This is a genomic window from Streptomyces sp. T39, from assembly GCF_008042045.1.
GTDB lineage: Bacteria > Actinomycetota > Actinomycetes > Streptomycetales > Streptomycetaceae > Streptomyces.
Window position 1 is genome coordinate 731,128 of sequence record NZ_RDBP01000037.1, and the last position, 56,266, is coordinate 787,393.

At 73.5% G+C, this 56,266-nt stretch carries 54 protein-coding genes and 2 pseudogenes (1 of these 56 cut by a window edge); 37 read left to right on the forward strand and 19 right to left on the reverse strand.

The window, feature by feature from the left end:
* Positions 1 to 165: 165 nt before the first annotated feature.
* From EAO77_RS25805 to EAO77_RS25820, 4 genes are all read right to left on the reverse strand, one after another.
* Positions 166 to 915, reverse strand: a complete 750-nt coding sequence (locus tag EAO77_RS25805; RefSeq protein WP_147990659.1) for an anti-sigma factor domain-containing protein — start codon at positions 913 to 915, stop codon at positions 166 to 168.
* On the reverse strand, positions 912 to 1,496 hold the full coding sequence (locus tag EAO77_RS25810) for a sigma-70 family RNA polymerase sigma factor (RefSeq protein ID WP_147990660.1): 585 nt from the start codon (positions 1,494 to 1,496) through the stop codon (positions 912 to 914). The genes EAO77_RS25805 and EAO77_RS25810 overlap by 4 nt, the downstream gene beginning before the upstream one ends.
* A 258-nt stretch (positions 1,497 to 1,754) precedes the next feature.
* Complete coding sequence (locus tag EAO77_RS25815) at positions 1,755 to 2,255, reverse strand: ABA4-like family protein (protein WP_147990661.1); 501 nt, start codon at positions 2,253 to 2,255, stop codon at positions 1,755 to 1,757.
* Positions 2,252 to 3,220 carry a hypothetical protein gene (locus EAO77_RS25820; protein ID WP_147990662.1) on the reverse strand — a complete coding sequence of 323 codons (969 nt, stop codon included), beginning with the start codon at positions 3,218 to 3,220 and terminating at the stop codon, positions 2,252 to 2,254. The genes EAO77_RS25815 and EAO77_RS25820 overlap by 4 nt, the downstream gene beginning before the upstream one ends.
* A gap of 107 nt (positions 3,221 to 3,327) precedes the next feature.
* Between EAO77_RS25820 and EAO77_RS25825 the strand changes: the two genes are divergently transcribed.
* Both EAO77_RS25825 and EAO77_RS38850 read left to right on the forward strand, forming a co-directional pair.
* Positions 3,328 to 3,966 (forward strand): MerR family transcriptional regulator, encoded by a 639-nt coding sequence (locus tag EAO77_RS25825; RefSeq protein ID WP_147990663.1) that lies wholly within the window; start codon positions 3,328 to 3,330, stop codon positions 3,964 to 3,966.
* 168 nt (positions 3,967 to 4,134) lie between these two features.
* Complete coding sequence (locus tag EAO77_RS38850) at positions 4,135 to 4,398, forward strand: hypothetical protein (RefSeq protein ID WP_187283402.1); 264 nt, start codon at positions 4,135 to 4,137, stop codon at positions 4,396 to 4,398.
* A gap of 97 nt (positions 4,399 to 4,495) precedes the next feature.
* On the opposite strand, the gene EAO77_RS25830 is transcribed toward EAO77_RS38850, so the two are convergent.
* Together EAO77_RS25830 and EAO77_RS25835 are read right to left on the reverse strand one after the other, a co-directional pair.
* Positions 4,496 to 5,338 (reverse strand): siderophore-interacting protein, encoded by an 843-nt coding sequence (locus tag EAO77_RS25830; protein ID WP_147990664.1) that lies wholly within the window; start codon positions 5,336 to 5,338, stop codon positions 4,496 to 4,498.
* A 41-nt stretch (positions 5,339 to 5,379) separates the two neighbouring features.
* On the reverse strand, positions 5,380 to 6,282 hold the full coding sequence (locus EAO77_RS25835) for a 5'-3' exonuclease (RefSeq protein WP_187283429.1): 903 nt from the start codon (positions 6,280 to 6,282) through the stop codon (positions 5,380 to 5,382).
* 235 nt (positions 6,283 to 6,517) lie between these two features.
* Here EAO77_RS25835 and EAO77_RS25840 point away from each other — a divergent pair, with 235 nt between their 5' ends.
* The 4 genes from EAO77_RS25840 (at position 6,518) to EAO77_RS25855 (ending at position 11,843) form a co-directional block, all read left to right on the forward strand.
* Positions 6,518 to 7,711, forward strand: a complete 1,194-nt coding sequence (locus EAO77_RS25840; protein ID WP_261994142.1) for a glycine betaine/L-proline ABC transporter ATP-binding protein — start codon at positions 6,518 to 6,520, stop codon at positions 7,709 to 7,711.
* A complete protein-coding gene (locus EAO77_RS25845; RefSeq protein ID WP_147990666.1) occupies positions 7,704 to 10,328 on the forward strand; it encodes an ABC transporter permease/substrate binding protein in 2,625 nt (874 codons plus the stop codon). Before EAO77_RS25840 ends, EAO77_RS25845 begins: the two co-directional genes overlap by 8 nt.
* Positions 10,329 to 10,513: 185 nt before the next feature.
* On the forward strand, positions 10,514 to 11,104 hold the full coding sequence (locus EAO77_RS25850; protein WP_147990667.1) for a helix-turn-helix domain-containing protein: 591 nt from the start codon (positions 10,514 to 10,516) through the stop codon (positions 11,102 to 11,104).
* 4 nt (positions 11,105 to 11,108) lie between these two features.
* Positions 11,109 to 11,843 (forward strand): helical backbone metal receptor, encoded by a 735-nt coding sequence (locus EAO77_RS25855; protein ID WP_147990668.1) that lies wholly within the window; start codon positions 11,109 to 11,111, stop codon positions 11,841 to 11,843.
* Here EAO77_RS25855 and EAO77_RS25860 read toward each other — a convergent pair.
* Positions 11,791 to 12,924 (reverse strand): TDT family transporter, encoded by a 1,134-nt coding sequence (locus tag EAO77_RS25860; RefSeq protein WP_147990669.1) that lies wholly within the window; start codon positions 12,922 to 12,924, stop codon positions 11,791 to 11,793. The two genes, EAO77_RS25855 and EAO77_RS25860, sit on opposite strands and share 53 nt — an antisense overlap.
* A 70-nt stretch (positions 12,925 to 12,994) precedes the next feature.
* On the opposite strand from EAO77_RS25860, the gene EAO77_RS25865 reads away from it, so the two are divergent.
* Positions 12,995 to 13,915, forward strand: coding sequence for a LysR family transcriptional regulator (locus EAO77_RS25865; RefSeq protein WP_147990670.1), 921 nt, complete (start codon positions 12,995 to 12,997; stop codon positions 13,913 to 13,915).
* A 3-nt stretch (positions 13,916 to 13,918) separates the two neighbouring features.
* Here the strand turns inward: EAO77_RS25865 and EAO77_RS25870 are convergent, their stop codons facing one another.
* The 3 genes from EAO77_RS25870 to EAO77_RS25880 form a co-directional block, all read right to left on the reverse strand.
* A complete protein-coding gene (locus EAO77_RS25870; protein WP_147990671.1) occupies positions 13,919 to 14,608 on the reverse strand; it encodes a gamma-glutamyl-gamma-aminobutyrate hydrolase family protein in 690 nt (229 codons plus the stop codon).
* Between the two features lie 8 nt (positions 14,609 to 14,616).
* Positions 14,617 to 16,098 carry an ethanolamine permease gene (gene eat / locus EAO77_RS25875; protein ID WP_147990672.1) on the reverse strand — a complete coding sequence of 494 codons (1,482 nt, stop codon included), beginning with the start codon at positions 16,096 to 16,098 and terminating at the stop codon, positions 14,617 to 14,619.
* A gap of 159 nt (positions 16,099 to 16,257) precedes the next feature.
* Entirely contained in the window at positions 16,258 to 16,998 is a 741-nt protein-coding gene (locus EAO77_RS25880; RefSeq protein WP_147990673.1) for a FadR/GntR family transcriptional regulator, read from the reverse strand.
* 77 nt (positions 16,999 to 17,075) lie between these two features.
* On the opposite strand from EAO77_RS25880, the gene EAO77_RS25885 reads away from it, so the two are divergent.
* From EAO77_RS25885 to EAO77_RS25900, 5 genes and pseudogenes are all read left to right on the forward strand, one after another.
* Positions 17,076 to 18,440: a glutamine synthetase family protein gene (locus EAO77_RS25885; protein WP_147990674.1), complete on the forward strand. Its 1,365-nt coding sequence runs from the start codon at positions 17,076 to 17,078 to the stop codon at positions 18,438 to 18,440.
* A gap of 8 nt (positions 18,441 to 18,448) precedes the next feature.
* Complete coding sequence (locus EAO77_RS25890; protein ID WP_147990675.1) at positions 18,449 to 19,819, forward strand: aldehyde dehydrogenase family protein; 1,371 nt, start codon at positions 18,449 to 18,451, stop codon at positions 19,817 to 19,819.
* A gap of 6 nt (positions 19,820 to 19,825) precedes the next feature.
* Positions 19,826 to 20,611, forward strand: a complete 786-nt coding sequence (locus EAO77_RS25895) for a 3-oxoacyl-ACP reductase (protein ID WP_147990676.1) — start codon at positions 19,826 to 19,828, stop codon at positions 20,609 to 20,611.
* Positions 20,612 to 20,754: 143 nt separating this feature from the next.
* Positions 20,755 to 20,844: pseudogene (locus tag EAO77_RS41470) on the forward strand (DUF2510 domain-containing protein); the annotation flags it as partial.
* Between the two features lie 288 nt (positions 20,845 to 21,132).
* Positions 21,133 to 21,933 (forward strand): hypothetical protein, encoded by an 801-nt coding sequence (locus EAO77_RS25900; protein ID WP_410088724.1) that lies wholly within the window; start codon positions 21,133 to 21,135, stop codon positions 21,931 to 21,933.
* Positions 21,934 to 22,026: 93 nt separating this feature from the next.
* Here the strand turns inward: EAO77_RS25900 and EAO77_RS41080 are convergent, their stop codons facing one another.
* Positions 22,027 to 22,821, reverse strand: coding sequence for a MarR family transcriptional regulator (locus tag EAO77_RS41080; RefSeq protein WP_147990677.1), 795 nt, complete (start codon positions 22,819 to 22,821; stop codon positions 22,027 to 22,029).
* A gap of 60 nt (positions 22,822 to 22,881) precedes the next feature.
* On the opposite strand from EAO77_RS41080, the gene EAO77_RS25910 reads away from it, so the two are divergent.
* Complete coding sequence (locus EAO77_RS25910; protein ID WP_261994143.1) at positions 22,882 to 23,877, forward strand: EamA family transporter; 996 nt, start codon at positions 22,882 to 22,884, stop codon at positions 23,875 to 23,877.
* A 52-nt stretch (positions 23,878 to 23,929) separates the two neighbouring features.
* The gene (locus EAO77_RS25915; protein WP_147990679.1) at positions 23,930 to 24,679 is read left to right on the forward strand and encodes an SseB family protein; all 750 of its coding nucleotides are present in this window, start codon (positions 23,930 to 23,932) and stop codon (positions 24,677 to 24,679) included.
* On the opposite strand, the gene EAO77_RS25920 is transcribed toward EAO77_RS25915, so the two are convergent.
* Entirely contained in the window at positions 24,670 to 25,050 is a 381-nt protein-coding gene (locus EAO77_RS25920) for a DUF1844 domain-containing protein (protein ID WP_147990680.1), read from the reverse strand. The two genes, EAO77_RS25915 and EAO77_RS25920, sit on opposite strands and share 10 nt — an antisense overlap.
* Positions 25,051 to 25,403: 353 nt before the next feature.
* Here EAO77_RS25920 and infC point away from each other — a divergent pair, with 353 nt between their 5' ends.
* The 10 genes and pseudogenes from infC to EAO77_RS25970 all read left to right on the forward strand — a co-directional run bounded on the left by infC (position 25,404) and on the right by EAO77_RS25970 (position 35,715).
* On the forward strand, positions 25,404 to 26,069 hold the full coding sequence (gene infC, locus EAO77_RS25930; protein WP_147990681.1) for a translation initiation factor IF-3: 666 nt from the start codon (positions 25,404 to 25,406) through the stop codon (positions 26,067 to 26,069).
* 119 nt (positions 26,070 to 26,188) lie between these two features.
* Positions 26,189 to 26,383, forward strand: coding sequence for a 50S ribosomal protein L35 (gene rpmI / locus EAO77_RS25935; protein WP_018848956.1), 195 nt, complete (start codon positions 26,189 to 26,191; stop codon positions 26,381 to 26,383).
* A 100-nt stretch (positions 26,384 to 26,483) separates the two neighbouring features.
* A complete protein-coding gene (gene rplT, locus EAO77_RS25940; protein WP_016642495.1) occupies positions 26,484 to 26,867 on the forward strand; it encodes a 50S ribosomal protein L20 in 384 nt (127 codons plus the stop codon).
* Between the two features lie 112 nt (positions 26,868 to 26,979).
* On the forward strand, positions 26,980 to 27,822 hold the full coding sequence (locus EAO77_RS25945) for a TrmH family RNA methyltransferase (protein WP_147990682.1): 843 nt from the start codon (positions 26,980 to 26,982) through the stop codon (positions 27,820 to 27,822).
* Positions 27,823 to 27,919: 97 nt separating this feature from the next.
* Positions 27,920 to 29,041 (forward strand): ATP-binding protein, encoded by a 1,122-nt coding sequence (locus EAO77_RS25950; protein ID WP_147990683.1) that lies wholly within the window; start codon positions 27,920 to 27,922, stop codon positions 29,039 to 29,041.
* A gap of 136 nt (positions 29,042 to 29,177) precedes the next feature.
* Positions 29,178 to 30,299 (forward strand): phenylalanine--tRNA ligase subunit alpha, encoded by a 1,122-nt coding sequence (gene pheS, locus EAO77_RS25955; RefSeq protein WP_147990684.1) that lies wholly within the window; start codon positions 29,178 to 29,180, stop codon positions 30,297 to 30,299.
* The gene (gene pheT, locus EAO77_RS25960) at positions 30,299 to 32,812 is read left to right on the forward strand and encodes a phenylalanine--tRNA ligase subunit beta (RefSeq protein WP_147990685.1); all 2,514 of its coding nucleotides are present in this window, start codon (positions 30,299 to 30,301) and stop codon (positions 32,810 to 32,812) included. Before pheS ends, pheT begins: the two co-directional genes overlap by 1 nt.
* A gap of 600 nt (positions 32,813 to 33,412) precedes the next feature.
* Positions 33,413 to 33,547 (forward strand): annotated as a pseudogene (locus EAO77_RS41475) (transcriptional regulator); the annotation flags it as partial.
* A 248-nt stretch (positions 33,548 to 33,795) separates the two neighbouring features.
* Positions 33,796 to 35,133: a transcriptional regulator gene (locus EAO77_RS41480; RefSeq protein WP_147990686.1), complete on the forward strand. Its 1,338-nt coding sequence runs from the start codon at positions 33,796 to 33,798 to the stop codon at positions 35,131 to 35,133.
* A gap of 51 nt (positions 35,134 to 35,184) precedes the next feature.
* A complete protein-coding gene (locus EAO77_RS25970) occupies positions 35,185 to 35,715 on the forward strand; it encodes an NUDIX domain-containing protein (protein ID WP_147990687.1) in 531 nt (176 codons plus the stop codon).
* Positions 35,716 to 35,801: 86 nt separating this feature from the next.
* On the opposite strand, the gene EAO77_RS25975 is transcribed toward EAO77_RS25970, so the two are convergent.
* The gene (locus EAO77_RS25975; RefSeq protein WP_147990688.1) at positions 35,802 to 36,662 is read right to left on the reverse strand and encodes a 3-hydroxybutyryl-CoA dehydrogenase; all 861 of its coding nucleotides are present in this window, start codon (positions 36,660 to 36,662) and stop codon (positions 35,802 to 35,804) included.
* A 228-nt stretch (positions 36,663 to 36,890) separates the two neighbouring features.
* On the opposite strand from EAO77_RS25975, the gene EAO77_RS25980 reads away from it, so the two are divergent.
* Entirely contained in the window at positions 36,891 to 38,093 is a 1,203-nt protein-coding gene (locus EAO77_RS25980) for a glycoside hydrolase family 10 protein (RefSeq protein ID WP_147991037.1), read from the forward strand.
* Between the two features lie 60 nt (positions 38,094 to 38,153).
* On the opposite strand, the gene EAO77_RS25985 is transcribed toward EAO77_RS25980, so the two are convergent.
* Positions 38,154 to 38,348 carry a DUF1918 domain-containing protein gene (locus EAO77_RS25985; RefSeq protein ID WP_147990689.1) on the reverse strand — a complete coding sequence of 65 codons (195 nt, stop codon included), beginning with the start codon at positions 38,346 to 38,348 and terminating at the stop codon, positions 38,154 to 38,156.
* 106 nt (positions 38,349 to 38,454) lie between these two features.
* The gene (locus EAO77_RS25990; protein WP_147990690.1) at positions 38,455 to 39,351 is read right to left on the reverse strand and encodes a DMT family transporter; all 897 of its coding nucleotides are present in this window, start codon (positions 39,349 to 39,351) and stop codon (positions 38,455 to 38,457) included.
* On the opposite strand from EAO77_RS25990, the gene EAO77_RS25995 reads away from it, so the two are divergent.
* From EAO77_RS25995 to EAO77_RS26030, 8 genes are all read left to right on the forward strand, one after another.
* On the forward strand, positions 39,350 to 40,783 hold the full coding sequence (locus tag EAO77_RS25995; RefSeq protein ID WP_147990691.1) for a PLP-dependent aminotransferase family protein: 1,434 nt from the start codon (positions 39,350 to 39,352) through the stop codon (positions 40,781 to 40,783). The genes EAO77_RS25990 and EAO77_RS25995 overlap by 2 nt on opposite strands.
* A gap of 125 nt (positions 40,784 to 40,908) precedes the next feature.
* Positions 40,909 to 41,340: a GNAT family N-acetyltransferase gene (locus EAO77_RS26000; RefSeq protein ID WP_147990692.1), complete on the forward strand. Its 432-nt coding sequence runs from the start codon at positions 40,909 to 40,911 to the stop codon at positions 41,338 to 41,340.
* 39 nt (positions 41,341 to 41,379) lie between these two features.
* The gene (locus tag EAO77_RS26005) at positions 41,380 to 41,955 is read left to right on the forward strand and encodes a histidine phosphatase family protein (protein WP_147990693.1); all 576 of its coding nucleotides are present in this window, start codon (positions 41,380 to 41,382) and stop codon (positions 41,953 to 41,955) included.
* A gap of 374 nt (positions 41,956 to 42,329) precedes the next feature.
* On the forward strand, positions 42,330 to 43,358 hold the full coding sequence (gene argC / locus EAO77_RS26010; protein ID WP_147990694.1) for an N-acetyl-gamma-glutamyl-phosphate reductase: 1,029 nt from the start codon (positions 42,330 to 42,332) through the stop codon (positions 43,356 to 43,358).
* Positions 43,355 to 44,506: a bifunctional glutamate N-acetyltransferase/amino-acid acetyltransferase ArgJ gene (gene argJ / locus EAO77_RS26015; RefSeq protein ID WP_147990695.1), complete on the forward strand. Its 1,152-nt coding sequence runs from the start codon at positions 43,355 to 43,357 to the stop codon at positions 44,504 to 44,506. The genes argC and argJ overlap by 4 nt, the downstream gene beginning before the upstream one ends.
* Complete coding sequence (argB, locus tag EAO77_RS26020) at positions 44,503 to 45,408, forward strand: acetylglutamate kinase (RefSeq protein ID WP_147990696.1); 906 nt, start codon at positions 44,503 to 44,505, stop codon at positions 45,406 to 45,408. The genes argJ and argB overlap by 4 nt, the downstream gene beginning before the upstream one ends.
* Complete coding sequence (locus EAO77_RS26025) at positions 45,405 to 46,622, forward strand: acetylornithine transaminase (protein WP_147990697.1); 1,218 nt, start codon at positions 45,405 to 45,407, stop codon at positions 46,620 to 46,622. Before argB ends, EAO77_RS26025 begins: the two co-directional genes overlap by 4 nt.
* 7 nt (positions 46,623 to 46,629) lie before the next feature.
* A complete protein-coding gene (locus EAO77_RS26030; RefSeq protein WP_147990698.1) occupies positions 46,630 to 47,166 on the forward strand; it encodes an arginine repressor in 537 nt (178 codons plus the stop codon).
* A 619-nt stretch (positions 47,167 to 47,785) separates the two neighbouring features.
* On the opposite strand, the gene EAO77_RS26035 is transcribed toward EAO77_RS26030, so the two are convergent.
* Complete coding sequence (locus EAO77_RS26035; protein ID WP_147990699.1) at positions 47,786 to 48,391, reverse strand: pyridoxamine 5'-phosphate oxidase family protein; 606 nt, start codon at positions 48,389 to 48,391, stop codon at positions 47,786 to 47,788.
* Between the two features lie 56 nt (positions 48,392 to 48,447).
* A complete protein-coding gene (locus tag EAO77_RS26040) occupies positions 48,448 to 49,833 on the reverse strand; it encodes a hypothetical protein (protein ID WP_147990700.1) in 1,386 nt (461 codons plus the stop codon).
* Between the two features lie 140 nt (positions 49,834 to 49,973).
* On the opposite strand from EAO77_RS26040, the gene EAO77_RS26045 reads away from it, so the two are divergent.
* Both EAO77_RS26045 and argH read left to right on the forward strand, forming a co-directional pair.
* A complete protein-coding gene (locus tag EAO77_RS26045; protein WP_147990701.1) occupies positions 49,974 to 51,167 on the forward strand; it encodes an argininosuccinate synthase in 1,194 nt (397 codons plus the stop codon).
* A 118-nt stretch (positions 51,168 to 51,285) separates the two neighbouring features.
* Positions 51,286 to 52,713, forward strand: coding sequence for an argininosuccinate lyase (gene argH, locus EAO77_RS26050; protein ID WP_147990702.1), 1,428 nt, complete (start codon positions 51,286 to 51,288; stop codon positions 52,711 to 52,713).
* Between the two features lie 19 nt (positions 52,714 to 52,732).
* On the opposite strand, the gene EAO77_RS26055 is transcribed toward argH, so the two are convergent.
* Positions 52,733 to 53,239, reverse strand: a complete 507-nt coding sequence (locus EAO77_RS26055) for an HAD domain-containing protein (protein ID WP_147990703.1) — start codon at positions 53,237 to 53,239, stop codon at positions 52,733 to 52,735.
* Positions 53,240 to 53,528: 289 nt separating this feature from the next.
* On the opposite strand from EAO77_RS26055, the gene EAO77_RS26060 reads away from it, so the two are divergent.
* Both EAO77_RS26060 and EAO77_RS26065 read left to right on the forward strand, forming a co-directional pair.
* Positions 53,529 to 54,077, forward strand: coding sequence for a TetR/AcrR family transcriptional regulator (locus tag EAO77_RS26060; RefSeq protein WP_147990704.1), 549 nt, complete (start codon positions 53,529 to 53,531; stop codon positions 54,075 to 54,077).
* Positions 54,074 to 55,615: an MFS transporter gene (locus tag EAO77_RS26065; protein WP_147990705.1), complete on the forward strand. Its 1,542-nt coding sequence runs from the start codon at positions 54,074 to 54,076 to the stop codon at positions 55,613 to 55,615. The genes EAO77_RS26060 and EAO77_RS26065 overlap by 4 nt, the downstream gene beginning before the upstream one ends.
* A 69-nt stretch (positions 55,616 to 55,684) precedes the next feature.
* On the opposite strand, the gene EAO77_RS26070 is transcribed toward EAO77_RS26065, so the two are convergent.
* On the reverse strand, positions 55,685 to 56,266 hold the 3' portion of the coding sequence (locus tag EAO77_RS26070) for a lysophospholipid acyltransferase family protein (protein ID WP_147990706.1). The gene runs 90 nt beyond the window's last position; 582 of the gene's 672 nt are visible here — the last part of the coding sequence; the start codon falls outside the window, past its right edge; it ends in the stop codon at positions 55,685 to 55,687.

The following is a 56,266-nucleotide window of genomic DNA, read 5'->3' on the forward strand; positions in this document are numbered from 1 at the left end:
CTGCCGGGGGTGCGCGCCTGCGCGCGAGGTCTCGCCCCGTCCCCGGGAACACCGGACGGGGCGAGGCCGGCGCACGCCGGGATCCGGTGTCCCTCCGGGCCTCCGGCGCGGCGGCTTCCGGCACGGTGCGGGGGCCTGCGGCTTGCGGCCGCCGGGAGCCCTCCGTCAGGCCGGGAAGTCCATGACCGCGAGCGGTGCCGACGTCGGCCGGGGTGAACCGCCCGCCGGTTCGAGGGTGATGCCCATTCCGGAGGCGCCGTCCACCGGACCCTCCATCATCACCGCGCCGGACCCTCCGGAAGCGTCCAGCAGCCCGGCCGGGCGCATCGCGTCGCCGTCGGAGAACCACAGCTGGTACACCTTGCCGGCGGGCGGCCGGGGCATGGCGGAGGCGACGAACACGGCCCGGTCCCGCTCCCGCGAGACCACCACCGTCGCGCCGGCGCCGTCCGGCAGCTTCCCGGCGGAGACCTTCGCGTCGGGGGCGGAGAGCACCGCCGACAGCTCGTCCGCGGCGCGTTCGGCGGCCCGCGCGGCGGTCCGGGCGTCCTCGGCCTCCCGGTGCTGCCAGACGGCGACTCCGCCGAAGGCGGCGGCCGCCGCCACACAGGCCGCCAGCGCGAACCGGGAGGCGGCGAGGCGCCGGCGTCCCCCAGCGCGCTGGGTCCGGCGGGCGACGACGGGCGGCTCCTGCCGCTCGGTGGCGATGCGGGACATCACCTCCCGCTTCATCGCCGCGGGCGGGGTGACGGAGACCGCGGACCCCAGCCGTCCGGCGGTGGCGGCCAGTTCGCGCACCTCCTGCGCGCAGGACGGGCAGGAGGGCAGATGGCGCTCGAACCGGTCGTGCTCGTCCGGGGGGAGCGCGTGCAGCACATAGGCGCCGGTCAGCAGGTGCGTCTCGTCGGTGTTCATGCGCTCACCCCCAGGCAGTCGCGCAGCCGGATGAGCCCGTCGCGCAGTCGTGTCTTGACCGTGCCGAGCGGCACGGCGAGCAGTTCGGCCACCTCGCGGTAGGCCAGCCCCCGGTAGTAGGCGAGCGTCACCGACTGCCGCTGCAGTTCGGTCAGCCCGCGCAGGCAGCGCCGCACCTGCTCGTGTTCGAGGCGCGTCTCGACCTGCTCGGTGACCTCGTCGTAGGCCGTGGTCCGGTCGAGCAGCGCGGCGCGCCGCTCGCGGTCGGTCGCCGCCTGGGCGGAGCGCACCCGGTCGACGGCACGGCGGTGGGCCAGGGTCATGATCCAGGTCATGGCGGAGCCCCGGGCCGGCTGGTAGCGGGCGGCGGACCGCCAGACCTCGATCAGCACCTCCTGCGTCACCTCCTCCGACTGGGCCGGATCGCGCAGCACGGTGCGGACGAGACCGAGCACGGCCCCGCTCACCGAGTCGTACACCGTGGAGAAGGCGTCCTGGTCGCCGCGGGCCACCAGGACGAGCAACTGCTCCAGATCGGGCCCCGCGGCCGCGGGACCGTCGATGCGGACGGCTTCTTTCACTCGGCGTTCCTCCACGGTGCGCACGCTCCGGACGATTCTCGACCGTTATTCGGAGCCGGGCGGCGTGCGGATGGGTCGTGCGCCGCATCGTGTCACGCAGGTGCCCGGGCCGTCCGGGAACGCAGGTGCCCGGGACGTCCGGGAACGCAGGGGCGGGGCCCCCGGGCCGGGGAAGCACCCCCGGCCCCGTCCGGAGAGGTCACGGCCGGGGCCGGGGGTGCGGCAGCCCCCTCCGCCGAGGCCGCGGCCGGGCCGGGCTCAGGAAGGCGCCCTCGCCCCTTCCACGCCTCCCGCGGTGCCGGCCGCCGCCCCGGCGCCCGGCGCCGCCGCCGGACGCGCGCCGCGCCGGAGGAGCACCGCGCGCAGCGCGAGGAAGAGGAGCAGGCCGAACGGGGACAGCAGGATCGTGAGGACCAGCAGCGGTCCGGTCACCAGGGGATGGACCCCCAGCGCGACGGCCTCGCGGTGGATCCACTGCCCGATCAGCAGGTCCCATGCGATCACCTGGGCCCAGACCGCTCCCGCGCCGCCGGCCAGCGCGGTCAGGTCGCGGAAGGTGTCGATGTCGGGACTGCTCACGGCCGTCCACAGTTCGGGGAGGACGGGGAGCGCGAGGGCGGTGTACACGGCGAGCACCGGGAGGACGGTCAGCGGGGAGGCGGCCACCCGCGCGGTGATCCGGTGGCGCGGGGCGAGGATCATCAGCAGCCACACGGGCGCGGCGAGCCAGAAGGAGAGCTCGAAGAGGAAGCCGGTCACACCGCCACCTCCGCCCGGTCGGCGTCCTCGGCGGCCGGGGGCCCGGGCGGGCCCGGCGGTGCCGTGCGCAGCGCCGCGGCGACGGCGGCCGCGGTGGCCAGCGCGAGCACGGCGGCGGCCGTGAGCGTGATCCCGTCGGGACGGAACAGCGCCTGGCCGCGCAGTGCCTGCCAGGTGACCAGGACGAAGGCTCCGGCGTAGGCCGCCGAGGCGATCAGCACGAGCCGAAGGCGCACCCGCTCGTCCGCGAGCCGGGCGAAGCGCGGGGCGAGGGCCGCGAGGACGAGCAGCACCAGGGGGAGCACCTGGAGGGCGTGCATGCCGACGAAGTGCCCGATGCGCAGGTCGCCGCCGGTCGTCGCCCAGCCGGTGACCGGCATCGAGGGGCCGCCGTCCGGGACGCCGACCGCGTGCGCCCCGACGATGCCGGCGTCACCGGCGCCGCCCGCCGCCCGCTGCTCGTCCGTGGGACGGACCATCAGGAAGCCGGTCGCGGCGCCCGCCAGCGCCACCACGGAGCCGCAGCGGATCGCCCAGGCGGACGCCCGGTCGGCGATGCGGGCGCGGAACAGCAGGACGGCGATGGCGAGGGCCCCCGACCACAGGACCACCACCGACACGGCCATCGCGTCGTACAGGGCCGAGTCCAGCGGCGTCTCGTGGTTGAAGTGACTGCGCCGCCCGCGCAGGGCCTGGCCGGTGATGAGCACCATCTCCGCGGCGCTCGCCACCATGACGGTGGTCCCCGCCCACCAGCCGATCCGGCGGAAGCGGGGGAGCAGCGACAGCATCCAGGCGAGCGAGAGCGCGTAGGCGACGAACGACACGGAGAACTTGAACGGCTTGAACCAGACCGGCGAGCCCGCGACGGTGCGGTCGTCCACGACGAGACCGACCGCCGTGAGGGCCGCGAGTAACGCCATCGACGCGGCGAAGGCGACGAGTGGGCGGTGCCAAGAGGACATGAGCAGAACCCCCGGAGTCATTATGGATAGCAGCGCTTCCCGCTATCCGATAGCGAGACTATCTATGATGGGGATCGTGAACGCAAGCGGGAAAGGGTGAACGCCCAGTGCGCATCGGCGAGTTGAGCCGCCGGACCGGAGTGCCGGTCCCGACGGTCAAGTACTACGTCCGGGAGGGCCTGCTGCCCGCCGGGGAACTGACGAGCCCCAACCAGGCCCACTACGGGGACCGTCACGAACGCCGGCTGCGCCTCATCCGCGCACTGCTCGACGTGGGGGGCCTGTCGGTGGCCGCCGTCCGTGACGTGGTGGCCGCCGTCGACGACACGGGACGGTCCGTGCACGAGGTGCTCGGCGAGGTCACGGATCCGATCGTGCCGCGGTGTCCGCAGGGCCCCGACGACGAGGTGCTGGCCGCGGCGCGGGACCGGGTCCGCGAGCTGGTGGACGCCCGGGGCTGGCGGATCGACGAGGGGAACCTGGCGGCGACGGCCCTCGCGGAGACCCTCGCGGCCCTGGAACGCGCCGGGCACGGGGCGTTCGCGGAGGTCCTCGACGACTACGCGGACGCGGCGGACCGGGTCGCCGAGGCCGACCTCGACCACGTCGCCAAGCGGGTGGCACTGGACGACGTGGTCGAGAGCGTCGTGGTGGGCACGGTGCTCGGCGACGCGATCCTCACGTCCCTGCGCCGCATGGCCCAGACCCACCGCTCGTCCCGGCTCTTCGGCGACGACGGGGCCTGAGCGCCGGCGCGGCCCGGGGCGGGCTCCGGCACCCGGGCGCCTGCCCTCGTGCGGCGCGGCCCCCGCCCGTGGGAGCCGTCCGGCCCTGTCACCCGCGCGGGAGGGGGCGTCACATGGCAGGCGATCCGTGACGCGCCTGCCGGGAACGAGAAGGGCCGCCTGCGCTGGGTGCTGGGCGTCCCGCTCCTCGTGCTGCAGCTGATCGCGGCGTTCTCCTGCTGGCCAGCGCTGACCGTGCGGCCGTCCCGTCCCCGGGACGAGGGCGCGCTCGCCGGGATCGAACTCGCCTGCCTGGTCACGATCGTGACGGCCGCTCCGGCGCTCCTGATCGCGCTCACCCGGTCGGCCCGCCCCGCCTTCGGCCGCCGGCCGGCCGCGCCGCCGCGCCGCCGCGCCGCCGCGCCGCCGCGCCGCCGCTCCTCTGCGCCGTGACCGCCGCGGTGCGTCTGGCGCTGCGGTGAACGGCGAGGGCCGTGTGCCGCCGTCCCGGCCGGGACGGCGGCACACGGCCCTCGTCATGCCCTGCGCGTCAGGCGGTCGGCTCCTGTTCCCGCTCCACCTGCTCGTTCCACTCGCGCTTGATCGCGCGCCAGTCCTCGTCCGTCTTGCCCACGCGCCAGTAGCCGGAGATCGACAGACGCTCCCGCGGGACCCCGTGCTCCAGGCGCAGCAGGCGGCGCAGTTCCTTCACGCTGCCGGCCTCGCCGTGGACGAAGGCCGACACCTCGCCCGCCGGGAACTCCAGCGCCTTCACCGCCGCCACCAGGGCCTCGCCCGGCGCGCGGTCGCCCCGGTGGAGCCAGGTGATCTCCACGCCGTCCGGGGTGACGACCTTCTGCTCGTCCGCGGGGCCCGCGACCTCGACGAACGCGTGCACCACCGCGCCCGCCGGCATGCGCTCCAGCGAGGCGGCGATCGCCGGCAGCGCGCTCTCGTCGCCTGCCAGCAGATGCCAGTCCGCGGCCGGCTCGGGGGCGTAACCGCCGCCGGGGCCGAGGAAGCGGATGGTCTCCCCGGCGCGCGCCCGGGCCGCCCAGGGGCCCGCCAGGCCCTCGTCGCCGTGGACGACGAAGTCGATCGTCATCTCCCGGTGCGCTTCGTCGAAGGACCGCACGGTGTACGTCCGGTTCGCGGGCCACTGCTCGCGCGGGAACTCCTCGCGGATCCGGTCCATGTCGAACGGCTCCGGGTAGCTCACCCCGTCCGGTGCGAAGAGGAGCTTCACGTAGTGGTCGGTGAACTCGCCGATCCCGAAGGCGGTCTGTGGCTCCAGGGCGAGCACCACGCGCACCATGTGCGGGGTGAGCCGCTCGGTGCGCACCACTGTCGCGCTGTGGGCCTTCGGTGCCTTGCGGGCCGGACGCTCTGCCACGGTCTTCTCCCTGCGACGCATACTTAGGTATACCTAAGTTATCACTCGAGGGCGGACAGCAGCCGCACCACCGCGCCGCCGAGCCCCCAGCGCTCCGCCAGCTCCTCCAGCGCGGCCGGGTCGTGCGGCGTGCGCGGCAGGGCCGGGTCGAAAGCCGGCAGCGGCACGTCCGACGCGACCCTGACCACCTTCGGCGCGACCGCCACGTACGGCCGTGCCTCGTCGAGCCGCTTGCGCTGCGACGGGGTGAGCTTCGACGTGCGGTCGTCCACCGCCGCCATGATCCCGTCGAGGTCCCCGTACGCGTCGAGCAGCTTGGCAGCCGTCTTCTCGCCGATCCCCGGCACGCCCGGCAGGCCGTCGCTCGGGTCGCCCCGGAGCAGCGCCAGGTCGACGTACCCCGGGCCGTCCACCCCGTACCTCTCGCGCAGCCAGGCCTCGTCCGTCACCTGGAGCGTCCCGACCCCCTTCAGCGGGTAGAGCACCCGCCGGCCGCGGGCGTCGTCCACCAGCTGGAACAGGTCCCGGTCGCCGGTGACGATGTCGACCGGGCCCTCGGCGCGCGCCGTCAGCGTGCCGATCACGTCGTCCGCCTCGTATCCGTCGGCGCCGACGCGGGCGATGCCGACCGCCGCGAGCACCTCCCGGATGACCGGCACCTGCGGGTCGAGGGTGTCGGGCGTCTCCTCGACGTCCGGTCCCTGCGCCTGCGCCTCGGCGACCCGGTGCGCCTTGTACGACGGGATCAGGTCGACCCGCCACTGCGGCCGCCAGTCGTTGTCCCAGCAGGCGACCAGTTCGTCGGGGCGGTGGTCCTGCACCAGGCGGGCGATGAAGTCCATCAGCCCGCGCACCGCGTTCACCGGGGTGCCGTCGGGGGCCCGGACCGAGTCGGGGACGCCGTAGTAGGCGCGGAAGTACAGGGAGGCGGTGTCGAGGAGCATCAGGCGTCGCGTCACAGGGACGATGATGCCGCACCCCGCCGACAGCCCGCCCCGGCCGCTCCGCCACCGGCCGCAGTGACCTGGATCACCTTTGCGTTTGCTGTTTTGGCGCTCGGGCAGGCGCGGAACCGGAGCGAATCCCGTCGCATATTCAACCAATGCGACGGGTCCGGCGGGCGGACCCCGCCTCGTTCCACGGTCCGTCCGCGGGGGCGACGGGCCGTTTTCCGGTTCTATGCGTGAGGTGTATGTGTCCAGGCTGCAGGCCGAGCACTTGTACAAGGTGTTCGGCAGACGACCCGATGAAGCGGTGACCAGGCTCGAAAGCGGCACCGACCGCGACGAGCTGCGTGCCGACGGCACGACCGCCGCCGTCATCGACGCGTCGTTCACCGTCGAGCCCGGCCAGATCTTCGTCGTCATGGGCCTGTCCGGATCCGGCAAGTCCACCCTGCTGCGGATGCTCAACGGACTGCTGGAGCCCACCTCCGGACGGGTGCTCTTCGACGGCGAGGACGTCACCGCCCTCAGCCCCCGCGACCTGCGCGCCGTGCGGTCCAGCCGGATCAGCATGGTCTTCCAGCACTTCGCGCTCTTCCCGCACCGCAGCGTGCTGGAGAACGCCGGGTACGGCCTCGAGGTGCAGGGCGTCCCCCGTGAGGAGCGCACCCGCCGCGCCACCGAGGCGCTCGAACTCGTCGGACTCGCGGGCTGGGAGGACTCCTGGCCCGACGAGCTCTCCGGCGGCATGCAGCAGCGCGTCGGCCTCGCCCGCGCGCTCGCCACCGACGCCGACCTCCTGCTCATGGACGAGTCGTTCAGCGCGCTCGACCCGCTGATCCGCCGCGACATGCAGGACCAGCTGCTGGAACTGCAGAAGCGCCTGAAGAAGACCATCGTCTTCATCACCCACGACCTCAACGAGGCGATGCGCCTCGGCGACGCGATCGCCGTGATGCGCGACGGCCGGATCGTCCAGCTGGGCACCGCCGAGGACATCCTCGTCACCCCGGCCAACGACTACGTGGCCTCCTTCACCCAGGACGTGGACCGCTCCCGGGTGCTCACGGCCGGCGCGATCATGGCCGACAAGGAGACCGTGTACGGCACCACGACCGACGGCGGCGACGAGATACGCGGCGCGGACGACGTCCTCGCCGCCGCCCCCGCCACCGTCTCCGAAGACACCCCGATCATCGAGCTGTTCACGCCCTGCGCGGGCAGCACCACCCCCGTCGCCGTGACCGACGGCGAGGGAGAGCTGGTCGGCGTCGTCCCGAGGACGCGCCTGCTCGCCGTGCTCGGCGAGCCGATGCCCTCACCGGCCGCGCCCGCCGCGGAGATCCCCGCGCAGACCGGCACCGAGGCCGCCCCGCGGACCTCCGGCGCCGACGCGGACACCGACGGCAAGGCGGTGGCCAGTGCCTAGGCTCCACCTCGGCGACTGGGTCGACAGCGGTGTCGACTGGCTCCAGCGCCACCTCTCCTGGCTGTTCGACGCGATCAGCTCGCTCGTCACCGGCATGTACGACGGCATCGACGCGGTGTTGTCCGCGCCCGAACCGCTGCTCTTCGCCGGCATCCTCGCCGTCGGAGCCTGGTGGCTGCGCGGTCTGGTGGCCGGCGTCCTCGCCTTCGCCGGATTCGCGCTCATCGACTCGATCGAGCTGTGGGACGACGCCATGTCGACCCTCTCGCTGGTCCTCGTCGCCACCATCGTCACGCTGGCGATCGCCGTCCCGCTCGGCATCTGGGCCTCGCGCTCCAAGACCGTCAGCGCCGTCACGCGCCCGGTGCTCGACTTCATGCAGACCATGCCGGCCATGGTCTACCTGATCCCCGGCATCATCTTCTTCGGCGTCGGCGTGGTCCCCGGCATCATCGCCACCATCGTCTTCGCGCTGCCGCCGGGCGTGCGCATGACGGAGCTGGGCATCCGGCAGGTCGACGGCGAACTGGTCGAGGCGGCCGAGGCGTTCGGCACCACGGAACGCAACACCCTGCTGCGGGTGCAGCTCCCGCTCGCCCTGCCCACGATCATGGCCGGCATCAACCAGGTCATCATGCTGGGCCTGTCGATGGTCGTCATCGCCGGCATGGTCGGCGGCGGCGGACTCGGCGGAGCCGTCTACCGCGCCATCGGCAACGTGGACATCGGCCTCGGCTTCGAGGCGGGCATCTCCATCGTCATCCTCGCCATGTACCTCGACCGCATCACCGGTGCCCTGGGCCGCCAGGTGTCGCCCCTCGGCCGCCGTGCCCTGGCCAAGGCCCGTGCCGCGGCCGGCGGGCTGAAGATCTGGAACCACCGGCCCCAGCCCGTCGTCGCGGTCGCCGGCATGGTGGTCCTCGCACTCGTCGCGGGCGGCATGAGCGTCTTCGGCGGGTCCAAGGCCGCGACGGCGTCCGACGCGTCGGACATCGGCCGGGGCAAGAAGCTCTCCGTCGGCTACATCCCCTGGGACGAGGGCATCGCCTCCACCTTCCTGTGGAAGGAGATGCTGGAGCAGCGCGGCTTCGAGGTCGACGCCAAGCAGTTGGAGGCCGGCGCGCTCTACACCGGCCTCGCCGGCGGCCAGATCGACTTCCAGACCGACTCCTGGCTGCCCGTCACCCACGCCTCCTACTGGGACAAGTACCAGGACGAGCTGGAGGACATGGGCTCCTGGTACGGCCCCACCTCCCTGGAGCTGTCCGTCCCCTCGTACATGAAGGGCATCGACTCCCTGGAGGACCTCAAGGGCAGGTCGGGCCAGTTCAAGGGCCGCATCATCGGCATCGAGCCGAGCGCCGGGATGATGGGCATCCTCAAGGACAAGGTCCTGAAGGAGTACGGCCTGGAGGGCGAGTACGAGGTCGTCGACGGCTCGACGCCCGGCATGCTCGCCGAGCTCAAGCGGGCGTACGACAAGAAGGAACCGATCGTCACCACGCTGTGGTCGCCGCACTGGGCCTACAGCACCTACGACCTCAGGAAGCTGAAGGACCCCAAGGGCTCCTGGGGCAAGGGCGACGGCGTGCACACCCTGGCCCGCAAGGGCTTCACCGCCGAGAACCCCGAGGTCGGCACGTGGCTGAAGAACTTCGAGATGACCGAGGAGCAGCTCACCGGTCTCGAGGCGAAGATCCAGGAGACCGGCAAGGGCAAGGAGCAGGAGGCGGTCCGCGCCTGGCTGAAGGAGAACCCGGGACTCGTCGACAGGTGGGCCCCGGTGGCGAAGTCCGGCAAGGCCGCCAAAGGAGCCGGTGACGAGCGCGAACGTGAACTGAACGTCGCCTGGTTCCCCTGGGAGGAGGACATCGCCGCCACCTATCTGTGGAAGGCCGTCCTCGAGGAGCGCGGCTACACGATGAACCTCCAGCAGTTCGAGGTCGGCCCGATGTACACCGCCCTCGCCCGGGGGCAGATCGACGTGCAGTTCGACGGCTGGCTGCCGAGCACGCAGAAGAAGTACTGGGACAAGTACGGGAAGGACCTGACCGACCTCGGGTCCTGGTACGGGCCCACGTCACTCGAACTCGCCGTTCCGTCGTACGTCGAAGGAGTGGATTCCCTCGACGACCTGAAGGGCCGCGGTGACGAGTTCAAGGGCCGCGTCGTCGGCATCGAACCCGGCACCGAGACCATGAACATCCTCAAGAACAAGGTGCTGCCCCAGTACGGCATCGACGGGGAGTTCGAGGTCGTCGACAGCTCCACACCCGGCATGCTCGCCGAACTGAAGCGCGCGTACGCCAAGAAGGAGCCCATCGCGGTCATGCTGTGGACCCCGCACTGGGCCTACAGCGAGTACGAGCTCACCAAGCTCGCCGACCCGAAGAAGGCCTTCGGCGAGGGCGACGAGATCCACACGGTCGCCTCCGAGGCGTTCCCCGAGCAGTACCCGCAGCTGACGAAGTGGTTCAAGGACTTCCGGCTGGACGAGAAGCAGCTCGCCGGCCTGGAGAACGAGATCCAGAAGCGCGGCACCGGGCACGAGGAGGAGGCGGTGAAGGCCTGGATGGAGAAGAACCCGGGCATCACCGACCGGCTCGCGCCGCTGTAGCAGGCGCCCGCCCGGTGGCCCCCGCCGCCGGAGCGAGAAGGGGTGGTCCCCGCCGTCACGGCGGGGACCACCCCTTTTCCCGCCCTCCGGACCCCGCGGGATCCCCTTGCCTGTGCGCTTGGTGAGTACGGGCGGGCGGATGCTGCGTATGGTGAGACAGGACCCAGGGGAGGGGAGCCCGCCCGATGGACGCGAAGGACGCGAAGGACACCAAGGAGAGGGAGGAACCCCTCCGGGTGGGAGCGGCCGTGCGCAAACGCCGCCGGGTCCTGCGGCTGACCCTCGCCGCCGTGGCCGCGCGCAGCGGACTGTCCGTGCCGTTCCTCAGCCAGATCGAGAACGAACGCGCCCGCCCCAGCGACCGCTCCCTCCAGCGGGTCGCCGACGCCCTCGACACCACGGTCGAGGCCCTGCTCGCCGCCTCCGACTCCACCCGGACCGTCGACCTGGTCCGGTCCTGCGACGACGCCCACCCCGGCGGTCCGCCCGGGGCCCGCTCCCTGGTCCGCGGCAGGCACCAGCTGCACGCCATGGAACTCTGCGGCGAGCAGGAGAGCGAGGGCGAGTTCCAGCACCGCAACGACGAGCTGCTCTACGTCGCGGACGGCGCCGTCGAGGTCGAGGCCGAGGGCCGCGCCCACCGGCTCGGCGCCGGCGACTCGCTCTTCCTCTCCGGCGGCGTACGGCACCGGTGGCGGGCGACCACGGCCGACACCCGGCTGCTCGTCGTCGCGGTCGCCGACCACATCGCCGCGAACCCGGCGCCCCGGGGCTGAACCGGTGCGCGTCGTCTCCCTCGTCCCGTCGCTCACCGAGGCCGTCGCCGTCACCGCACCCGGCCTGCTCGTCGGCGTCACCGACTGGTGCAGCCACCCCGCCGGACTCGGTGTCCCGCGCATCGGCGGCACCAAGAACCCGGACGTGCCGGCCGTCGTCGCCCTGCGGCCCGATCTGGTGATCGCCAACGAGGAGGAGAACCGGGGCCCCGACCTGGACGCGCTGCGGGCCGCCGGGATCGAGGTGCTGGTCACCGAGGTGCGCACGCTCGGCCAGGCCTTCCGCGAACTGGAGCGGGTCCTGGTCGGCGCCTGCGGCCTCGGCCGGCCGGCCTGGCTCGACGAGGCCGAGACGGCCTGGGCCGCCGTCCGCACGCCCCGCCCGGTGCGGGCCGTGATCCCCGTCTGGCGCCGGCCCTGGATGGTCCTCGGGCGCGACACGTTCGCCGGCGACCTCCTCGCCCGCCTCGGCGTCCTCAACGTCCACGGGGACCATGCCGAGCGCTACCCCCGGCTCGGCGTCGACGAGCTGCGCGGCAGCGGCGCGGAGCTGGTCGTCCTGCCCGACGAGCCGTACGCCTTCGGTCCCGGGGACGGCCCCGAGGCGTTCGGGGACCTGCCCGCAGCCTTCGTCGACGGGCGCGCCCTGACCTGGTACGGACCCTCCCTCGCCGAGGCGCCCGCCGTCATCGGCGCGGCGCTGCGAGCAGCTCTCCCCGCACCAGACCGCGGACCGTGAGCACCGAGGCGACGGCCCAGGCCCCGGTCAGCAGCGCGTACAGCGTCACGGCGAGCCAGCCGTACGCCGCGAGCCCCGTGTGGTGCTCCAGCGTCTGCGCGCCCGTCGCACAGGTCCCCACCGGGAAGGTGAACGCCCACCAGCCCATCGTGAACGGCATCCCCGCACGGAACGCGCGCACCACCATCGCCCCGGCGAGCGCCAGCCACAGCAGGGCGAACCCCATGACCGGCACGCCGTAGACGACGGCGAGCGCACCGAGACCGTGCGCGTACGGGGCGGAGATGGCCCCCGGCGCCACGTCGGCCAGCTTGTTCACGGCGGTGGTCGACTGCCCGAGCGGCCCGAGCACCAGGAACAGCGCCGGGGTCAGCGCGAGCGGCAGCGGACCGTGGTGCAGCAGCCGGGCGAAGACCACCGGCAGGATGAGCAGCGTGGCCAGCAGACTGACGCCGAAGAGGGCGTAGCTCGCCAGCAGCAGCGCCTCCCGCCACTGACCGGCGGGCAGATGCGGCACCAGCAGCGGCCCCGAGGACGCGGACACCATCGGCGCGACGACCGGCAGCAGCCACACCGGCGAGGCGCTCCCCGGCGCCACCCGGTGGCGCACCACCATCAGGTACGGCACCGCCACGGCCACCACGAGGCCGATCACCGTGCCGGCGACGAAGAGCACCGCCGCCACGGTGAGAGCGGCACGCCCGCCGAGCAGCTCGTGCCCGGTGCCCGCCGCGCCCGCGCCGACGGCGAGCAGGGCCATCGACAGACAGCCGTAGAACGGGGCGACCGCGGGGTCGTCCAGATGGGCCCGGGCCTGGTCGCGGTGGCGCGTCCAGTGGACGGCGCGCGCCGTGAGCACCACCGCCAGCAGCAGCGCGGACAGGGCCCAGACCCCCACGGCCGCCGCGTGCAGGGCGGGTGTGCCGCCGGCGAACGCCCCGCCGGCCGTGCCCACGATCGCGGTGCCCATCACGGGGGCGTACCAGTTGGGGCCGAGGTGACGGGCCGAGATCCGCGGGATCCGGGGGGTCTCCCCGGGGAGGGCGAGCGGGCGTGCGGCGGGCTGGACGGCGGTGACCATGGGCCCACTGTCCCGGCACGGCACGGTCCCCACCAGGGATCATGCCTCTATCACCCCATAAGCTGGTCTTATGACCGACGAGGAGCGCGTGCCGCTCGCCCACCGCGTCCCCGACCTCGGGGCGCTCGAACTGCTGCTCGCCGTGGCCCGCCACGGCAGCCTCGGACGCGCGGCCCGGGAGCTCGGCATCACCCAGCCCGCGGCGAGCAGCCGCGTCCGCTCCATGGAACGCCAGCTCGGAGTCGCCCTCGTCGAGCGCTCGCCCCGCGGGTCCCGGCTCACCGGGGCCGGTGCGCTGGTCACGGACTGGGCCCGGCGGATCGTGGAGGCGGCGGAGGCGTTCGACGCCGGGGCACAGGCGCTGCGGGGGCGGCGCGACTCCCGCCTGCGGGTCGCCGCCAGCATGACCATCGCCGAGTACCTGCTGCCCGGCTGGCTGATCGCGCTGCGCGCCGACCGGCCGGGCACCGCGGTCTCGCTGCTCGCCGGCAACTCGGCGGCCGTCGCCGACCGGCTGCTCTCCGGCGAGGCCGACCTGGGCTTCGTGGAGGGCCTCGCCGTGCCGGAGGGGCTCGACGGCACGGTCATCGGCCACGACCGCCTCGTCGTCGTCGCCGCGCCCGGCCACCCCTGGGCGCGCCGCCGCCGGTCGCCGCTCACGGCCGGGGAACTGGCGGCCGCCCCCCTCGTCCTGCGTGAACGCGGCTCCGGCACGCGCCAGGTCCTGGACTCCGCGCTCTCCTCCTACGGAGGGCTCGCGGACCCGCTGCTCGAACTCGCCTCCACGACGGCGGTGAAGGCGGCCGCGGTGAGCGGGGCGGGGCCCGCCGTGCTCAGCGAACTCGCCGTCACCGAGGAGCTCGCCTCCCGGCGGCKGGCCCGCATCCCGGTCGCCGGCGTCCGCCTCGACCGCGACCTGCGCGCCGTCTGGCCCCACGGCCAGCGCCCCACCGGCCCCGCCCGCGACCTGCTGGGCCTGACCCGGGGGTAGCGGTCAGCCCCGGGCCGCCGCCACCAGCCCGGCCATCACCCGGGTGTCGGCCCCCATCTCGGGGTGCCACTGCACCCCCAGCACCCAGGCCCCCTCGGTTCCCGTCTCCAGGGCCTCCACCGTCCCGTCCTCCGCGTACGCGCCCGCCGTCAGACCGTCGCCGAGTCCGTCCACCGCCTGGTGGTGGTAGGTGGGGACGGACGCGGCCTCCGGCACGAGCGACGCGTACCGCGTCCCCGGCACCGGTTCGACCAGGTGCTCGCCGAACACCCCGTTCTCCGTGCCGCGATGCCCCTCGACGTGCTGCCGCAGCGAGCCGCCGAGCGCCACGTTGAGCAGTTCCATGCCGCGGCAGATGCCGAGCAGCGGTGTCCCCGAGTCCAGAGCCGCCCGGATCAGGGCCAGTTCCCAGGCGTCCCGTTCGGGGGCGGGCGGCCCGGTGCGCGGATCGCGGTCCGCGCCGTAGAGCGCCGGGTCGATGTCCGGCCCGCCGGCCACGACCAGCGCGTCGAGCCGGGCGACGACCGCCGCGGCGTGCTCCGGCGCGTCCGGCGGGAGCATCGCGACGAGGCCCCCGGCAGCCTGGACCAGGCGCGGATACCCGGCCGGCAGCAGGGCGGCGGGCAGGTCCCACACGCCCCAGCGGGCGGACGCCTCCAGGTAGGTGCTGACTCCGACGAGCGGCGCGGTCATGTCCGTCCTCATCCCTTGCGGTCCAGCTCGGCCTCGGCGGCCGCCAGCGCCGCGAACTCCTCCTCCGGCGCGCGTGCCACCAGCCGGTGCCGACTGTAGAAGGCGAAGTAGGCGAGGGCCACGGCGTACACGGCGAGAGCCGTGAACGCGGCGTCCCTGTCCACCAGGAACGTCGCCACCAGCGCCGACAGGGCGAGCACGAACGCGACCGACGAGGTGGCCACACCGCCCGGCGTCCGGTAGGGGCGCGGGAGCTCCGGCTCCCGGCGGCGGAGCACGATGTGGGAGAGGGCCATGAGCGCGTAGCTGATGGTCGCGCCGAAGACGGCGATGTTGAGCATCCGGGCGCCGTTGCCGGTGCCCGCCGCCAGTGCGAAGCCGATGGCCCCGGGGATGAGCAGACCGAGGTACGGCGACTTGCGGCGGCTCGTGAGCGACAGGAACCGCGGCAGATATCCCGCCCGCGAGAGCGCGAAGAGCTGCCGAGAGCCCGCGTAGATCAGCGAGAAGAAGGAGGCCACGAGACCTGCGAGCCCCGCGTAGTTGATGAAGCGGCTCAGCGCGGTCGGGTCCCCGTCCCCCTGGAGTGCCACCACCAGCGGGTTCCCCGCCTCCTGGATCGCCGCCGAGCCGCGCGCACCGCTGGCCGCGAAGAAGGTGAGCACCGCGAGCAGCACCAGCACGCCCATCGAGATCGCCAGTGCCCGGGGCATCGACCGCACCGGGTCCTTGGCCTCCTCGGCGGCGAGCGGCACCCCCTCGACCCCGAGGAAGAACCACATGCCGAACGGGAAGGCGGCCCAGATCCCCAGCAGCCCGAACGGCAGCCAGGAGGACGAGCCGAACGCCTCCGCGTCCGCCGGGATGTCGTCGAGCGACCCGGCGTCGAACTCCGTGAACGCGCCCACCGCGAAGATCAGCAGCGCCGCGACGGCGATCGCCGTGACGACCAGGCTGAAGCGCAGCGCCTCGCCCACGCCCCACAGGTGGATGCCGATGAAGACGGCGAAACAGGCGAGGAGGACGGGCCAGCCCGACTCCAGGCCGAACAGGCCGAGCGACTCGACGTAGTCGCCGATGAAGATGGAGATCGCGGCGGGCGCGAGGATGTACTCGATCAGGATGGCCGTGCCCGTGAGGAAGCCGCCCCAAGTGCCGAGGGCGCGGCGGGCGAAGCCGTAGCCGCCGCCGGCCGTCGGCAGGATCGCGGACAGCTCGGCGAGCGCGAAGACCAGGCAGGCGTACATCGCGCCCATCAGCAGGGTGGCGACGGCCAGGCCGCCGAAACCGCCCTTGGAGAGACCGATGTTCCAGCCGGAGAAGTCACCGGAGACGACGTAGGCGACGCCGAGCCCCGTCAGCAGCAGCCAGCCCGCGCTGCCCCTGCGCAGGGTGCGGCGGTCCAGATAGGCGTCGCCCTGCGGCGAGTCGGCCGCGGACGGGGCGGCGGGGCCGGTGGGGGAGGGGCGCGATGTGGTGCCTTCAGCCATGGGTAGCTCCTGGCTCAGGTCAAAGGTTTGTGCGGACACCTTTGCGGCACGGCGGCGGCTGCGCAAGCCCTGTGCGCAAACCCGGTGTCACGGGTGCCACCCTGCTGCCGCGCGCCCTGCCGTCGCCGGACCGGCCCTCGTCACACCCTGCCCCGGATCTCAGGCCAGGAACCCGCGCAGCAGTGCCGCCGTCCCCTCGCAGTGCTCCCGCATCACCTCGCGGGCCGCGTCCGCGTCCCCGTCCAGCACCGCCTCCACCAGCGCCGTGTGCTGGTGCTGGGAGTGCTCCAGGTTGCGCACGAGCAGCGGTATGCAGTCGAGCAGGTCGTTGAGCGTGGCCCGGACCGCCGCGTACCGGGCGGTCAGCGACGGGGAGCCGGACAGCTCGGCCAGGGTCAGGTGCAGCAGGGTGTCCTGCTTGCGGTAGTCGGCGAGCTGCGCGTCCCTCGTCGCGGCGAGCGCCGCGCGCAGCCGGTCCGCGTCCGGTCCGGTGAGCCCGTGGGCGGCGCAGAGCCCGGCCGCGCCGGTCTCCAGGACCTCGCGGAAGCGCAGCGTGTCCTCCACGTCGACTCCGGCGACCCGGCGGCGCAGCTCGTCCTCGCCGTGGCTGTCGGGACGGTGCAGCACGAACGTTCCGCCGTAGCGGCCGCGCCGGCTCTCCACCAGCCGCTGGTCGGTCAGCACCTTCAGGACCTCCCGCAGGGTGACCCGGCTGATGCCCATCCGCTCGGCCAGCTCCCGTTCCGCGGGCAGCCGTTCGCCGCCGGAGACCAGCCCGAGCCGCAGCAGCTGGAGGATCTGCTCCAGCGCCTCCTCGAACCCGTTGCCCGCGCGGACCGGCCGCAGCACCGCGGTCAGCCGGTCCGCGGACCCGCTCGCCGCCCCAGCCGTCGTCGCCACCTCGCGTTTCCCCTTCCCAAGCAATGGTCTCCAGTAATACCTTATGGCTCCCCGCCGGCTCCAGGAGGAGTGATCCCGTGGCAGACCGCACACCCCCGCTCTCGCTCGACGACCTGCGGGCCGAGGTCCAGCGGGGCGAGATCGACACCGTCGTCCTGGCCTTCCCCGACATGCAGGGCCGCCTCCAGGGGAAGCGGTTCGCGGCGCCGTTCTTCCTCGACGAGGTCGCCGAGCACGGTACCGAGGGCTGCAACTATCTCCTCGCCGTGGACACCGAGATGAACACCGTCGACGGCTACGACATGTCCTCGTGGGACCGCGGCTACGGCGACTTCGCCATGCACCCCGATCCCACCACGCTGCGCCGCATCCCCTGGCACCAGGGCACCGCACTGCTGGTGGCCGACCTCGCCTGGCACGACGGCTCACCCGTCGTCGCCGCGCCCCGCCAGATCCTGCGCCGCCAGCTGGAGCGGCTGTCGGAGCGCGGCTGGACCGCGCAGGTGGGCACGGAGCTGGAGTTCATCGTCTTCAGGGACACCTACGAACAGGCATGGGACCGCGACTACCGCGGCCTGACGCCGGCCAACCAGTACAACATCGACTACTCCGTCCTCGGCACCGGCCGCATCGAGCCCCTGCTGCGCCGCATCCGCAACGAGATGGCGGGCGCGGGGCTCACCGTCGAGTCCGCCAAGGGCGAGTGCAACCCCGGCCAGCACGAGATCGTCTTCCGCTACGACGAGGCCCTCGTCACCTGCGACCAGCACGCCCTCTACAAGACGGGCGCCAAGGAGATCGCCGCCCAGGAGGGCTTCTCGCTCACCTTCATGGCCAAGTACAACGAGCGCGAGGGCAACTCCTGCCACATCCACCTCTCCCTCGTGGACGCCGACGGACACAACGTCATGGCCGGGGACGACCCCGGCGGCATGTCCCCGGTGATGCGCCACTTCCTCGCCGGGCAGCTCGCCGCACTGCGCGACTTCTCGCTCCTGTACGCACCCCACGTCAACTCCTACAAGCGCTTCCAGCCCGGCTCCTTCGCCCCCACCGCCGTCGCCTGGGGCCACGACAACCGCACCTGCTCCCTGCGGGTCGTGGGCCACGGCCGCTCCCTGCGCTTCGAGAACCGGCTGCCCGGCGGCGACGTCAATCCGTACCTCGCCGTCGCCGGGCTGGTGGCCGCCGGCCTGCACGGCGTCGAGCAGGAGCTCGAACTGCCCGAGCCCTGCGCCGGGAACGCCTACACCGCCGACTACGCGCACGTCCCCACCACCCTCCGCGAGGCCGCCGAACTCTGGGAGAACAGCCCCGTCGCCAAGGCCGGCTTCGGCGACGAGGTCGTCGCCCACTACCGCAACATGGCGCGCGTCGAACTCGCCGCCTTCGACGCCGCCGTCACCGACTGGGAGCTGCGCCGCTCCTTCGAACGCATGTGAGGACGCACGTGTCAGAGCCGTACGCACTCGACGTACTGAATCCCGCCACCGAGGAGGTCGTCGCCACCGTCCCCGGCGCCACCGCCGCCGACGTGGACACGGCCGTCACCCGCGCCGCCGCAGCCCAGCGGGCCTGGGCGGCCGCGGCGCCCGCCGACCGGGCCCGGCTGCTGCGCCGCTTCGCCGACGTCGTCGACGCCCGCACCGGCGAACTGGCCGCCCTGGAGGTCAGGGAGGCCGGCCACACCATCGGCAACGCCCGCTGGGAGGCGGGCAACGTCCGCGACCTGCTGGAGTACGCCGCCGGGGGAGTGGAGCGCCTGACGGGCCGTCAGATCCCGGTGCCCGGCGGCATCGACATCACCCTCCTGGAACCGCTCGGCGTAGTCGGCGTCATCGCGCCGTGGAACTTCCCGATGCCGATCGCCGCCTGGGGCGCGGCCCCCGCGCTCGCCGCGGGGAACGCCGTCGTCCTCAAGCCGGCCGAGACCACGCCGCTGACCGCCCTGCGGCTCGCCGAGCTCGCCCTGGAGGCGGGGCTCCCCGAGCACCTCCTCCAGGTGCTGCCCGGACGCGGCGACATCGCCGGCGAGGCCCTGGTGCGGCACCCGGGCGTCGCCAAGATCGTGTTCACCGGGTCCACCCGGACCGGCAGGCGGATCATGTCCCTCGCCGCCGGCCAGGTGAAGCGGGTCACCCTCGAACTGGGCGGGAAGAGCCCGAACATCGTCTTCGCCGACGCCGACCTGGAGAAGGCGGCCGCCGCGGCCCCCATGTCCTTCCTGGACAACAGCGGCCAGGACTGCTGCGCGCGGACCAGGATCCTCGTCCAGCGCTCCGTCCACGACCGGTTCCTCGACCTGCTCGCCCCCGCCCTCGCCGCGGTGGAGGTCGGCGACCCGGCGGACGAGCGGACGGACATGGGGCCGCTGATCTCCAAGGCGCAGATGGAGCGGGTGCGGTCCTACGTGCCCGACGGCGCGGAGGGCATCCGCGGCGCCGCCCCCCGTGGCCCCGGCTTCTGGTTCCCGCCCACGGTCCTGACCGGCCTGGCCGCCGACGCTCCCGCCGCGTGCGAGGAGATCTTCGGACCGGTCGCCGTCGTCCTGCCCTTCGACGACGAGGAGGACGCCGTCCGCCTCGCCAACGCCACGGACTACGGCCTCGCCGGCTCGATCTGGACCCGCGACGTCGGCCGCGCCCTGCGCGTGTCCGGGGCCGTCGCCGCCGGCAACCTCTCCGTCAACTCCCACTCCAGCGTCCGCTACTGGACCCCGTTCGGCGGTTACAAGCAGTCCGGACTCGGCCGGGAACTGGGCCCCGACGCCCTCGCCGCCTTCACCGAGACCAAGAACGTCTTCCTGAGCACGGAGGCCTGAGCACCCATGACCGACGAGACCCCCATCTGCCGCCGCCTGGTCGGCCGCACCGCAGTCGTCACCGGCGCCGGCAGCGGCATCGGCCTCGCCACCGTGCGCAGGCTCGCCGCCGAGGGAGCGCACGTCGTCTGCGGCGACATCGACGGGACGGCCGGCAAGGCCGCGGCCGACGAGACCGGCGGCACCTTCGTCCGCGTCGACGTCACGGACCCCGACCAGGTGGAGACGCTGTTCAGGACCGCCTACGAGACCGGGGGCAGCGTCGACATCGCCTTCAACAACGCGGGCATCTCGCCCCCGGACGACGACTCGATCCTGGACACCGGTCTGGAGGCGTGGAAGCGCGTCCAGGAGGTCAACCTGACCTCGGTCTACCTCTGCTGCAAGGCCGCCATCCCCTACATGCGGCGCCAGGGCAGGGGCTCGATCATCAACACGGCGTCCTTCGTCGCCCGGATGGGAGCGGCGACGTCGCAGATCTCCTACACCGCCTCCAAGGGCGGCGTCCTCGCCATGTCCCGCGAACTGGGCGTGCAGTTCGCCCGCGAGGGCATCCGGGTCAACGCCCTCTGCCCGGGACCGGTCGACACCCCGCTGCTGCGCGAGCTGTTCGCCAAGGACCCCGAACGCGCGGCCCGCCGGCTGGTGCACATCCCCGTCGGACGCTTCGCCGACGCGACCGAGATCGCGGCCGCCGTGGCGTTCCTGGCCAGCGACGACTCCTCGTTCGTCAACGCCACGGACTTCCTCGTGGACGGCGGCATCTCCGGTGCGTACGTCACGCCGCTCTAGGACCCTTCGTCCGGATCTCGGCCTCTGCATGCCGGCCTCCGCGTCGGGGGCGGCCGGTGCGCGGCGCCCGGCGCGGGCCGCGGCGGAGGCGGCCGGGCGCCGGTGGCGCGGACGGTCCGCCGCATAGGCTGGCCCGCATGAGCATGACGACCCCGCCCGGCTGGTACCCGGACCCCCACGCACCGGGCGCGGAACGATGGTGGGACGGCTCGGCCTGGACCGCTCACACCCGGGCGGTCCAGGGGCGGATGCCGCCCGGCGACGGGTCGGGGCCGCACGCGGCCGGAGGTGGGTTCGGACGGCCCACGCCTGCGGGCGGGCCGGGGGCGCACGCGCCTGCGGGGGGAAGCGGACCGTTCGCGCCCGGGGGCGGATACGGTCCGCACACGCCCGCGGGGGGCTTCGGGACGCACACGCCCGAGGGTGGATTCGGGACGCACACGCCCGCGGGCGGGCCGGGGCCGCACGCGGCCGGGGGCGGGTTCGGACCGCCCACCGTGCCGCTCCGGCAGTCGTCCGGCGTGCCTGCCGGGCGCGGCGGACGCGGACGGCGGGCAGCGGCGCTGTCCGCGGCTGCGGTCGTGGTGGCGGCCGCCGTGGTGACCGGCGCCGTGCTGCTCGGCACGGACGACGACCCGGCCGGGCCGGAGACCGCACCCGAGAGCCCGGTGGTGTCCGCGTCCGCCACCACGGGGGCGCCGGGCCCCTCACCCGAGAAGAGCGCCGAGGCCCACCCGGGGCGTCTGGTCGACCAGCTCAACGGCATCAGCCTGCCGATCCCGGACGGCTGGATCGAGTCCGAGCGCGCACTCGGCTCCGGCGCCACCATGTACACGGACGCCACCTACGAGTGCCCCGGCGGCGGTTCACCGCTCTGCCGTCACGGCCAGGTGACGTCGATCACCGCCGACCTGTCCGGGGCGACGGGCGGCGCCGCCACCGCCAGGTCCGTCGCGGAGAAGGACATCGGGAAGGCGGCGGACGCCTCGTACGACGAGGACGCGCTCGGCAACCGCACCCACGGCGGCATCACCTCGCACAGCGTCGTCAAGGCGCAGAACGTCGCGGTCGCCGGCCGTGCCGGCTACCTGGTGCGCTGGAAGGTCGTCACGGGCGCGGGTCCGGGCGGATACGTGCAGTCGCTGGTGTTCCCCTCGACGGCGGGGACCGGGGCGCTGGTGGTCGTGCGCTTCGCCTTCGACGCGGGTCCCGACGGACCCGACCTCGCGGAGATGGACCGGATCACGGCGGGGATCCGGGCGATCGGGGACGACACGGCGAGCGGCGGCGTCGGCAGCAGCATCGGCCCCGGCCCCGGCTGAGACCGACGGCCGGCGGGCCCGCTCGCCGCGGTGGTGCGGTGGTGTTCCGGCGGTGGTACGCGCCGGGGCAACCGGGCCGGTGGCGCTCCGGGGTCATTCGGCGAGCGCCCGGTAGAGGGAGGCGACCGAGGGCGGCCTGCCCGCGTTCTTGCCGGTGCGGATGGTGAGTCGGGCGGCGATCTCGGCGACCGGCATGCCCTGGGCGCGCAGCTCCCGGGCCCGGGTGAGCATCTCCTCGTCGATCACCTTCGGCCGTCCCCCGGCGGGACCGCCGGGGCGGCCGTGCCCCGCGTACTCCACGCGCACCGGTGAGGCGCGGAAATCCTCGGACGCGGTTTCGCAGAACTCATTCTCAGAACCTTCGCGCGAGGGGCGGCGGGGGATCTGCTCCTCGGGCACCGTGTCGCCGAGGGACTCCAGAAGTTCGCGCAGCAGCCCGGCCAGAGCCCCGAGATCGGCCCCGGTGAGCCCGGCCAGCACGCCGCGCTCGGTGGCCAGATGGTCCGGCAGGGTGCGGTCGATGAGGGCGAGCCCCTCCTCGGTCAGCGAGACGTGGACGACCCGGCCGTCCGACTCGCTCGGGGTGCGGGTCACCAGCCCGCGCGCCTGGAGGCGGTCCAGGCGCTGGGTGATGGCCCCGGAGGTGACCATCGCCGCCCGCATCAGCTCCGCGGGCGTGAGGCGGTGGTCGGGGCCGCTGCGCCGCAGTGTGGCCAGGACGTCGAACGACGCGGAGTCCAGTCCGTGCGCGGCGAAGGTCTTCCCCAGCTCGTTTCCGATCAGGCGCGACGCCCGTGACAGGCGGCCGATCACCGCCATCGGCGACACGTCCAGATCGGGACGCTGTGCGCCCCACTGCCCCAGCACGAGATCCACGTGGTCTGCCATGGGGACAGCCTAGCCAATCGCTTAGTCATGAGGTACTTTGGCTTAGTGCTAAGCAACCTGTTGAGAAGCGTTCGAGGCCATCGGCTCGGCATCGTCGTGCTGACCGCGCTGGCGCCCGTCATCTGGGGCACCACGTATCTCGTCACGACGGAGCTGCTGCCGCCCGGCCGCCCGCTCCTGGCCGCGGTGCTCCGTGCCCTGCCCGCCGGGCTGCTGCTCGTCGTCGTCACCCGGCGTCTCCCCCGGGGGATCTGGTGGTGGCGCGCCCTCCTGCTCGGCGCGCTGAACATCGGCGTGTTCTTCGCGCTGCTCTTCGTCGCCGCGTACCGGCTGCCGGGCGGAGTGGCCGCCACGGTGGGCGCCGTGCAGCCACTGCTCGCCGCCGGACTGTCCGCCGCGCTCCTGGGCGACCGCCTGTCCGCACGCACGGCACTGGCGGGCATCGCGGGAGTGGCCGGTGTGAGCCTGCTCGTCCTGCGCTCGCAGGCGCGACTCGATGCCGTCGGCGTGGCCGCGGCACTCGGCGGCGCCCTGGTGATGGCCACCGGCGTGGTGCTCGCCAAACGCTGGACCTCACCCGCCCCGCTGCTGGCCACGACCGGCTGGCAACTGGTCGCCGGAGGACTGCTGCTGCTCCCGGTGGCGCTGCTCGTCGAAGGCCCGCCGCCTGCGGGGCTGACGGCCGTGAACCTCGCGGGCTACGCCTATCTGTCGCTCATCGGCGCGGCCGTGGCCTACGCCCTGTGGTTCCGCGGCATACGGGAGCTGCCGCCGACAGCGGTCTCCTTCCTCGGCCTCCTCAGCCCGCTCGTCGCCACCGTCCTCGGCGTGATCGTCGCCGGGGAGCGGCTCAACGCACTCCAGGCCGTCGGCGCCGCCGTCGTCCTCGCCGCCCTCGTGGCGGCGCAGCGCCGGCACGCCCCGTCCCGCCGCGCCGTCCGACCACGACCCGACACCGCACAGACCAGGGAGACCGACCATGCGCATGACCGTCTTCGGAGCAGCCGGCCAGGTGGGACGCAGGACCGTGAGCGAGGCGCTGTCGCGGGGACATGACGTCACCGCGCCCGCGGCGGGACCCCCCCGGGGAGAGGGCTAGGCTCGGTGCGTGGCGCTCAAGAACATCCCGGACCCAGGTTTCTCCGACGACGACGGCACCGCCGACCCCGCCCTTCAGGCGGCGCTCGCCGCCTGGGCGGAGGACGGCACGGCCGAGCAGGCCGTCCTCACCGCCCTGAAGGGCGCGCGTCTCCTCGTCCCCGTCGTCGCCGTGCTCGGCGAGGTCGAGACCGACGAGAACGGTCTGCGCCGCGAGAAGACCAGTGACATGGCCGTCCCCACGCTCACCGCGGGCGGACGCCGGGCCCTGCCCGCGTTCACCTCGACCGCCTCGCTCGCCCGCTGGGACCCCGAGGCCCGCCCCGTCGCCGTGCCCCTGCACCAGGCGCTGGCGGCAGCCGCCCACGAGAAGGCGGACACCGTCGTCCTCGACCTGGCCGGCCCCGTCCCGTACCAGCTCAGCGGCCCCGCGCTGCTTGCCCTCGCCGAGGGCCGCTCGAGCACGGACCCGCTCGCCGATCCGGCCGTCACCGGGGCCCTGCGCCAGACGCTGGCCGCGGAACCGGGCGTGCTGCGGGCCCACCTCCTGCCCGGCCGGGACACCGACGGCACGCTGGCGCTGGTCCTCGCCCCGGACGCGGTGCCCGCGGAGGCGGGCAACCGGGTCGCCCGGGCGCTCGCGTCCCACGACGTGCTGAGGGCCCGCCTGGTGCGGGGACTCGACCTGGCACTGCTGCCTGCCGAGGCCGCCGCTCCGGGCGAGCCCTTGTACGTGCGGGGCGGCGCGGATCAGCCGTAGACCGGGCCGGTGTACTTCTCGCCGGGGCCCTGGCCCGGCTCGTCCGGGACGAGCGACGCCTCGCGGAACGCCAGCTGCAGGGACTTCAGGCCGTCCCGCAGCGGCGCCGCGTGGAACGAGCTGATCTCGGTGGTGCTGGCGTCCAGCAGTCCGGCCAGTGCGTGGACCAGCTTGCGGGCCTCGTCGAGGTCCTTGTGGTCCTCGGCGTCCTCGGTCAGACCGAGCTTGACCGCGGCCGCGCTCATCAGGTTGACCGCGACCGTGACGATCACCTCGACGGCCGGGACCTCGGCGATGTCGCGCGTCATGGCGTCGAAGTCGGGAGATCCCGGTGTTCCGGTGGATTCATTGGGGGAGGTCGCGTCACTCATGACGCACACGATATGCCCCGGCGCCCGACGGCCCGCCCCGGCCGCCGGTTAGCCGCATCCCCCGGGAGCTGCTAACCTTGTGTGACGACCGGCTGGACACCAGTGTGTCCGGCCCACAAGTGGAGGCTCCGATCTCCCACCTGGCCGCTCCTCCTGGGCGGCGGGTCACCGGTCAGGCGGCGCCCATCGTTCCGTACGGACGATGGAAGTCGCCCGATGTGCGCCCCGCGACGACTCGCGGCGGTGTTCCGGTTCGATGGAGCATCCGCCTGTGTCCCGTCCGGGGCATTTTTCGTGTTCCGGCGCGGTTGGTCTGACGAAACAGACGTTACGCGGCTGTCTGCCAGGCGGTCGTGTGGTGCTACTTAGGAGGATCCATCAGCGCCGAGCCCCGCATCAACGACCGGATTCGCGTTCCCGAGGTGCGACTTGTCGGTCCCAGCGGCGAGCAGGTCGGGATTGTTCCGCTTGCCAAGGCCCTGGAGCTTGCGCAGGAGTACGACCTCGACCTGGTCGAGGTCGCGGCGAACGCCCGCCCGCCCGTGTGCAAGCTCATGGACTACGGGAAGTTCAAGTACGAGTCGGCCATGAAGGCCCGTGAGGCGCGCAAGAACCAGGCGCACACGGTCATCAAGGAGATGAAGCTCCGGCCGAAGATCGATCCGCACGACTATGACACCAAGAAGGGTCACGTCGTCCGGTTCCTCAAGCAGGGCGACAAGGTCAAGATCACGATCATGTTCCGTGGTCGTGAGCAGTCCCGCCCCGAACTCGGCTTCCGTCTGCTGCAGCGTCTCGCGGCCGACGTCGAGGACCTCGGCTTCATCGAGTCGAACCCGAAGCAGGACGGCCGGAACATGATCATGGTTCTTGGCCCCCACAAGAAGAAGACCGAGGCCATGGCCGAGGCGCGTGAGGCCCAGGCCGCACGCAAGGCAGAACGCCAGGGCTCGGCGGACCAGGGTCACGACGCCCCGGCCGAGACCGACGCCCCGGCCGACACACCTTCCGAGGCGTGACCCGAAGGGGCCGCCCCGCAGCGGCCCCGGTCGGGCCCGGAACCCCAACCACGATCTGACGCTCCCGCTGTCCGGTGCCCGCACCGGGGGAGCGCCACTGATGAGGAGAGAACGGCGCGATGCCGAAGAACAAGACGCACAGCGGTGCCAAGAAGCGCTTCAAGATCACCGGCTCCGGCAAGGTGCTCCGCGAGCGCGCCGGCAAGCGCCACCTGCTCGAGCACAAGTCGTCCCGTCTGACGCGCCGCCTCACCGGCAACGCCGAGATGGCCCCGGGCGACGCCGCGAAGATCAAGAAGCTTCTCGGCAAGTGACGTCCTCCGTCCCCGCAGGGGACGGGACGCCGGGACCGGGACCTATTCGTTTCCGGGCCGTGTGATCACCGACCACGGCCCCGCTACAAGGAGTTAACAAGTGGCACGCGTCAAGCGGGCAGTCAACGCCCACAAGAAGCGCCGGGCGATCCTCGAGCAGGCCAGCGGCTACCGCGGTCAGCGTTCGCGCCTGTACCGCAAGGCCAAGGAGCAGGTCACCCACTCCCTGGTCTACAACTACAACGACCGCAAGAAGCGCAAGGGCGACTTCCGTCAGCTGTGGATCCAGCGCATCAACGCCGCTGCCCGCGCCAACGGCATCACCTACAACCGCTTCATCCAGGGTCTGAAGGCCGCCAACATCGAGGTGGACCGCAAGATCCTCGCCGAGCTCGCGGTCAACGACGCCAACGCGTTCGCGGCCCTCGTCGAGGTCGCCCAGAAGGCGCTTCCGAGCGACGTCAACGCCCCCAAGGCCGCCTGACGCTTCGTCGAGCCGACCGGACCCGCAGGCCGCCCGCCTGCGGGTCCGGCGCGTTTGGCCCCCGCCGATCCGTGCCCGACCAGCCCGACCAGTGAGAGAGCCCAAGGCGCCCATGCCCACCCCCGAGCTGATCTCCCCGCGTTCCCCCCGAGTGACCGCCGCCCGGCGGCTCGCCAAGCGGAACTTCCGCGGGAAGGACCGGCTGTTCATCGCCGAGGGCCCCCAGGCCGTCCGCGAGGCCGTCGCCCACCGCGGCCCCACCGGGGAGAACACCCTGGTCGAGCTGTTCACCACGGTGGAGGCCGCCGAGCGGTACGCAGGCATCGTCGAGGCCGCGCTCGCCGCGGGCGCCCGGGTGCACCACGCCCCCGACGCCGTCCTCGCCGAGGTGTCCCAGACCGTGACCCCCCAGGGTCTGGTCGGCGTCTGCCGCTTCCTCGACTCGCCCTTCGAGGACATCCTCGCCGCAGGCCCCCGGCTCGTCGCCGTCCTCGCCCACGTCCGGGACCCGGGGAACGCCGGGACCGTGCTGCGCTGCGCCGACGCCGCGGGCGCCGACGCCGTGGTGCTCACCGACGCCTCCGTCGACCTGTACAACCCCAAGTCCGTGCGGGCCTCGGTCGGTTCGCACTTCCATCTGCCGGTCGCCGTCGGCGTCCCCGTCGAGAGGGCCGTCCAGGGGCTGAAGGACGCCGGGGTGCGCGTGCTGGCCGCCGACGGCGCGGGCGACCACGACCTCGACGACGAGCTCGACGCCGGCACCATGGGCGGGCCCACCGCCTGGATCTTCGGCAACGAGGCGTGGGGACTGCCCGAGGAGACCCGGGCGCTCGCCGACGCCGTGGTGCGGGTGCCCATCCACGGAAAGGCCGAGTCCCTGAACCTGGCGACCGCCGCCGCCGTATGTCTCTACGCCTCGGCGCGGGCACAGCGCACCGGGCGCGGGACGGCCTGAACGAGACCACTCGCTCAGGGGGTCCGCCGCGTCACTTTCAGCTAGTAGGGTGACGGGCTCGGGGCCCACTCGGCAGCGGAGAGGTGGGATACGGGGCATGACCGTGGGGACCAGCAGGCCCAGCCGGCCGGCGGACGCCGGCCCGCGCCGCGCCGGCGCCACCGGTGCGTCCGCGATCGACCCCGACGACCTTCCCGACGGGCTGGTCGTCGCCGACGAGAGCGGCCGGGTCGTCTGTTTCAACGAGGCCGCGGCCCGCATCACCGCCGTCGCCAGGGCCGACGCCATCGGCGCGCCCCTGGAAGCCGCCCTGCCGCTGGAGGACCTCAAGGGCCGCCGCTGGTGGACGATGACCGACCCCTACGGCGGCCTCGCCACCCGCACCGGACAGCCCGAGCGCAACCTGCTGCTCCCCGGCGGCCGGGAGGTCCTCGTCTCCGCGCGCTACGTCCGCGACGTCCCCACCGGTCCCGTGCGCCGTCTCGTGGTCAGCCTGCGCGGCACCGAGGCGCGCCGCCGCACCGAGCGCAGCCACGCGGAACTGATCGCGACCGTCGCCCATGAGCTGCGCTCCCCGCTCACCTCGGTGAAGGGCTTCACGGCCACCCTGCTCGCCAAGTGGGAGCGGTTCACCGACGACCAGAAGCGGCTCATGCTGGAGACCGTCGACGCGGACGCCGGCCGGATCTCCCGCCTCATCGCCGAACTCCTCGACATCTCCCGTATCGACTCCGGCAGGCTGGAGGTGCGGCGCCAGCCCGTGGACATGCCCGCGGCGGTCGCCCGCCACGTCCAGGCCCACATCGCCGGCGGCAAGGCACCGGACCGTTTCGCCGTCCGCATCCGCCCCGGACTGCCCGCCCTGTGGGCGGACCCCGACAAGGTCGACCAGGTGCTCGGCAACCTGCTCGAAAATGCGGTGCGCCACGGCGAGGGAACCGTCACCATCGTGGTGGCGCCGGCATCGGCGGACGACGACGAGAAAGGCACGGCGGTCACCGTGAGCGACCAGGGCCCCGGCATCCCCGAGGAGTCGATGGGCCGTGTCTTCACCCGTTTCTGGCGGGGGAGCAAGCGCGGTGGCACCGGTCTGGGCCTGTACATCGTCAAGGGCATCGTCGAGGCGCACGGCGGGACGATCACCGTCGGCCGGGGACCCGGCGGCGGCGCCGAGTTCCGATTTATCCTGCCCGTCGGCACCCCGGCCCACCTCCTCTAGCGAGCGCCGGGCGGCCCACGGGCGCATTCGTCCCTCCTCACCCCGTTAGACTCGGCCTTTGGCACCTTTGCGTCCTCGGTCGTCCCCGGTCGACGTGCGGGGTCCCCAGCCAGCCCATTCGGAAGTACGGGAAGAGATGTCCGCACCCAATAAGTCGTACGACCCCGTTGAGGTCGAGGCACTGAAACCGGAAGAGATCGAGCGCATGCGGGACGAGGCGCTCGCCGCCTTCGCCGCCGCCGGCTCCCTCGACGCGCTCGCCCACGCGAAGACCGCGCACACCGGTGGCACCTCGCCGCTCTCCCTCGCCAACCGCGAGATCGGCGCCCTGCCGCCCCAGGCCAAGGCCGAGGCCGGCAAGCGCGTGGGCCAGGCCCGCGGCGCCGTCAACAAGGCGCTCGCCGCCCGCCAGGCCGAGCTGGAGGCCGAGCGTGACGCCCGGGTGCTCGTCGAGGAGGCCGTGGACGTCACGCTCCCCCACGACCGCGTCCCGGCCGGTGCCCGCCACCCGCTGACCACCCTCTCCGAGCGCATCGAGGACGTCTTCGTGGCCATGGGCTACGAGGTCGCCGAGGGCCCGCAGGCCGAGGCCGAGTGGTTCAACTTCGACGCGCTCAACATCGGACCGGACCACCCGGCCCGCGGCGAGCACGACACCTTCTTCGTGCAGGACGCGAAGGGCGGCGCCGACTCGGGCGTCGTGCTGCGCACCCACACCTCGCCCGTGCAGATCCGCTCGCTGATCGACCGCGAGCCGCCCGTCTACGTCATCTGTCCGGGCCGGGTCTACCGCACCGACGAGCTGGACGCCACGCACACCCCCGTCTTCCACCAGGTCGAGCTCCTGGCCGTCGACGAGGGCCTGACCATGGCCGACCTCAAGGGCACCCTCGACCACATGGTCCAGGCGCTCTTCGGCGAGGGCATGAAGACCCGGCTGCGGCCGAACTTCTTCCCGTTCACCGAGCCGTCCGCCGAGATGGACATGGTCTGCTACGTCTGCCGCGGCGAGTCCGTCGGCAACCCGGACCGTCCCTGCCGCACCTGCTCCAGCGAGGGCTGGATCGAGCTCGGCGGCTGCGGCATGGTCAACCCCAAGGTGCTGGTCGCCTGCGGCGTGGACCCCGACAGGTACAGCGGATTCGCCTTCGGGTTCGGCATCGAGCGGATGCTGATGTTCCGCCACAACGTCGAAGACATGCGAGACATGGTCGAGGGTGACGTCCGGTTCACCCGGCCGTTCGGGATGGAGATCTGATGCGCGTCCCGCTTTCCTGGCTGCGGGAGTACGTCGACCTGCCGGCGACGGAGACCGGCCGCGACGTCCAGGCCAGGCTCATCGCCGCCGGGCTCGAGGTCGAGACCGTCGAGCAGCTCGGCACCGGCCTCAAGGGTCCGCTCGTCGTCGGCCAGGTGCTGACCATCGAGGAGCTGGAGGGTTTCAAGAAGCCCATCCGCTTCTGCACCGTCGACGTCGGCGCGGCCAACGGCACCGGCGAGCCGCAGGAGATCGTCTGCGGCGCCCGCAACTTCTCCGTCGGCGACAAGGTCGTCGTGGTGCTGCCCGGCGCCGTGCTGCCCGGCGACTTCGCGATCGCCGCGCGCAAGACGTACGGCAGGACGTCCCACGGCATGATCTGCTCGGGCGACGAGCTCGGCATGGGCGACGACGGCAGCGGCGGCATCATCGTGCTCCCGCCGGAGCACGAGGCGGGCACCGACGCGATCGAGCTGCTGGAGCTCGTCGACGAGGTCCTCGACATCGCCGTCACCCCGGACCGCGGCTATGCGCTGTCGATGCGCGGCGTCGCCCGTGAGGCGGCCACCGCCTACGGGCTCCCGCTGCGCGACCCGGCACTGCTGGACGTCCCCGCGCCGAACGCCCACGGCTACGCCGTGAAGGTCTCCGACCCCATCGGCTGCGACAGCTTCACCGCGCGCACCGTCGTCGGCCTGGAGCCCGAGGCACGGTCCCCGATCTGGCTGCGGCGCAGGCTGCAGAAGGCCGGCATGCGGCCCATCTCCCTCGCCGTGGACATCACCAACTACGTGATGCTCGAACTCGGCCAGCCGCTGCACGCCTACGACCGCAGCCGGCTCGCCGGGCCGATCGGCGTCCGCCGTGCCGAGCAGGGGGAGAAGCTCACCACCCTCGACGGCACCAAGCGTGTCCTGGACGCCGAGGACCTCGTCATCACCGACGACCGCGGCCCCATCGGCCTCGCGGGCGTCATGGGCGGTGCCGACACCGAGATCGCCGACCACGACGACACCGCCGGTGCCACCACCGAGGTCGTCATCGAGGCCGCGCACTTCGACCCGGTCGCCATCGCCCGCACCGCGCGCCGTCACCGGCTCTCCTCCGAGGCGTCCAAGCGCTTCGAGCGGGGCGTCGACCCGCAGGCCGCGGCCGCCGCCGCGCAGCGCACCGTCGACCTGCTGGTGCTGCTCGCCGGCGGCACCGCCGAGGCCGGCGTCACCCAGATCACCGCGCCCCGCGCCCCGCGCACCGTCGCGATGCCCGCCGACCACCCCGACCGCGTGGCGGGTGTCGCCTACGGCCGCGAGATCGTCGTCCGCCGCCTCCAGGAGGTCGGCTGCGACGTCCAGGGCCAGGACGACCTCCTCGTCACCGTCCCGTCGTGGCGGCCCGACCTCGCGGCGCCGAACGACCTCGCCGAAGAGGTCATCCGGCTGGAGGGCTACGAGAACCTGCCCTCGACGCTGCCCACTCCGCCGTCCGGCCGCGGCCTCACCCCGCGCCAGCGGCTGCACCGCCGGGTCGGGCGCGCACTGGCCGGCGCCGGCTACGTCGAGGCGCTGAACTACCCCTTCATCGGCGAGCAGGTGCTCGACCAGCTCGGCCTCGACGCCGACGACGGCCGCCGCAGGGCGGTCAAGCTGGCCAACCCGATCTCCGACGAGGAGCCGGCGCTGCGCACCACGCTGCTGCCCGGGCTGCTCGGTGCCCTGCGCCGCAACGACGGCCGGGGAAGCCACGACCTGGCGCTCTTCGAGACCGGTCTGGTCTTCCGGCCGACGGGCGAGGAGCGGCCGGCGGCCACCCCGCCCGTGGACCGCCGTCCCACCGACGAGGAGATCGCGGAGCTGAACGCCTCGCTGCCGCCGCAGCCGCGCCGCGTCGCCGTCGTCCTGGCCGGTGCCCGCGAGCTCGACGGCTGGTGGGGCAAGGGCCGCCCGGCCGACTGGGCGGACGCGATCGAGGCGGCGCGGGTCGTCGCCCGCGAGGCCGGTGTCGAGGTCGACGTACGGGCCGACCAGCACGCGCCGTGGCACCCGGGGCGCTGCGCCGCGCTGTACGCCCACGCGAACGGCGAGGAGATCCTCCTCGGCCACGCGGGCGAACTGCACCCGCGCGTGGTCAAGGCGCTGCACCTGCCGGAGCGCACCTGCGCGATGGAGATGGAGCTCGACCGGCTGGAGCGCGCCGCGGACGGCGTCCTCCAGGCGCCGCGGATCTCCACCTTCCCGGTGGCCACCCAGGACGTCGCGCTGATCGTCGCCGACGACGTCCCGGCCGCCGAGGTCGAGTCCGCGCTGCGCGAGGGGGCCGGTGAACTGCTGGAGTCCCTGCGGCTGTTCGACGTCTTCGTCGGCGAGCAGATCGGCGAGGGCCGCAAGTCCCTCGCCTATGCGCTGCGCTTCCGCGCACCGGACCGCACCCTGACCGTCGACGAGGCCTCGGCCGCGCGCGACGCGGCGGTCGCCCTGGCGGCCGAACGCACGGGCGCGGCCCTCCGCGGCGCCTGACCCCCCACCCCGAAGGCGCGCCCGGTCCCTCCGACCGGGCGCGCCTTCGCCGTTCCTGCGCGGCGCCGGTCCCGGGCCCCCGGGAGTGCCTGTGCGCTCGCGTGCGTCGCCCGTGTCGGGCCTTGGCCGCCTGTGCTCGGGCGTTGCCCGTGCGGCCTTGGCTGTGCGTGCCTGCGGCGCTCGGGTGCGGAGCCGTTCTTGCGGGGGCGCTGCTCCCGAGCCCCGGCGTTTCGGTCGTCGGGGTGGCTGCCGGAGCCGGCCCGTCCGGCGTGTGGGGACACCGCGCGCAGCGCGGTACCGGCTCCGGGCGGAGGCCGGTTCCCGCAGGGGCGGCGTCCGGGTGTCGGGCGTTGCCCGTGCGGCCTCGGCTGCCTGTGCTCGGGCGTTGCCCGTGTCGGGCCTTGGCCGCCTGTGCTCGGGCGTTGCCCGTGCGGCCTTGGCTGTGCGTGCCTGCGGGGCTCGGGTGCGGAGCCGTTCTTGCGGGGGCGCTGCTCCCGAGCCCCGGCGTTTCGGTCGTCGGGGTGGCTGCCGGAGCCGGCCCGTCCGGCGTGTGGGACACCGCACGCAGCGCGGTACCGGCTCCGGGCGGAGGCCGGTTTCGGGAAGGGGCGGGGTCGTGCCACCGGGGCGCTGGTCGCGGTCGCGGGCATCTGCGCGTACGACTCCGACGCGCAGGGACTGGCCCAGCGCTACTTCCACCAGGCGCTGCGCCTGGCGAAGGCCAGCGGCGACCGGCGGGCGCCGYCCGCCCTGCCGCGGAGTGTCGGGCAGATCCGGCAGGGCGGACGGCGGGGGGAGGGGCCGCCGTACTGTACGAGGGGGAGCCGGCGGCCCGGACGCCTCGAGAAGGAGGCAGTTCAGTCAAGCGGTGCCCGCCTCCCACCGGGAGCGTGCGCAAGCAGGGGAAAAGCGCACGTGTTTCACACCCCGTGCGAATCGTCCTCTACTACGCTGAGGCGACCGAAGCACCCCGGAGGGGGCCCATGGAGCCCAACACCCTGCTCGACGCGCTGCTCGACGAAGCGGGCATCTCCCACGCCGGTCTCGCGGCGCGCGTCAATCGGGCGGGCCGATCGCGCGGACTGTCCCTGCGGTACGAACACACCGCGGTGGCCCGCTGGTTGAAGGGGCAGCGTCCCCGTGGTCAGGTGCCCGACCTGATCTGCGAGGTGTTCTCGGACCGGCTGCGGCGCCAGGTGACGCTGGGGGACATCGGCCTGGGCGCCGGCGGCCCCGGCGCGGTGCACACCTCGTCGCTGTCGGGCTTCGTGGACCGGGCGAGCGCCCTGTGGCGGTCCGACGAGCAGCAGCGTCCGCACGTCGTCGGCGTGCCCGCCGTCACCGGGACACCCGCGGTGATGCCCGTGTGGGAGTGGGAGAACCCCCCGGAGGACGCGGACGTCTCCCGTGACGGAGCCGCGCGGGTCCGGACGGCCGACATCGAGATGCTCCGCGCCGCCCGTGCGCACTACGAGCTGATGTACCGCAGGACGGGCGGCATCGCGACACGCGCCCGGGTGGTGGGGTTCCTGAACGCCGAGGCCGCCCCGCTGCTGCGCGGCTCCTACGGCGACGCCCTCGGCCGGCAGCTGCACCGTGCCACCGGGGCGCTGGTCGCGGTCGCGGGCATCTGCGCGTACGACTCCGACGCGCAGGGACTGGCCCAGCGCTACTTCCACCAGGCGCTGCGCCTGGCGAAGGCCAGCGGCGACCGGGGGCTCGGCGCGTACGTGGTCGCGCTGCTGGTCAACCAGTCGCTGTTCCTGTCGGAGCACCGGCAGGCGGTGGCCTTCGCGGAGGCAGCGCTGCGGTCGGCGGGGCGGCGTATCACGCCCGCGCTCGCGGCCGATCTGTACGCGATGCAGGCCAAGGCGTACGCGCATCTCGGCGACGGGGCGGGCGCGCTGGCGTGCATCCGCGGCGCGGAGGCGGAGGCCGGGCGGATCCGGCCCGGGCACGAGCCCGACGAGACCGGGTACGTCCAGCCGGGGCTGGTCGACGTGCAGGTGGCCGAGGCGCTGCTGCGTCTCGGTGATCTCCCGGCGGCCCGGGAGCACGCCACCGCGGCCGTCGGCACCCCGGCGCACGACCGCGGCCGGGTCCACCGTCTCGCCATGCTCACCCAGATCGAGCTGCGGCAGGGCGAGGCGGACCGCGCGGCGCGGACGGCGGCGGAGATGGTGGACCGCGCCCGGGGCATGGAGTCGCGCCGGCTGCGGGACCGGCTCCGGGCGGTGCGCGAGCACCTCGCGGCGAGCGGGTGCGCCGACGCGCGGAGTGCGGTCGCCCTCATCGACGGGGCTCTGCGCGTTCCCCTCTGAGCCCGCTCCTGCTGCGATGTCGTCACCTACTTGTCGGAAGGTGGCAGAACCGTGCAGTGGACGAACTCAAGCGAACACACCGTGTACGAGAATCCGTGGTTCCGGGTCAACCTCGCGGATGTCGTACTCCCGGACGGCCGGCACCTGGACCACTACCTGATCCGGCTGCGTGCCGTCGCCGTCGCGACCGCCGTCAACGAGGCCAACGAGGTGCTGATGCTGTGGCGGCACCGGTTCATCACCGACAGCTGGGGGTGGGAACTCGCGGCGGGCGTCGTCGAGGACGGCGAGGAGACCGCGGCCGCGGCGGCGCGGGAGATGGAGGAGGAGACCGGCTGGCGTCCCGGTCCGCTGCGGCACCTGCTCACCGTCGAACCCTCCAACGGCCTCAGCGACGCCCGGCACCACCTCTACTGGACCGACGAGGCGACCCGTGTCGGCCACCCGCAGGACGACTTCGAGTCCTCACGCCGCGAGTGGGTCCCGCTCAAACTGGTGCCCGACATGATCGCCCGCGGCGAGGTCCCGGCCGCCAACATGGCGGCCGGGCTGCTGATGCTGCACCACATGCGTCTGGGCTGACCGCCCGGGTGCCCGCCCGGCGGGACCGCCGGGCGGGCGCGCCCCGGGGGCGGACCGCGACGGGCCCGCGCGAGGGCGGGGAGCCCTCAGGAGTAGACGTAGAAGCCGGAGCCCGTCTTGCGGCCGAGCCGGCCCGCGTCCACCATCCGCTGGAGCAGCGGGGGAGCGGCGTACAGCGGCTCCTTGTACTCCGCGTACATGGAGTCCGCCACCGAGGCCACGGTGTCCAGACCGATCAGGTCGGACAGCTTCAGCGGACCCATCGGGTGGGCGCAGCCCATCTCCATGCCGTTGTCGATGTCCTCACGGCTGGCGATGCCCGACTCGAACATCCGGATCGCCGAGAGCAGATACGGGATGAGCAGGGCGTTCACCACGAAGCCCGAGCGGTCCTGGGCGCGGATCGGGTGCTTGCCCAGCACCTGGAGCACCACCGCCTCGGCGCGCTTGATCGTCTCCTCCGACGTGGTCAGCGCCGGGATGAGCTCCACGAGCTTCTGCACGGGGGCCGGGTTGAAGAAGTGGATGCCGATGACCTGGTCCGGGCGGGAGGTCGCGACGGCCAGCTTCACCAGCGGGATGGAGGAGGTGTTGGAGGCGAGGATGGCGTCCTGCCGGGTCACCACCTGGTCGAGCACCTGGAAGATCTCGGTCTTGACCTGCTCGTTCTCGACGACGGCCTCGATGACGAGGTCGCGGTCGGCGAACTCCCCGAGGTCGGTCGTGAAGGAGAGGCGGGCCAGGGTGGCGTCCCGCTCCTCCTCGGTGATCTTGCCGCGCTCGGCCGCCTTCGTCAGCGAGTTGTGCAGCCGGGTGCGGCCGATCTCCAGGGCCTCGCCCGTGGTCTCGGCCACCATCACCTCGAGGCCGCTGCGGGCGCACACTTCGGCGATACCGGCGCCCATCTGGCCGCAGCCCACCACTCCGACGCGTGCAATGTCGGCCATTGACTCCGTCACCTCATGCCTTTCGATGGTCTTCGTCCGGTGGGTCCCCCGTATGGTTCCGGCGCCCACCGACCCCCCGACGTTACTCCGGATGTGTGGGTGGCCCGGCATCCGGGGCGGGCATGCTCTGCGCGTACGGCAGACACGTCGAAGGCGACGAAGGTGGGAATCTTGGCACGGATCGGGAGAAGAGGATTTGTCGCGACGGCCGCGGGGGTGCTGGCGGCCATGACCGCCGCGGGGGACGCGGCGGCCGCCCCCGGCAGGGCTCCGCGGGGCTCCGGGCGGCGCGGAAGAGCGGCACGGGAGTTCCGCGGCATGTGGCTGGCGAGCGTCGACAACCGGGACTGGCCGTCCGAGCGCGGTCTGTCGGCCGCCCGGCAGCGCGCCGAACTGCGCGCGCTCCTCGACACCGCGGTGGAGCGCCGGCTGAACACGGTGATCCTCCAGGTCCGGCCGGCCGCCGACGCGCTGTGGCCGTCGCCTCACGAACCGTGGAGCGAGTACCTCACGGGCACACAGGGCCGCGACCCCGGCTGGGACCCGCTCGGCACCGCCGTGCGGGAGGCCCACGCGCGGGGTCTGGAACTTCACGCCTGGTTCAACCCGTACCGGGTGGCCCTCCACGACGACCCCTCCCGGCTGGTGTCCTCGCACCCGGCCCGCCGCCATCCCGAGTGGATCGTGCGCTACGGCGGCAAGCTCTACTACAACCCCGGCCTGCCCGAGGTGCGGGCCTTCGTCCAGGACGCGATGACCGACGCGGTGCGCCGCTACGACATCGACGGCGTCCACTTCGACGACTACTTCTACCCGTATCCGGTGGCGGGGCAGGTCTTCGACGACGACGACGCCTGGGCGCGGCACGGCTCCGGCCACAGCGACCGGGCTGCCTGGCGCCGGGCCAACATCGATCTGCTGGTGCGCGAGATGAGGGAGCGGATCCGGGCCGTGAAGAAGGACGTCCCGTTCGGCATCAGCCCCTTCGGGGTGTGGCGCAACGCCTCCACCGACCCCCTGGGGTCGGACACCCGGGCGGGCGTCCAGACCTACGACGACCTCCACGCCGACGTCCGCACCTGGGTGCGCGAGGGCTGGATCGACTACGTCGTCCCGCAGGTCTACTGGCACATGGGCTTCGCGGCCGCCGACTACGAGAAGCTGGTGCCCTGGTGGGCGGAGGTGGCCGCGGGCACGGGCGTCGACCTGTACATCGGGGAGGCGCTCTACAAGGCGGGCGCCGAGGGCCAGCCCGCACCGTGGCAGGACCCGGCCGAGCTGTCGCGCCACCTCACGTTCGCCGACCGCTACACGGAGGTCGGCGGGCACTGCTTCTTCTCGGCCCGTGAGGTGACGGCCGACCCGCTGGGAGCGATGACGCGGGTGGTCGCCGACCACTACCCGGCCCGCGCCAGGGCCCCGCGCCGCTGAGCCGCACGGGGGACGAGCCCCGGCGCCGCCGTGAGGCGCGCCGGGGCCCGTCCCACGGCGTCAGACGTTCTCGGTGCGGTGCCGGACTGTGCAGTCGGGGCCCGGGGACAGGACGGCCTCGTGCCCGTCGTCGAAACGGACGCGGAACGGAGGACTTCCCTCCTGTCCCAGCACCTCGAGGACTTCGGCGACCTTGTCGTGCTGTCCCACGGTCCTCCCGTGCACCAGCAGCGTGTCGCCCACGTTCGCTTGCATCCGAAGGAGACCTCCTCGAAGCGGTGGTCCGTCTGGGTGGGTCGTTTCGAGTCTACGGCGGGGGGTGGCCGCCGCATCTCTGGCGCGTCGCCGCAGGTCAGCGGCTTCAGGTGCGGGCGCGCTGGGTGACGGCGATGCACACCAGGACCGCGGCGGCGGCCAGCGGGGCGGCCGGGGTGAGCCGTTCTCCCAGCAGGGCCACCGACCAGACCAGGGTGAGCAGCGGCTGGGCGAGCTGGAGCTGGCTCGCCCGGGCGATGCCGATCTCGGCCATGCCCCGGTACCAGACGTACAGCCCGAAGAACTGGGATCCGGCCGCGACCCAGAGCAGTCCGGCCACCCCCTTGGCCGTCAGCTGCACCGGCTCGACGGTGAGGGCGACGGCGGAGGCGGCGGCGCACAGCGGCAGGCACATGATCAGCGCCCAGCCGACGACCTGCCAGCCCGGCATCAGACCCGCCAGGCGGCCGCCCTCCGTGTAGCCCGCCGCGCACACCAGCAGCGCGCCGAAGAGGTACAGGTCGCCCGTGTGCAGCGCCCCGCCGCTCTGCTGCACGGTGAAGGCGATGACCACCGCGGCGCCCGCGAGGGCCGCGGCCCAGAACGCCCGCGACGGGCGGCGTCCGGTGCGGACCGCCGCGAACACGGCCGTCGTCAGCGGCAGCAGGCCCACCACCACGGCGGCGTGCGACGAGGTGGACGTCTGCAGGGCCAGCGTGGTCAGCAGCGGGAAGCCCAGCACGACACCGCCGCCGACGACGGCGAGGCCGGCCCAGTGGCGGCGGTCGGGGACGGGGACGCGCAGCGCCAGCAGGAAGGCGCCCGACAGGAGCGCCGCGAGGACGCCGCGCACGGCGACCAGCGTCCACGGGCCGAAGCCGTCCATGCCCCAGACCGTTGCCGGGAAGGTGAGCGAGAAGGAGACCACGCCCAGCGCGGCGAGAACGGTGCCGCTGCCGACCGCTATCGTCGTGGGGTGAGTAGCGCTATCCTGTGCTGTCATGCAAGAGAGTAGCAGTGTGCTGGATCTGGCGAATGCCCTGCGGCGTGACCTCGACCGCTACTCGCCGGGAGGGAAGCTGCCGTCGAGCCGTGCGCTCGTCGAGCGCTACCGGGTCTCCCCGGTCACCGTCTCCCGCGCGCTTGCCCGCCTCGTCGCCGAGGGGCTCGTCGTCACCCGCCCCGGATCCGGATCGTTCCGCGCCGAGACGGTCGCCGCCGCTCCGGCGGGCGACACCTCCTGGCAGGAGGTCACGCTCAGCGCCGACGCCGCCGCCGAGGTGGTGCCGCGTGCGGTCGACGCCGCCGGCGTCCTCGTCACGCTCGCCGCCCCGCCGCCCGGCGTCGTCGAGTTCAACGGCGGCTATCTGCACCCCTCGCTCCAGCCGGAGAGGGCGATGGCGGACGCCCTCGCCCGGGCGGGCCGCAGGCCCGGCGCCTGGACCCGCCCGCCCACCGACGGGCTGCCCGAACTGCGGGAGTGGTTCGCCCGCGGCGTCGGAAGGACCACGGGTCCGGCCGACGTCCTGGTCACCGCCGGCGGCCAGGCGGCACTGACCACCGCACTGCGCGCGCTCGCCCCGCCGGGGGCGCCGGTCCTCGTCGAGTCGCCCACCTACCCCGGCATGCTCGCCATCGCCCGTGCCGCGGGTCTGCGGCCGGTGCCCGTGCCGGTGGACGCGGACGGCGTGCGCCCCGAACTGCTGTCGGCCGCCTTCCGCGCCAGCGGGGCCCGGGTCTTCGTCTGCCAGCCGCTCTTCCAGAACCCGACCGGCGCCGTGCTCGCCCCCGGCCGCCGGCCCGAGGTGCTGCGCATCGCCCGCGAGGCGGGCGCCTTCGTCGTCGAGGACGACTTCGCCCGCCGCCTCGTCCACGACGATGCCGGGACGCTGCCCGGCCCGCTCGCCGCCGACGACCACGACGGAGTCGTCGTCCACGTCAGCTCGCTGACCAAGGTCACCTCGCCGAGTCTGCGCGTCGGGATGCTCGCCGCGCGCGGCCCCGTCCTGGAACGGCTGCGGGCCATCCATGTCGTCGACACCTTCTTCGTGCCCCGGCCGCTCCAGGAGGCCGCCCTCGAACTCGTCGGCTCTCCCGCCTGGAACCGGCATCTGCGCGCCGTCTCCGCCGAACTGCGCACCCGCCGGCGGGCCATGGCGACAGCGGTCGGGACGGACCTGGCCCCGCTCGCCCTGACGCACATCCCCTCCGGCGGCTACCACCTGTGGCTGCGCCTGCCCGACCGGCTGGACGAGTCCGCGCTGGTGGCGGCCGCGCTGCGGGCAGGGGTCGCGGTGGCCCCGGGCCGCCCGTACTTCAGCGCCGAGCCGCCCGCCGGGCACATCAGGCTCAGCTTCGCGGGGGTGGCCGGGGCCGCCGAGATCACCGAGGGGGTGCGACGGCTGCGCGACGCCTGCGCGGAGCTCTCCCGCTGACGCGGGCCCTGCGCGGCACTCCCTCACCGAGGGGGCCCCTGCGCTGAGCTCCCCGGCGGACGCGGCCCCTGCGTCCCGTCCGGAATCCTTGTGACAGGTGCACGGCGGCATGCCAGTCTCGCGCCATGAGCGACACGACCCACGGCAGGTACACCCTCTCCACCGACCCGGACCGGCTCGACCCCGCCCGTGTCCACCACTGGCTCTCCACCGACACCTACTGGGCACGGGGCCGCAGTCGCGCCACCCAGGACGCCGCAATCGCCGGCTCGCTCAACTTCGGCGCCTACGACACGCAGACGGGCGAGATGGCCGCCTACGCGCGGGCCGTCACCGACCGCGCGACCTTCGCCTGGCTCTGCGACGTCTACGTGGACCGGCCCGCCCGCGGCGAAGGGCTGGGCACCGCCCTGGTCGCTGCGGTCCGCGACCACCTGGCGCCGCTCGGTGTGCGCCGGATCCTGCTCGCCACCGACGACGCGCACGGCGTCTACGAGAAGCTCGGCTTCCAGCGGCTCGACCCCCCGGAGAACTGGCTGGCACTGCCCCTGGAGTGACCCCTTGACCCGGGGGGCGTTCGCCAGCACCATCACGCCATGAGTGTCCGGGTCACCTTGGTCGCCGCCGCGCGGAGCTCCTCGCTGCTCACCGAGCGGTTCGACGACGACCGGCCGCTGGACCAGGCGGGGTGGCACGAGGTCCAGCTCGCCGCGCACGCGCTCGTCCCGCTGAGCGCGGCGGACCTGCGCTACTGCTCGCCGACCGCCCGCAGCCGGGCCACCGGGGAAGCGCTCGGCTTCGCGCCGCTCGCCCAGCCGGCCCTGCGCGACTGCGACATGGGCCGCTGGCGCGGCTGGACGCTGTCCGAGGTCACGGCCCGGGAACCGGCCGCCGTGGACGCCTGGCTCTCCGACCCGCGCAGCGCGCCGCACGGCGGGGAGCCGCTGCTCGCCTTCATCTCGCGGATAGGGAACTGGCTGGACACCCGGCCCGCCGACGACTGCGGCTCGATCGTCGCCGTGGCCGAACCGGCGGTCGTCCGGGCGGCGTTCGTCTACGCACTCAGGGCCCACCCGGCCATGTACTGGCACGTCGACGTGCGTCCGCTCTCCACGGTCACCCTTACCGGGCAGCCCGGCCGCTGGCACCTGTGCCTGGAGGCGGCGGCCTGAGAGGCCCCGCCCCTCGCCGACCGCTCCGCCGGCGCCTTCGCCGCGCCGCCTCCGAGCCGGCGGCCTCCTGCGCCGGGCCCGTCCCACCGCCCGCGCACCACCACGCACCGGCTCCCGGAGGTCCCCGGCGCCGGGGCGCCCGGGGCGCGGTGATCGACCGCAACACCCGCGTCGGCGTGCCCGCCGCCCTCCAGGGCTGGTCACCGCCGACCGGCTCCTGGCCGGTGAGCGTCAAGACCCGCGCCTGACCCGCCCCGGCCGCCGGCCCCGCCCGCCTGCGGGGGCCGGCGGCCCCCTGTGCCCGGGGCCTCCGGATCGTCATTGCATAAAACTACGCTCATGCGTATAGTCATGCCATCGATGAGGAGGGTTCGATGACGGTACGAGCAGCAGTGGCCGGTGCGAGCGGGTACGCGGGCGGGGAAGTCCTGCGCCTGCTCCTGAACCACCCCGAGGTCGAGATCGGCGCCCTCACCGGCAACTCCAACGCGGGGCAGCCGCTCGGCGCGCTCCAGCCGCATCTGCTGCCGCTGGCCGGGCGCGTGCTCCAGGAGACCACCGCCGACGTCCTCGCCGGTCATGACGTCGTCTTCCTCGCACTGCCGCACGGCCAGTCCGCCGCGGTCGCCGAGCAGCTCGGCGAGGACGTCCTCGTCGTCGACATGGGCGCCGACTTCCGGCTGGCGTCCGCGGCCGACTGGGAGGCTTTCTACGGCTCCCCGCACGCCGGCACCTGGCCGTACGGCCTGCCCGAACTGCCGGGCGCCCGCGCCGCGCTGGAGGGGTCCAAGCGCATCGCGGTGCCCGGTTGCTACCCCACGGCCGTCTCGCTCGCGCTGTTCCCCGCGTACGCGGCACAGCTCGCCGAGCCCGAGGCCGTGATCACCGCGGCCACCGGCACCTCCGGCGCCGGCAAGGCGCTCAAGCCGCATCTGCTCGGCTCCGAGGTCATGGGCTCCATGAGCCCCTACGGCGTCGGCGGCGGCCACCGCCACACCCCCGAGATGATCCAGAACCTCAGCGCCGTCGCGGGGGAGCCGGTCACCGTCTCCTTCACCCCGACGCTCGCCCCCATGGCCCGCGGCATCCTCGCGACCTGCTCCGCCAGGGCGAGGCCCGGCACCACCGCGGCCGACGTACGGGCCGCGTACGAGAAGGCCCTGGCGGACGAGGAGTTCGTCCACCTCCTTCCCGAGGGGCAGTGGCCGGCCACCGCCTCCGTGTACGGGTCGAACGCGGTCCAGATCCAGGTGGCCCACGACGCGGCCGCCGGCCGCATCATCGCGATCAGCGCCATCGACAACCTCACCAAGGGCACCGCCGGCGGCGCGGTGCAGAGCATGAACATCGCCCTCGGGCTCGCCGAGAGCACGGGTCTTTCCACGATTGGAGTTGCGCCGTGAGCGTGACCGCAGCGAAGGGATTCACGGCGGCGGGCATCGCCGCCGGGATCAAGGAGAACGGCAACCCGGACCTGGCCCTCGTGGTCAACCAGGGGCCGCGCCGCGCCGCCGCGGGAGTGTTCACCTCCAACCGCGTCAAGGCCGCGCCCGTCCTGTGGACCGAGCAGGTCCTCAAGGGCGGCGAGGTCACCGCCGTCCTCCTCAACTCCGGCGGGGCCAACGCCTGCACGGGCCCCAAGGGCTTCCAGGACACCCACGCCTCGGCCGAGAAGACCGCCGAGGTGCTCGGCCACAGCGCCGGCGAGGTGGCGGTGGCGTCGACCGGCCTGATCGGCGTCCTGCTCCCCATGGACAAGCTGCTGCCCGGCATCGAGCAGGCCGCGGCCCAGCTCTCCGAGCACGGCGGCGAGAAGGCCGCGATCGCCATCAAGACCACCGACACCGTGCACAAGACCGCCGTCGCCCGGGGCGACGGCTGGACCGTCGGCGGCATGGCCAAGGGCGCGGGCATGCTCGCCCCCGGCCTCGCCACCATGCTCGTCGTCCTCACCACCGACGCCGACCTGGAGGCCGGTGCCCTCGACCGGGCGCTGCGGGCCGCGACCCGCACCACCTTCGACCGCGTCGACTCGGACGGCTGCATGTCCACCAACGACACGGTGCTGCTGCTCGCCTCCGGCGCCGCCGCCGTCACCCCCGACGAGGGCGCCTTCGCCGAAGCCGTCCGGACCGTCTGCGACGACCTCGCCCGCCAGCTCATCGGCGACGCCGAGGGCGCCTCCAAGGACATCCGCATCGAGGTCGTCGGCGCCGCCACCGAGGACGACGCCGTCGAGGTGGGCCGCTCCATCGCCCGGAACAACCTCCTCAAGTGCGCCATCCACGGCGAGGACCCCAACTGGGGCCGGGTGCTGTCCGCGATCGGCACCACCCGGGCCGCCTTCGAGCCGGACCAGCTGAACGTTGCCATCAACGGCGTCTGGGTCTGCAAGAACGGCTCCGTCGGCGAGGACCGCGACCTGGTCGACATGCGCTTCCGGGAGGTCAGGATCACCGCCGACCTCGCCGCCGGCTCGCAGTCCGCCGTCATCTGGGCCAACGACCTCACCGCGGACTACGTCCACGAGAACAGCGCGTACAGCTCGTGACCAGCCCCACGCGGAAGCACACCGCGCTCCCGAAGGCGCAGATCCTCATCGAGGCCCTGCCCTGGCTCACGCGTCACCACGGCAGGACCGTCGTCATCAAGTTCGGCGGCAACGCCATGATCGACGAGGACCTGAAGGCGGCCTTCGCCCAGGACGTCGTCTTCCTGCGCCACGCCGGCCTCAAGCCGGTCGTGGTGCACGGTGGCGGCCCGCAGATCTCCGCGGCACTCGACCGGCACGGGCTGGTCAGCGAGTTCAAGGCGGGGCTGCGGGTCACCACGCCCGAGGCCATGGACGTCGTCCGCATGGTGCTGGCCGGCCAGGTCCAGCGCGAACTGGTCGGGCTCCTCAACCAGCACGGCCCGCTCGCCGTCGGCCTGACCGGCGAGGACGCCCACACCATCACGGCCACCAGGCACCAGCCGCGGATCGACGGCGAAACGGTCGACATCGGCCGGGTCGGCGAGATCACCGCGATCGACACCGGCGCGATCGAGGCGCTGCTCGCCGACGGCCGCATCCCGGTCGTCTCGTCGATCGCCCGCTCACAGGACGACGGACATGTCTACAACGTCAATGCTGATACGGCGGCTGCGGCACTCGCTGCTGCGCTGGGCGCTGAGACGCTGATGGTCCTCACCGACGTCGAGGGGCTCTACGAGGACTGGCCCCACAGCGACGAGGTCATCAGCCGGCTCACCGCCACCCAGCTGGAGAAGCTGCTGCCGGACCTGTCCAGCGGCATGGTGCCCAAGATGGAGGGCTGCCTCCACGCGGTGCGCAACGGCGTCACCACCGCCCGGGTGATCGACGGGCGGGTGCAGCACTCGATTCTGCTGGAGATCTTCACCGATGAGGGGATCGGCACCATGGTCGTGCCGGACGGACAGGGGGACCGGTGACCGGGAAGCAGGAGAACCCCGCGCTCGGCGCGCGGTGGCAGGGCGTGATGACCGACAACTACGGCACGCCGGCGCTGTCGCTCGTCCGGGGACGGGGCACCACCGTCTGGGACGAGGACGGCAACGCGTACACCGACTTCGTCGGCGGCATCGCGGTCAACGCCCTCGGCCACGCCCACCCCGCCGTCGTCGAGGCCGTCTCGCGGCAGATCGCCTCCCTCGGCCACGTCTCCAACCTCTACGTCGCCGAACCGCCGGTCGCGCTCGCCGAGCGCCTGATCCAGCTGTTCGGGCGGCCCGGGCGGGTCTACTTCGCCAACTCGGGCGCGGAGGCCACCGAAGCGGCGTTCAAGATCGGCCGCCTGACCGGCCGCCGGCACATGGTCGCCACCCACGGCGGCTTCCACGGCCGGACCATGGGCGCCCTCGCGCTCACCGGGCAGCCCGCCAAGCAGGAGCCGTTCCTGCCGCTGCCGTCCGACGTCACCCACGTCCCCTACGGCGACGCCGACGCGCTGCGCGCTGCCGTCACCGAGGAGACCGCCCTCGTCGTGATCGAGCCCATCCAGGGCGAGAACGGCGTCGTCGTGCCGCCGAGGGGATACCTGGAGGCGGCCCGCGAGATCACCCGCGCCACCGGCACGCTCCTCGTCCTCGACGAGGTCCAGACCGGCATCGGCCGGACCGGCCACTGGTTCGAGCACCAGGCGCACCAGGGCGTCGAGCCGGACATCGTCACCCTCGCCAAGGGGCTCGGCGGCGGACTGCCGATCGGCGCCACGGTCGCCTTCGGCGAGGCGGCGGAGCTGCTCCGGCCGGGGCACCACGGCTCGACCTTCGGCGGCAACCCGGTCTCCTGCGCCGCGGGGCTCGCCGTCATCGAGACCCTCGCCGCGGACGGCGCGCTCGACCACGTCAAGCGGGTGGGCGAGAAGCTCCGTGACGGGATCGAGGGGCTCGGCCACCCGCTGGTGTCCCACGTCCGCGGCAGCGGCCTGCTGCTGGGTATCGTGCTCACCGGACCGCGCGCACAGCAGGTGCGACAGGCGGCCCAGGGTGCCGGCTTCCTGGTGAACGCCCCCGCTCCCGATGTCGTACGGCTGATGCCGGCCCTGACCATCGGAGATGCCGAGGTGGATGCTTTCCTCGGGGCACTGCCCGGCATCCTCGACGCGAGCGCGGAGAGCGACGGGGAAGGACGATCCGGGGAATGAGACGACGATGACCGAGGCGCAGGACACCGAGCACGGCGGGCCCGCGGTGCCGCAGACCCGCACGGCACGCCACCGCCGGATCGTGGACATCCTCAACCGGCAGCCGGTGCGCTCGCAGAGCCAGTTGGCGAAGCTGCTCGCGGACAACGGGCTGAGCGTCACCCAGGCGACGCTCTCCCGGGACCTCGACGAGCTCGGCGCGGTCAAGATCCGCAACACCGGCGGCGAGTTGATCTACGCGGTCCCGAGCGAGGGCGGTTTCCGCACCCCGCAGGCCCCGCTGGGGGAGTCGGCCAAGGAGGAGCGCATGCGGCGCCTCTCGGGCGAACTCCTGATCTCCGCGGAGGCGTCGGCGAACCTCGTCGTCCTGCGTACACCCCCCGGCGCGGCCCAGTTCCTGGCCTCGGCCATCGACCAGGCCGAGCTCCACGACATCCTCGGCACGATCGCCGGGGACGACACGCTGATGCTCATCAGCCGTGACCCGGCGGGCGGGCAGGCCCTCGCGGACCACCTGCTGCGCCTCGCCCAGAACGATCGCTGACCCCTGCGCCCGGGGCGGACCGGCCACGGCCGGTCCGCCCCGGGCCGTGGTCGAACGTCCCTCCGGCAGGCCCGAGTCGGCCCCGGGAGCGGGCAGCGGACCTGGTGGGCCGGCCGGCATGCGGCCGAACGGCGCCACCTGAACCGCCGCACCGCGCCGGGGCGCGGCGGCGCCCCCGCCGCCCGCTCCCCGGCCGGCCGGGTGACGACCGCGACGACGCTGCCGGCGGGTCTCCTCGCCCGTGCTCCTCGTCCTGGGTGGCGTCGTCGATCTGCGCACGGGCGGCGGCGCTCTGCTCCCGTCCCGCGTCCTGGCGGGGGCGAGACCGGCGGCGTCGTCCCGGCGCCCCTCGTCGGACTCGTCACGGCCCTGGCCGCCGGGCACCGGCCCGCCCGGGCGGCGCTTCACGGCCCTGGGCGCGGTGCTCCGGCCCGCCCGGGCGGCGCTTCACGGTCATGGGCGCGGTGCTCCGGCCCGCCCGGGCGGCGCTTCACGGTCATGGGCGCGGTGGTTTTGCCGATCCTGCCGATCCTGCTGTTCATCGGGTTCGCCGCCGAGTGCCCGGGAGGGCACCCCTGCCGACGGCCCCCCGGGCGTCCGCCCGGACCGGCGCGTGCGCTCAGGCCGCCCCGCGGGGCCGGTCGGCGCGTTCCGGGAGGGGCAGCGGGAGGGCGGGCAGCCCGTCCAGGCTCACCCCCACGTGGTCCTTCTTCGCGCAGTACGCCGCGAACTCCTCGTCCGACTTGCGCCCGAAGTACTCCGCGTGCTGGGTGCGTTCCTCCCGGTAGTCCAGGTACGGCACCGCGAACCCGCAGGCGTCGCTGACCCTCACCACGCGCACCACGACGATCGCACGGGCCGCCGGCCCGTCCGCCGCGGCGAAGTGGCCTATCCACTCCTCCCAGCGCGGGTCGTCCCGGAAGACGGCCTCGCCCTTGCCGTGCACCCGCAGCACCTTCGGCGGCCCCGAGAAGGCGCACCACATCAGCGTGATGCGCCCGTTCCCCTCCTCCCGCACATGCGCGAGCGTCTCCGCGCCGCTGCCGCCGAAGTCCAGATACGCCAGCGTCATCCCGTCCACGACGACGAGCGTGCCGCTGCGCCCCTTGGGCGAGAGATTGACGTGCCCGTCGCCGTCGAGGGGCGCGGTCGCCGTGAAGAAGACCGGCTGCGCCTCGATGAACGCGCGGATCCGGTCGTCGATGTGTTCATAGACTTTCCCCATGGGGTGATTCTCGCCCGTCGGCTTCCCACCGTCCGACCGCTTCCGGTCGGGGCGCCTCAGCCCGGCAGCCCGACCCGCCGCCGTGTCGCCGTCAGCACCCACTCGCTGAACAAGTGCGTGCACCTGTCCAGCAGTTCGCCGACCTCGGCGTCACCGGGCGGTACGTCGTGCACCCACCGCCGCAGCTGCACCGCGGACTCGGCGCTGCCCCGCAGGCCGGGGTCCTCGTCCGCCGTCAGTGCCACCGCGGCCCGGAGCTGGTCGAGGCCGCCCCGGGCCCGCAGCAGCCGGAACGCCGCCCGGCGGGTGGGCGTGGGCCGGCCGGGGGCGAGGCGCCGGGAGAGTGCCTCCCCGGGCAGGGCGGCCGTGTACGGCAGCAGGGCCTCCGTCGCCTCGCGCACCACCGCGGGAGACGGGTCGTCGATCAGCGGCAGCACCAGTGCGGGTGGCGCGCACTCCAGCGACCGCAGCCCCGCGACGGCACGGGCGCGCACCGCCCCCGACGCGTGGGTGAGCAGAAGGCGGAGCAGCGCCGCGTCCTCCCGACGGCCGCACTCGGCCAGTCCCGCCACCGCACCGGGGACGAGGGAGGCGGGGTCGGCGGACAGTGCCCGGTAGTGGGCGTGCGCGTCGCCGTCCCCCTGCGCGGACGCCCAGCGCGCGCAGGCGCGGACCAGTGCCGACCGGTCGGTGAGCGACCCCGCTGCCTCCCGGGTGCGTCCGGCGCGGCGCAGTGCCGTCACCCCCGCGGCGCGGACCATCGGCGCCCGGGCCGCGAGCAGGGTGTCGACGGCACCGTCGTCCGCCCCCTCGGCCGCCATCGCGGCGAGGGCGGCGTCCGACCACATCCGGCACAGGACCGGGTCGTGCTCGGACGCGGCCCGCCGGGCGGATTCCCGCGCGCCCGGACGTCCCCGGGCCGCCACGACGCGCGCGGCCAGCCGTCTGGTGGCCGTGTCACGGGTGTCGTCCAGCCGGGCGGCCGCCAGAGCGGGACGGGCCTCGTAGGCGGCGCGGAAGAGGTCGAGCGCCCAAGCGCCCTCCGCGCGCCGGCCGGTGCGCAGCACCAGCGGGGTGAGCGTGCGCAGGGCGTTCTCCGGCTCGGCCCGCAGGTGCTCCTCCAGCAGCGCGCGGGCGCGCAGGCGCACGGGTTCCGCCCAGTCCGTGCACCGGATCACGACGAGGTACCAGAAGGCGTCGCCGCGGGGTCCGCGGGCGAGGGCCGCTTCGCGGATCCGGCCGTCGGGGTGGCACAGGGCGGTCTCGGGCCGTGCGGCCGCGCGGGAGACGCGGTCCCGGGGGCCCCGGCGGAGCTGGTGGCGGACCTCCTCGTCGAAGGCGGTCCAGCAGGCCGGGTCGTCGCGAGGGAGCACCCGCGGTGCGCCGCCCCCGTCCAGCAGCAGCAGTGCCGCCGCTCGTCCTGTCTCCCCGTGCCTGCTCATCCGCGTCCCCTCCGCCGTCGACGGTCGGAGCGTAGGTGCTGCTCCACTTCGCTGACCAGCGGGTTTCACCGTCGATTGACAAACCATACGGTGGACCGCATAGTTATACCCATCAGCGTTTGCACCGTAAGGAGAAACCCGTGACCGAGCGCGTCGTACTCGCCTACTCGGGCGGCCTGGACACCTCCGTCGCCATCGGCTGGATCGCCGAGGAGACGGGCGCCGAGGTCATCGCCGTTGCCGTGGACGTCGGCCAGGGCGGCGAGGACCTGGACGTCATCCGCAAGCGCGCGCTCGCCTGCGGTGCCGTGGAGGCCGAGGTCGCCGACGCGAAGGACGAGTTCGCCGAGGAGTACTGCCTCCCCGCGATCAAGGCCAACGCCCTCTACATGGACCGGTACCCGCTGGTCTCCGCGCTGTCGCGGCCCACGATCGTCAAGCACCTCGTCGCCGCCGCCAAGAAGCACGGCGCCACCACCGTCGCCCACGGCTGCACCGGCAAGGGCAACGACCAGGTGCGGTTCGAGGCCGGCATCGTGGCCCTCGCGCCCGAGCTGAAGTGCATCGCCCCGGTCCGTGACTACGCGATGACCCGGGACAAGGCGATCGCCTTCTGCGAGGAGAAGCAGCTCCCGATCGCCACCACCAAGAAGTCCCCGTACTCGATCGACCAGAACGTCTTCGGGCGGGCCGTCGAGACCGGCTTCCTGGAGGACATCTGGAACGCGCCGATCGAGGACATCTACGAGTACACCTCGAACCCGGCCGAGCAGCGCGAGGCCGACGAGGTCGTCATCTCCTTCAAGGCGGGCGTCCCGGTCGCCATCGACGGCAAGCCCGTCAGCGTGCTCCAGGCGATCCAGCAGCTCAACGAGCGGGCCGGCGCCCAGGGCATCGGCCGGATCGACATGGTCGAGGACCGGCTCGTCGGCATCAAGTCCCGTGAGGTCTACGAGGCCCCCGGCGCCATCGCGCTGATCACCGCCCACCAGGAGCTGGAGAACGTCACCGTCGAGCGCGAGCTCGCCCGGTACAAGCGGCAGGTCGAGCAGCGCTGGGGCGAGCTGGTCTACGACGGCCTGTGGTTCTCCCCGCTCAAGCGGGCGCTGGACGGCTTCATCGCCGAGGCCAACCAGCACGTCACCGGCGACATCCGGATGACCCTGCACGGCGGCCGCGCCGTCGTCACCGGCCGGAAGTCCGACGAGTCGCTGTACGACTTCAACCTCGCCACCTACGACTCGGGCGACACCTTCGACCAGTCGAAGGCCCAGGGCTTCATCGAGATCTTCGGCCTGTCCCAGAAGATCGCCGCCAAGCGCGACCTGGCGTGAGGGCCGGGGTCGCCGGCCGCGACCCCGCGTGACCCGCACCCGTTGTACAGACCGCCTCCCCGCTCCGTCCCGGCACGGGGAGGCGGTCGCACATCCGAACCTTCCAGGAGCTTGAACTGTGAGCAGCAACACCGGTGACGTCCGGCTCTGGGGCGCACGTTTCGCCGACGGCCCCGCAGAGGCGCTGGCCAGGCTGTCCGCCTCGGTGCACTTCGACTGGCGCCTCGCGCCGTACGACATCGCCGGCTCCCGCGCGCACGCCCGTGTCCTGCACAAGGCCGGCCTGCTCACCGACGACGAGCTCTCGCGCATGCTCGACGGACTCGACCGGCTCGAGGCCGACGTCGCCTCCGGCGCGTTCACCGGCACCATCGCCGACGAGGACGTCCACACCGCGCTCGAACGCGGTCTGCTGGAGCGCCTCGGCCCGGACCTCGGGGGCAAGCTGCGTGCCGGCCGGTCCCGCAACGACCAGGTCGCCACGCTCTTCCGGATGTACCTGCGCGACCACGCCCGCATCATCGGCGGACTGATCGCCGACCTCCAGGACGCCCTCGTCTCCCTCGCCGAGGCCCACCCGGACGTCGCCATGCCGGGCCGCACCCACCTCCAGCACGCCCAGCCCGTGCTCTTCGCCCACCATGTGCTCGCGCACGTGCAGTCGCTGTCCCGGGACGCCGAGCGGCTGCGCCAGTGGGACACCCGCACGGCCGTCTCCCCGTACGGCTCCGGCGCCCTCGCCGGCTCCTCGCTGGGGCTCGACCCGGAGGCCGTCGCCAGGGACCTCGGTTTCGAGCGCGGCTCGGTGGGCAACTCGATCGACGGCACGGCCTCCCGCGACTTCGTCGCGGAGTTCGCCTTCATCACGGCGATGATCGGCGTCAACCTCTCCCGGATCGCGGAGGAGGTCATCATCTGGAACACGAAGGAGTTCTCCTTCGTCACCCTGCACGACGCCTTCTCCACCGGGTCGTCGATCATGCCGCAGAAGAAGAACCCCGACATCGCCGAGCTCGCCCGCGGCAAGTCCGGCCGTCTCATCGGCAACCTCACCGGGCTGCTCGCCACCCTCAAGGCGCTGCCCCTCGCGTACAACCGCGACCTCCAGGAGGACAAGGAGCCCGTCTTCGACTCCTGCGACCAGCTGGAGGTCCTGCTCCCCGCCTTCACCGGCATGATGGCCACGCTCACCGTCAACCGGGAGCGCATGGAGGAGCTGGCGCCGGCCGGCTTCTCGCTCGCCACCGACGTCGCCGAGTGGCTGGTCAAGCAGGGCGTGCCGTTCCGGGTGGCCCACGAGGTCGCCGGCGAGTGCGTCAAGGAGTGCGAGCGGCACGGGATCGAGCTGGATCAGCTGACGGACGAGCAGTTCGCCACGATCTCCCCGCACCTGACGCCCGAGGTGCGCACGGTGCTGGACGTCCCCGGTGCCCTCGCCTCGCGCAGCGGGCGCGGCGGCACCGCCCCGTCGGCCGTGGCCGTCCAGCTCAACGAGGTCAAGGCCGACCTGGTGATACAGCACGCCTGGGCCGCCGCCAAGAAGTAGCCGCACCGCGGCACGCGCCTCAGAACGCCGACCCCCAGTCGGCGAGGACGTCGAAGTCGGGCCGGGTCAGCCCGATCCGCTGGTCGATCCGCAGGAGCAGCGAGTCGGCGAGATGGTGCTGCCCGACGTACTCGCGGTCGAGGTCCGTGATGTCGTCGTCGATCCACGCGAACGGGCGCCCGGGGGCGTACCGGAGGATGTACTGCGTCTTCCAGAACGTCCCCCGAGGCGCCCGCCCGTGCATCTGCGGCCAGTCGATCCAGGGGAGTTCGGGCAGCCCGAGGGGCGGCCCTATCCAGACGTTGGCCTCCCCCTTCCAGGTCGTCGCCCACACCAGCTCGTACCACTCCGTCAGCTTCAGCAGCTCCGCCCCGTGCCCCGGGTGGAGCCACACCCGCAGCGGCTTGCCGTCGGTCCAGCCGGTGGGCCGCATCCGATGGGTGGTGTAGCCCTCGGGCCGCCGCTCCGGCTGTGCGGCATAGGGGTTCAGCGGTCCGTCGACGTCGATCAGCAGCAGCGGTTTCACCAGGTGTCCCTCTCAGGGGCCATGGGCCCCGAGAGGGGCGTGGCAGCGGTGCCCGGACGGTGGGCCGGACTGGGCGCGGATGTTCGTGCGGACGGTGGGCCGGACTGTGCGCGGACGTCCGTGCGCAACCGTGCGCCGGGGTCACGGACGTGCAGCCGCCGCCGGGGGCGGTCTCCATTGTGCGGGCGCCGTCCCCGATGTACAGCGCCGAGGGAAGGTGCACCTGTGGGGCCGGGACGGCCATGCCTGGAATGAGACGCTCATGTCTCACATGGGTTACCCTCGTCTCATGGCCATGGACCGTGAACAGGTGCTGCGCACCGCCGCCGCCGTGCTCTCCCGCAAATCGACCGCCACGATGGACGAGGTCGCCCGTGCGGCCGGCATCGGCCGCGCCACCCTGCACCGCCACTTCGCCGGCCGCGACGCCCTCGTCAGGGCGCTGGAGGCGCTCGGCATCCAGGAGCTGGAACGCGCCCTGGACCGCTCGCGGCTGGACGACGGCCCCGCGGCGGACGCGCTGCGGCGCCTGATCGGCGAGGTGCAGCCCGCCGCGGACCTGCTGGCCTTCCTCTACACCGAGAACCAGCTGTTCGAGGGCGAGGTCGACGAGGGCTGGGCCCGGCTGGACGCCCGGCTGTCCGGCCTCTTCCGACGGGGCCAGCAGCAGGGCGAGTTCCGCATCGACCTCAGTCCCGTCTGGCTCACCGAGGCGCTCTACGGCCTCGTGGGCTCCGGCGCCTGGGCCGTGATGGACGGCCGCGTGGCCCAGAAGGACTTCCAGTACATGATCACCGAGCTGCTGCTCGGTGGAGCACGACGGAGCGTGGACACATGAGCAGGACTCTCACCGGGCCCGAGGTGGGACAGGGCCTCAGCCGCCCGGGGCGCTGGCTGGCGCTGTCCGTCCTGGTGCTGGCCGTGCTGCTGGTGGCCGTCGACGCCACCGTCCTCGGCCTCGCGACCCCGTTCCTCAGCGAGGACCTCCAGCCGACCGGCAACCAGTTGCTGTGGATCGGCGACGTCTACTCCTTCGTCATCGCCGGCCTGCTCGTCTCCATGGGCAGCCTCGGCGACCGCATCGGCCGCAAGAAGCTGCTGCTCTGCGGCGCGGTCGCGTTCGGCGCGGTGTCCGTGCTCAATGCGTACGCCACCAGCGCGGAGATGATGATCGTGGCCCGGGCGCTGCTCGGCGTCGCCGGTGCCACGCTGATGCCGTCCACCCTGGCGCTGATCCGCAACATCTTCCACGACCCGAGGGAACGCAGCCTCGCGATCGGTATCTGGGGGGCCATGGCGTCCGCCGGGGCGGCCGTCGGACCCGTCGTCGGAGGCTTCCTGCTGGAGCACTTCTGGTGGGGCTCCGTCTTCCTGATCAACCTGCCCGTGATGGCCGTCCTGGTGGTCGTCGGCGTGAAGCTGCTGCCCGAGTCGAAGAACCCTGCGCGCGGCCCCTGGGACCTGCCCAGCGTCGCCCTGTCGCTCGTGGGCATGTTCGGCGTGGTGTACGCCGTCAAGGAGGCCGCGAGCCACGGTCCGAGCTGGACCGCGGGGGCGGCCGCCGCCGTCGGCGCCGCCGCGCTGTACGGCTTCGTCCGCCGGCAGTTCACCCTGCCCGCGCCCCTGCTCGACATGCGGCTCTTCCGGCACCGGGGCTTCTCCGGCGCGGTCCTCGCCGACCTGCTGACCATCCTCGGACTGTCGGGCCTGGTCTTCTTCCTGTCGCAGTTCCTGCAACTGGTGCAGGGGCGGCAGCCGTTCGAGGCAGGGCTCGCGGAACTGCCCGCCGCGATCGGGGCGGTGGCCACCGGACTCGTCGCGGGTGTCATGGCCCGGCGGTTCTCGGTGCGCTCCGTGGTCGCCGGCGGGCTCGCGGCGGTCGGCGCCGCGCTCGGCGTCCTCACCCTGATCGACCGGTCGACCGGCTACCCGCTGCTCGGTGCGGCGCTGCTGGTGGTCGGCGCGGGCGCGGGATTCTCGTTCACCGTCACGGCCGACGTGATCCTCTCCAGCGTCCCCAAGGAGCAGGCGGGCTCCGCGTCCGCGGTCTCCGAGACGGCCTACGAACTGGGCGCGGCGCTCGGGATCGCCCTGCTGGGCTCCATCGTGACCGGCGTCTACCGCGAGTTCACCGTCCCGGCGGGCACCCCGGCGGACGTCGCGTCGGCCGCGCACGAATCCCTCGGGGGCGCGGTGGAGGCGGCGGGCGCGCTTCCCCACGACCGGGCATCGGCCCTGGTGGCCGCGGCCCAGGACGCCTTCACCGACGGCCTGCGGGTCGCGGCCGGTGTCGGCGCAGGAGTCCTGCTGGCCACGGCGGTCGCGGCGTGGTTCCTGCTGCGAGGCCAGAAGCTGGCGGAGACCGTCGAGCACTGACGGCGCGCTCCCGCCGCGGGCACGCGAGAGGGCCGGGGTCCTCGGACCCCGGCCCTCTCGCGTGCGGTTCTAGGCGGCCTTGGCCTTCGTGGCGTACATGTCCACGTACTCCTGCCCGGAGAGCCCCATGACCTCGGTCATCACCGAGTCGGTCACCGCCCGCAGCACGTACCGGTCGCGGTCCATGCCCTCGTAGCGGGAGAACTCCATCGGCTCGCCGAAGCGCACCGTGACCCGGCCCGGCCGGGGCAGTCCCGCACCGCCGGGCTGGAGCTTGTCCGTGCCGATCATCGCGAAGGGCACCACCGGCGCACCCGTCATCAGGGTCAGCCGGGCGATGCCGGTACGGCCCCGGTACAGGCGGCCGTCGGGGGAGCGGGTGCCCTCGGGGTAGATGCCGAAGACCTTGCCCTCCTCCAGCACCCGGCGGCCCGTCATCAGCGCCGCGACACCGCCGTTGGCGCCGTCGCGGTCGACCGGGATCATGCCGCAGCCCGTGAAGAACCACGCCATCGCGCGGCCCTTGAGGCCCTTGCCGGTCACGTACTCGTCCTTGCCGATGAAGTACACGGCCCGGTCGGTCACCAGCGGCAGGATCATCGAGTCGATGAAGGTGAGGTGGTTGCCGGCGAGGATCACCGGACCGGTCCC

Excerpts from the sequence above, each read along its gene's own strand:
- EAO77_RS26060 (WP_147990704.1), top strand. The coding sequence starts at position 53,529 with ATGGCCATGGACCGTGAACAGGTGCTGCGCACCGCCGCCGCCGTGCTC.
- rpmI (WP_018848956.1), top strand. The coding sequence starts at position 26,189 with ATGCCGAAGAACAAGACGCACAGCGGTGCCAAGAAGCGCTTCAAGATC.
- EAO77_RS25840 (WP_261994142.1), top strand. The coding sequence starts at position 6,518 with ATGCGTGAGGTGTATGTGTCCAGGCTGCAGGCCGAGCACTTGTACAAG.
- EAO77_RS25920 (WP_147990680.1), bottom strand. The coding sequence starts at position 25,050 with ATGAGTGACGCGACCTCCCCCAATGAATCCACCGGAACACCGGGATCT.
- EAO77_RS25835 (WP_187283429.1), bottom strand. The coding sequence starts at position 6,282 with ATGCTCCTCGACACCGCCTCCCTGTACTTCCGCGCCTACTACGGCGTC.
- EAO77_RS25820 (WP_147990662.1), bottom strand. The coding sequence starts at position 3,220 with ATGTCCTCTTGGCACCGCCCACTCGTCGCCTTCGCCGCGTCGATGGCG.
- EAO77_RS25985 (WP_147990689.1), bottom strand. The coding sequence starts at position 38,348 with ATGCAAGCGAACGTGGGCGACACGCTGCTGGTGCACGGGAGGACCGTG.
- EAO77_RS25805 (WP_147990659.1), bottom strand. The coding sequence starts at position 915 with ATGAACACCGACGAGACGCACCTGCTGACCGGCGCCTATGTGCTGCAC.
- eat (WP_147990672.1), bottom strand. The coding sequence starts at position 16,098 with ATGGCTGAAGGCACCACATCGCGCCCCTCCCCCACCGGCCCCGCCGCC.
- EAO77_RS25995 (WP_147990691.1), top strand. The coding sequence starts at position 39,350 with ATGCAAGAGAGTAGCAGTGTGCTGGATCTGGCGAATGCCCTGCGGCGT.
- EAO77_RS25860 (WP_147990669.1), bottom strand. The coding sequence starts at position 12,924 with ATGGTCACCGCCGTCCAGCCCGCCGCACGCCCGCTCGCCCTCCCCGGG.
- EAO77_RS25850 (WP_147990667.1), top strand. The coding sequence starts at position 10,514 with ATGGACGCGAAGGACGCGAAGGACACCAAGGAGAGGGAGGAACCCCTC.
- pheT (WP_147990685.1), top strand. The coding sequence starts at position 30,299 with ATGCGCGTCCCGCTTTCCTGGCTGCGGGAGTACGTCGACCTGCCGGCG.
- EAO77_RS25980 (WP_147991037.1), top strand. The coding sequence starts at position 36,891 with ATGACCGCCGCGGGGGACGCGGCGGCCGCCCCCGGCAGGGCTCCGCGG.
- EAO77_RS25945 (WP_147990682.1), top strand. The coding sequence starts at position 26,980 with ATGCCCACCCCCGAGCTGATCTCCCCGCGTTCCCCCCGAGTGACCGCC.
- EAO77_RS26035 (WP_147990699.1), bottom strand. The coding sequence starts at position 48,391 with ATGGGGAAAGTCTATGAACACATCGACGACCGGATCCGCGCGTTCATC.
- EAO77_RS26000 (WP_147990692.1), top strand. The coding sequence starts at position 40,909 with ATGAGCGACACGACCCACGGCAGGTACACCCTCTCCACCGACCCGGAC.
- EAO77_RS25895 (WP_147990676.1), top strand. The coding sequence starts at position 19,826 with ATGACCGACGAGACCCCCATCTGCCGCCGCCTGGTCGGCCGCACCGCA.
- EAO77_RS26005 (WP_147990693.1), top strand. The coding sequence starts at position 41,380 with ATGAGTGTCCGGGTCACCTTGGTCGCCGCCGCGCGGAGCTCCTCGCTG.
- EAO77_RS41080 (WP_147990677.1), bottom strand. The coding sequence starts at position 22,821 with ATGGCAGACCACGTGGATCTCGTGCTGGGGCAGTGGGGCGCACAGCGT.
- EAO77_RS26040 (WP_147990700.1), bottom strand. The coding sequence starts at position 49,833 with ATGAGCAGGCACGGGGAGACAGGACGAGCGGCGGCACTGCTGCTGCTG.
- EAO77_RS25870 (WP_147990671.1), bottom strand. The coding sequence starts at position 14,608 with ATGACCGCGCCGCTCGTCGGAGTCAGCACCTACCTGGAGGCGTCCGCC.
- EAO77_RS26030 (WP_147990698.1), top strand. The coding sequence starts at position 46,630 with ATGACCGAGGCGCAGGACACCGAGCACGGCGGGCCCGCGGTGCCGCAG.
- argC (WP_147990694.1), top strand. The coding sequence starts at position 42,330 with ATGACGGTACGAGCAGCAGTGGCCGGTGCGAGCGGGTACGCGGGCGGG.
- EAO77_RS26065 (WP_147990705.1), top strand. The coding sequence starts at position 54,074 with ATGAGCAGGACTCTCACCGGGCCCGAGGTGGGACAGGGCCTCAGCCGC.
- EAO77_RS25975 (WP_147990688.1), bottom strand. The coding sequence starts at position 36,662 with ATGGCCGACATTGCACGCGTCGGAGTGGTGGGCTGCGGCCAGATGGGC.
- EAO77_RS41480 (WP_147990686.1), top strand. The coding sequence starts at position 33,796 with ATGGAGCCCAACACCCTGCTCGACGCGCTGCTCGACGAAGCGGGCATC.
- pheS (WP_147990684.1), top strand. The coding sequence starts at position 29,178 with ATGTCCGCACCCAATAAGTCGTACGACCCCGTTGAGGTCGAGGCACTG.
- EAO77_RS25990 (WP_147990690.1), bottom strand. The coding sequence starts at position 39,351 with ATGACAGCACAGGATAGCGCTACTCACCCCACGACGATAGCGGTCGGC.
- EAO77_RS25950 (WP_147990683.1), top strand. The coding sequence starts at position 27,920 with ATGACCGTGGGGACCAGCAGGCCCAGCCGGCCGGCGGACGCCGGCCCG.